Here is a 56,631-nt window from a genome sequence, read left to right as displayed (position 1 = left end):
CTCCGCCTTTCCTCTTCGGTCGGCTGCATGGTCTGCGCATAGCCGCCAAGGCTGGTGGAGAAGGTGGAAAGCGCCTGAGCCAACTGACCCAAGCGATTGTCTTGAGCCGGTCGAGCCGGGGCGGCGAACGTGTCGGACTGGATCGGTGCTGGACGAAGGGTGAGATTACCTTGCAGCGCGGGCGCTTGAACTCGGCCATTAGCCATGGTGCGGAACTCCTGAATTTGATGCTTGTTCTGGTGCGGTAGAAGCGGCGGTAGGGCGCGGCTCGGGTCGGAACATCTGCCGTGGAAAGGGCTTGTGCTTCACGACGTAGGCAGACCTTGTGGGGCTATCAACACAATCGACGCCAGCCCAAGCCTTGAGGGTTCGGTCCCGTTTGAAGACCGGGATATGCCCATCACGGTCCAAGGCCTTGCGGATGACGTGTATCCGTCCGGCTGCGTCATGGCCGTTCTCGATCAGCTTCCGGCAAAGCGGAGAGAGCGGACCCTTGGTCGTGCTGCGGTTCCGGCTGGAGGTCAGGTCTACGGTCAGGCCGCTTTCGACGTGACGTGCGACGTAGGAGCCGATCAGTTCGACTGTGATCGACGGATGGATGATAGGAGTTTGCTGCGATTGCAGAGCAGATACCTTTTCTGTTGAGTGTGTTGGCATGGACGAAGGACCACCAGAACGCCTTTCTTTCTGCCTTGGTCAGGGCAATTTACGAGCGTTCGGGGTCAGGCTGGAGGTGGGTGCCGGGAGCGACTGGAGCGCGTCCCTGCGAAGGAAGACCACACCTGTCAGAGATCGCCCAGGGCGATGGGCTTTGGTCTGTCTCAGGTGGTGCTGTGGTCAGGGCTGTGGTCCGTTCCTCGGTTACGGCTATGCAGTCCTTAGGTCTGGCCATGGCATGGAGAGGTCTTTCTCGACCTCCTTTTTCCGAGCAGGGAGCCGTAGCAGGACCGTGGATCGACTGCGGGTGGTGCTCATGGTCTCGACCCGAGGAAGAGGCCACGGCTCCACCTGATCGGTTCAGTCCGTGGTCAGGCTGGACGGGGCTTGGGTCTCTGCCTTGGCCAAGAGGAAGATGATGTAGATCATCCCCTATCTGCTCAGGGAGCCACAGACTGCCATGGTCCGTCCATGTTCCCAGCCATGGGTCCAGCCCTACCGGGTCAAGACCATGAACATAACCATGGTATAACCTAAGTGTGAACCGGGGGCCCTACCCAGTGTGGTCCCTATTCGACCGAGGCCCCTGCGCTGCGGCGGCGGCGGTGGAACTCGCGACGGCTGATCTCGGCAAGCTCCATTCGCTCTGCACGATGTGGCATGTTGCTGCTCGCGATCTGTCGCGCTCGGTTCAGCTTGAGGGAGCGGAACACGTGTTGCCGTTCCGGGCTCAAGACCTCGTCTCGGGTGAAGTAGGCCACGGACCAGTAACGAGGGCGGCGGAACGGACGGAAGCTCGGGGCTGCAACCAACGAGGTGCTGTGGTGGAGGCTAGTGATTGGGCTGGAGGCGTCCAAGGCTTTCCTTTCATGAAGACGATCAAGGGAGGAGCGAAGTCGAGAAATAAATACTAATGTGGCCCCTGATCGGACCCGCTCTTGTTCGCCCACAGATCGCTCAGGACGCGTGATAGGGGTTTGGGCTACCAGCCTAGCCGTGTGTAAATGACGCGAGCGAAAGGGCCGGTGGCGATCAGAAATCACAGCGGTCTAGAACCCGAGATACCTGCGTGGGCGTCCACTTGCCGCCCCGTGATGTCGGGATGTTCATGCTGTCCAGTGTCTCGGCAATGGCGCTTAGGGTTTGCCCCGACGCCCTCAACGGGCCGATGACCTTGATGAGCTTCCCGGCCTCGGCGTTGGCCTTTTGCTGGATTGCCTCGTTGCGCTTCATCGTCTCATCGCGGAGACCACCAATGCGCTTGGAGAAGCCGGGGTTCGTTGCTCTCGCTTCACGATGGCGCACCTTTGCCACTGCCAGCGCCGCCTTTGTTCTCTCCGATATGAACGTCCGCTCCTGTTCAGCAAGCACCGCATAGATGTGAAGCTGGAACTTGTCCGCTTGGGGCATCTGGGCAACTCGGAGTTTGACCCGCTTGTCATCCATCAGGGTCGCAATGAACGAGACCTTTCGGCTCAGCCGGTCTAGCTTGGCAACTAGCAGTTCCGCCCCTGTCTTGCGCACCAGTTCAAGCGCCTTGGCCAATTCGGGCCGCTCGCTGTCCGTTCCCGATTGTACGTCACAGAACTTCCCGACGATCTCGTAAGGAATGTCCGAGAACTTATCGAGGAAGATGTCGATGTCCCGCTCCTGAGCTTCCAGCCCAAGTCCGCTCCGGCCTTGAGCCTCAGTGCTCACTCGGGTGTAGACGACGTACTGTTGCATGTCCGATCTCCTGTGTTGAAAGGAGCATGTCAGCGTCATTATCAAATGTCAACGTTCGTTGTGCCTGTAAAATGTAATGAACTCGGTCAACATTGCAGAGGACATGGAGGACTATAGCCTACAGACCTGCAATCCTTCTGGTGCGGTCAAGGCGCTTTACGAGCGTCTGGCCTTGGTCGGTGGGTAGGTGACGGGAAGGAAGAGAAGCGCGTCAGTGAACGAGTGGCGACAGGAAGGCGAGGCATCGGCCCAAGCCCCGGAAGTAGAAAGAGCCATGGCCTGACCAGAGGCGGAACGAGAGACCGCGCCGTGGACCAGAGCAGTAGGGCACGAACGCCACGCGGGGAAATAGCCGGGAGAACGCCTAAGGCGGGGCAGGGGGTGCGGGGGGTCTCGCGCGGTTGCCTTCTATCTGATGGGTGGCTCGGAAATTTCCGGCAAAATATAGCTGGGGGTGGAGCGCCGAATCCTGCCATGGTATAGAACCCGAAACCACGGAGGCCGCCATGAGAAGCCTCGCCGCCGCAGCCCTTCTCTTTACCATGTGTCAACCAGAATCACCTACTGCGGCCTTCAAATAGGCAGATTGAGGGGCGAAAGCCATATGAGATGAGCAAGGGATACGACCCGAGGGCTGTAGCCAATCTGATGCTTGATGAAGCTGATCGGCTCCATATCAAGATCACCAACCTTGCGCTCCAGAAGCTCCTATATTTCGCTCACGGAATTTACCTCATTCAAACCAAGAAGCCGTTGGTTTCTGGGTATTTCGAAGCATGGCAATACGGCCCAGTTCATCCAGCCGCCTACCGGTCGTTCAAAGAAGCCGGCTCTGAACCCATCAGCTTTCGCGCCACCGGCCAAGACCCGCTGACGGGGAAGGCGCGAGAACTCACCCTGCCCGATGATGCACGGCTTACCGGCTTGGTTCAGCAAGTTTTGAACTCCTATGGGCGGATGCCGTCAGGGCGGCTGGTCGATCTCTCACACGCCAAAGACTCGCCCTGGGCGCATGTCGTGAACAAATCACGTACAGAAGTTGCATTTGGGCTGCGGATTCCAGATAATGTGATTATCGAGCGATTCCGATTCCATAAGGTTTCGGTAGGCTTGGAGCCGGTATCTGGAGAGCCACATGACGATGCCCCTTTTGCCTGACACCGACTTGGCCCGCATTGCGCCGCTCTCGGATGAGTTGAAGCGCTCGGCGCTAAAGCGGATGAAGGGCGGCTTCTCGACGTTTTCCTACAAGCACGTCAGGGCTTGCTTCGGAGATGTGTTCAACCTTCAGATCGGCATGTTCGCGCCGGTGCAGCCAACGCCTTGGGACAAAATCAGCGAACGGCTGATGAGGGCTTGCAAAGCTGGCGACGAGCTTCGAAACAACGTGCAGATTGCCAAGGCGCTACACGCCTATGCTGTTTCATCCAACATCACTGGAAGACAACACGAGTTCTTCCCTATGGCGATGGGCATCGGGCGTAAGGTCTCTCTGTGGCTTCCCATGGTATTAGCCATCGACGCAAAACCTTACGCCATCTTCATCGACCCTCGACGCAAGAATGGTCTGGGCAAGCTTGGGCGCCGGTTCGCCTTCTCCATGATGCACGAACGCATCCGCGCCGCCGACGAAGACTTCGCAGGACTCAACCTCGGCATTATCCGCTTCTCAGACAATGACGACGGCAGCCGAACCGCCAAGCTCCACAGCGACCACGATATGGAGCTTTACTCGCTGCATGAGCTGGAGGCGATGGTAGCCTCAACTTATCGCATCTGGCAGGAAGTCGTAGATGAACGAGAAGCAGAGACCCGCCGCAGACCCACCGGCACCGGCGACCTCTTGTAAGTCCTCAGCCCTGCTGCTGTTCGACCATAGGCAACCTTACAGCCTCGACACATGCCCGGGCTTGCTCAAGCAGTGGCCCAGCCGAGTAGACCCCAAGCGTGATGCCGTTTCGCTTGTGTCCTATAACGGCGGCGATGATGCTTTCTGGCTGCCCCGCCTGTTCCGCCTTAGTCGCGAACCATCGGCGGAATGAATGGAAGTTGACGAGGCTGCGGCGCTTCCCTTCCCTCTGCTCATCCACGCCGACCGTGCGCCGATAATCGGTGAACTGGTTAGAGGTCTTGAACGACCGCTCTCGCAGTGAGTTCGCTTTCTTCACCCCCGGCCATTCGGGGAAGATGTCGTCATCCGCATCCTTGTCAGCCGTCCTCCTGCTGATGATCTCCGCCAAATCGGAGTGAATTGGGCATAGGCGAGGCCCGGGCTCCTTCTTCTGGGGCTTGAAGACGAATATGCCGTTCTCGCAGTCCTTCACCCTCAGGCAGACAATCGCGTCCAGCCGCGCCCCTGTGAGTGCACCAATCCGCATAAGGTCGTGCATGGCTTGATCTGCCTCACCGCCCAGCAGTGACTTCATTTCGGCATCTGTGAACGGTCGCTCTTTCTGGTCTGTTGTTTGCAGCGGCTTCTTGAGCCTCCGACCGCGCCATATGTTGGCATCCACCTCGTGCCGGTTCTCAAGCCACGTCCAGTAGACTGAAAGGCGACTAATGTACTTGTTCAGCGTTGCCGGGTCGCTCTTGCCGACCAAGCGCGGAAGATCGTCACAGAACCTCACCGCTTCCCGCTTCGTGAGGGACTGGAGATGCGGAGAGACACCGCTTTGCGCACACCATTCCTTGAGGAACTTAATCGCTCGCCTGTCGTCGGCGGCGGTTCTCGCCTTCACCTGAGACACGGACATGTATTTGGCGTGATGGAAATCGACGGGTGTCCGCTTGCCCTTTGCGATAGCAAGAAATTCCATCGCGAGGTCATCGCGCTCCGGTTCGTACACCGGGTGGCCGTGGTCGCCCATCTCGACGGGCTCACCTGCCAGCGTTTCCGCATAGTCCTCAATAGTGTCATCGATCCGGTTGCGCTGCTCCGTGCCGAGGGCTGTGAGCCGTTGGAACGAAAGTCGCCGTGCTTCCTCCATCGCCTTCACTCGGGCAGCACTAAGGGCGGCATCCTTGGACACTTCCGGCCGCTCGGCCTGTTCGATGACGGCCTTGAGTTCTGCCACTATGTCCCACTTGAGCCGGTTGGCTTCTCGGAGACTGTCTGTTCCGAGGGGGCGCTTGAGTTTGGTCCCGAGTTTGCGCTGTAGCTTCCTCGGCACGTTCACGACGACACGCCACTTACTGCCGTGGCTTTCGAGATATTTCGTATCGGCGGATGATGGCGCTGGCATGAAACCCCTGCTGAGTACCCAAGAAAGTACCCAGCCTTAGTCCCATTCATTGTTGATATTCAATAAGAATTTGAAACGAAACACAAAAAAGATGGGCAGGGTTGTAGCCCGCTTAGCTCCACCATTAAATCTGCCCTCTCTAAATCTCGAGGAAATTCAGTCGGTTAGCTGATCTGCTCGACGATGCTCAGACCAAGTCAGACCAGCGTTTCAGACCAATTTTCGGCTGTTTCTAATACTCCACCCGCAAAATCAATCCGCTGTCTGTGCGACAGGGGGGCTGGTCTAATCTCCGTCCCCATCTTACCTGATGCCCGACCGCAGGCGAGTGTGGGAGACATCCAGAGCCGTATGCTGGACGCCATCAACGGCATGATGCTCGACATGTTCGTGCCAATGCCTGCAAGGACTATGAGGACCGCAGGAGGCGACAGGCGCAGGGCATTGCCAAGGGCAAGAACGATGGCGTCTACAGGGGACGCCCGGAAGATGCCGAGCGCAACGCTGCTCTCGTCCAAATGCTGGCCGGTGGGCAGGGCTGCAACAACATCATCAAGGCAACCCGCTTCTCTCGTTCGACTTTGTCACGCTTAGTAAAGAGGGTGGGCGAAAACGCATAGTTGATGAACGAGTAATGCACTGGCCGTCCGATCGGCTTCACCGTTACTTTGCGTCCTGAGCGGCCCGAGACGCGTACCGCAGCTTCTGCTCATCCTCCGGCGTGAGCTTGGGTGGTTCGACAGTGATTGTCAGCTTGTTGAGCTTGCCAGTGAAGGTGAACGGGATTTGATAATCGCGATCGTCCACCGGCGTGCCAGTCTTCGAGCCAACGTCGAACGTCTCGTCGAGAGGAAGACCGAATGGAATGGTATTCTCCATCCTTTGCGTCGCGACGACTTTATCGTCCACCGTCAGTGTTCCGGTAGCGGGACGGCCAACGCCGCTCAGATCGTTGAAGGCAAGCGTGGCAAAACCAAGCCCGTCATATACGCATGGCTCCTCCATCTGCCGAGGTGCCGGCTAAATCTGAATGAAACCTTGGGTCTTGCTGCGGCACCCCGTGAACCCCGGTGACGCGGCCAGAATATTAGTTAAAACTAATGGATGTATTCAATCAATCTTCCGAAATCGGGCCGCTTTCGCGGCCTCCACGCACCTGCGCTTCTGGTCCTCCGATGGTCCACCTGAGTAAACCTTGAGGGTGATCGGCTTGCGGCCCTCTTCATGGCCCACCACTTCGGAGCTGATTCTTTCTTGTTGCCCCGCCTGTTCGGCCTCAGTCACGAGCCAGCACCGGAAGGAATGGAAGTTGACGAGGCTCTCGGGTGCAAGCTTCGCTTCCTTCAGGTAGGTGGCCAAGTGATGGTCAATGGAAACCTTACCGCTGCTGACGTTATCCTGACAGGTGGACAGCGGTCCGCCCTCGCGCGCCTGACGGTAGAGCTTGTCCGTCTCCCGTTCGATGTCGTCACGCCTCGTCATCGCCAACTTCAAGTCACTGGTTCCGAGGTTTACCAGATACGCGGTTTTGCCGTCGAAATGCAGGCGGATCGCCTGCAGGACAGGAGCAGTGAGGGCCGCAACGACACCCGCATTTCGCCTACAGGTTGATTTTTATTTACTTGCTCTCGGCCACACGCTACAGCGCCCGGATACTTAAAGTGGAGAAGAGCAGGGGATAATGAGCAAAATTGCAGTTCTCAATAACAGTGCTTCACGATTGGTGTTAGCGGGGATGCTCGTGGGGAGTGCGGCCCTCGCGGGATGTGTTCCCCCCGATAAGTCGCACACCTGGAACCCACCTTGGGCAAGCGGGGCGTCTGACCGCGGTCCACACGATGTCAGTCCATCAATGCCCGAACCGAAGCCCGAACCGAAGCCCGAGCCGAAGCCCGAGCCGGAACCGGAGCCGGAACCGAAGCCCAACGGCTAAGTTCGGCGAAGTCGCGGGGCCGAGCCGCCGCTTCCCACGCGGGCGCGCGACCATGGGAGACTTTCGGGTGGAGCGTTTCGGCTCCAGCCGATTCCGGCAATCTTGCCGCCGTTTCACAAAGGAACCGCGTTTCTTCCGGGTAGTTTCGCCTGTCCGAGACGCTGACGATTCTGGAATGCCCCCAACTTGGCAGGGAACGGGGCATACAGAACGGCACGGCTGCGCGCTTCATGCTGGCGCGTTCGTCCCGAGCGAGGACTGTCGCTCTTCGGGGCCGCCGTCAGTCCGGTGGTAACGATGCGATCTGACTTCACGGGATTTCGATTTTACTCGCGGCGAGGCTGCCGATAGGCTCGCGCGACAATTGTGCACCAGGGAGAGAGATCGATGAAACACCGTTTCGCAGTGATCGCAGTCGCCTTGGCCTGTTTCGGGACGGCCCATGCGCAGGACACGAGCATGAGTTTCTTTGTCACCAGCGTCAATCCGGGCCAGGGCGGAAATCTCGGCGGCCTGCAGGGGGCGGACGCATATTGCGACAAGCTCGCAAGTGCCGCGGGGTCGACGGGCAAGACCTGGAAGGCCTACCTCTCGACGGATTCAGAGAATGCAAAGGATCGAATCGGTGCCGGTCCCTGGTACAATGCCAAAGGCGAGAAGATTGCCGAGGACGTCGCCTCCTTGCACAGCGACAAGAACAACCTGACGAAACAGACCGCCCTCAACGAGAAGGGGGAGGTCATCAACGGTCGCGGTGACACGCCGAACCGCCACGACATGCTCACAGGCTCCAAGCCCGATGGCACAGCGGCGCCTGAAACCTGCGGCAACTGGACCATGGGCGGGACGGACGGGGCGGCAATCGTCGGCCACAGTGACCGCACGGGCCTGGATGAATCGGCCGAAGCCAAGTCCTGGAATGCTTCGCATACGACGCGGGGCGGCTGCACGCTCGAGGCCTTCAAAAGCACGGGCGGCGACGGGCTGTTCTACTGCTTCGCGGCGAACTGACGCAACGAGCGCGGGTCGATACGCTTATCCTGCCTCGCTCCAGCCGACTGGATCAGACCGGCGGCTGGGCGAAGGCGGGCATGGCGCTACCCTGCGACCTGCAGGCGAGATAGAGGCGAGCAGTGTCGAGGGCTTCCCGAATCGTGAGGTCCATGTCGAGATAGCGGTAGGTCCCAAGCCGACCGACGAAAGTGACGGCCGATTCCTGTCGCGCGCGCACCACGTAGCGCTCCAGTTGTTCCTTCTCCTTCACCAGCCGGATGGGATAATAGGGCGTGTCGCCGGGGCCGCATTCCCGGGAGAACTCGCGATAGCAGACCGATTCGGCGTGCTCTTCCCATGGCGAAAAATGCTTGTGTTCGGTGATGCGAGTATAGGGCACGGCGAAGTCGCCGTAGTTCATCACGGCGCAGCCCTGATAGTCGCCGCTATAGGTAAAGCGCTCGAAATCGAGGGTGCGGTAGCCGAGCCGGCCAAATTCATGGTCGAAATAGCCGTCAAGTGGGCCGGAATAGAAAATGTGAGCAAAGCCGGCGCTTTCGGCGCGGTGGAAATGCGTCTCAAGCCGTACGACGATATTGGCATGGTCGAGGATGCGCTCAACCATGTCCGTATATCCATTTTCCGGCATGCCCTGGTGTTTGTGGAAGAAGTAGTTGTCGTCGTAGTTGAAGCGCAAGGGCAGTCGCTTCAGGATCGAGGCGGGTAGCTCCGTTGGCGAGCAACCCCATTGCTTTTGCGTGTAGCCTTCGAAAAATGCCCGGTAGAGGTCTTGTCCAACGAAGCGCAGGGCCTGCTCTTCGAAGGTCTGCGGATTGGTTATCGCCTGGTCGGTCCGCGCCTCGATAAAGGCGCGTGCCTCGTCCGGCCGTAAGGCCGTGCCGAAGAACTGGTTGATCGTGTGAAGGTTGACGGGCAGGGAATAGACTTGGCCGTTGCTGGTCGTCTTGACGCGATTCTTGTAGGGCAGGAATGTCTGGAAACGGTTCACATAGTCCCAGACTTCCGCGTCATCCGTGTGGAATATGTGCGGACCATAGACATGGACCATGATGCCGGTCTCGGGGTCACGCTCGGTATGGCAGTTGCCGCCGACGTGATTGCGGGCATCGAAGACCTCCACCCGATGGCCGGCTTCCGCAAGCGTGCGCCCGATGACGGCGCCCGAAAGCCCTGCGCCGACGATTCCGATGGTGCCTGAAGTCATCGTTCGCTCACGCGTCTGCGCTCGGGGCCGGCCACAAGCGGGTATCGCGTGGGAGGGGTGAGAATTCGTGCCAGTGCGCCAGCTTCTCCCTGTAGCGGTGGTGGTATGGCTCCCTGTCTTCGAACGCGATGTGTGCCTGAATGAGTTCCGCGCCGATCTCGTAATAGACGTCGAGATTGAGCAGGTCCGGCACCGGCGTTTCGCCGCGTTCGGCCTCGCCCTGCATCTGCCAGAACAGTTCTTCCAGCCGGTGGGCCAGCGCTGGCATGTCGCGCAGGACAGAGGTGTCGCGGTTCTGAGCGAGTGTCTCGCGGACAGCCTCAAGGCTCTTGCGATCACGAGCGAACGCTATGGCGCGCTGCACATATTCCTCCGGGGAAGCGCAAATCAGGTCCGGTATGCCGGCGGCAGCGACGATGCTGGCGCAGAAGCGGGCCGGGAAGCTCTTGCCGGCAACGGTCAGAACCGGCAATCCCATGGTGATCGCATCGGCGGCCGTGGAATGTGCGCCATAGGGGTGCGTGTCCAGGAACAGGTCGGCGAGTGCGATGCGGGCGAGATGCTTCGGGTTGGGCATCTTGCCGGCGAAGATGATGCGTTCGGCGGCGATGCCGGCCTCTTCGGCCTTCTGGCGCAGGCGCTTGTTGGCGCTCCCGTTCTCGCCGAGCAGCCAGAGGACGCTGTCGGGTGTGGCCGTAAGGATCGACAGCCAGCGCGCAAAGCACTCCTCGGTGATCTTCTGCATGCCATTGAAGCAGGCGTAGATGAACGCACCCTCCGGCAGGCCCGCTTCCGCCCGGGTCGGCCGTGCGGCGATCTCCCGCTTGCGGTCGATCGGTTGACCGCAGGCGATCCGCAGGACCTTCTCGGTGTAGTAGGTCTCGTTTTCCGCCGGGATGATATGATCGTCCGTGATCAGGTATTGATGATACGGGCTGGCCATGGAGCCCGGATAACCGCAGAAATTGACGATGACCGGGGCCGGTCGATAGGCGAAGATCGCCGTGCGGGCGTGCTTGGTGTATCCGTTGACGTCGATAAGGATATCGATCTCGTCGGCGGAGATCAGCTTTGCCGCGTCGACATCCGTGATCGTCGCGATATCGCGCCAGCAATCCACGGCGTTTCTGATCCTGTCGTGGGTCGGATCGTTGACGCACGGTTCCCCGCAATTATAGGCGAAAACCTCGACGCTGTTCTTGTCGTGCAGTTCCAGCACTTCGCTGAGCGCGAAACCGACGGCATGCTGGCGCAGGTCCGATGAAACGTAGCCGACCCGAAGGCGCTGGCCCGTACCCGACTTGCGCCGCGCTGACTTGCGCGGGACGCTGCTGATATCGGGCCGGCCGACCAACGATTTATTGTAGCGATAGGCCTTGGCAAGCTGGAAGATCGGGTCGTCTGCATAGCAGCCGAGCGTCAACGGCGAGAATGCATCGATCAGCTGGCGGGCAGTGACATGAGCCGATGCAACGAGGACCGGCCATTTGCACTGGTGCTGGCGGGTCGACAGCCAATGCTGAGCCGCTTCGGGTTTCGAAGGCTGCAGCTCGATCGCCTGCCAAAGCGCGGTTTCCGCCTCCTCGAGCCGGCCGGCGTTTTCCAGCACGCGCCCCGTGTGTTGGAGGGCCATCAGGCGGTGGCCCAGCTTCTCGGGGGTGATTTCGCTGGTCGCCTCTGCAAAGGCCAGCCATTGCCGCACGGCCTGGTCGATCTGGCCGCAGTCCTCGAAGGCGCGGCCGAGATTGATATAGGCGGGACCGAAGGCCGGATCCCGTCTCAGGCAAGCCTGCAGCGCATGGATCGCGCCGACGACGTCGCCCGTCTGGCGAAGCGCGACGGCGTAGTTGAAACAGGCCATGTGCAGCAGCGGGTTGCTGTCATTGAAGGCGATCCAGGTCTTGTAGAGCTCGACCGCCTGGGCGAGCAGGCCCGCCGTCGCCAAGGCCTCGGTCGATTGCAACAGGTCCGCCAATGACAGTTTCTGGCTGCGCGCCTGCTGGAACACGGTGACCAGAGGCGATGCCGGGTCTGGAGCCAAGGCGGTCTTTACATTCATGACGTCCCTCCGACGAGCGGCACGGAGCCGCAATTGCAGGCGCAGTGAAACACCTTGCGCTTATTGCCAGCCGGGCTTGTGCGGGGCTGGCTGTCGTGAGGGACGCTAAACGAGAACGGGCGACGCTTGCGCGCCGCCCGTTCCAGTGTTCCGGTGGAGGATGCGGTGCAGCCGAAGCCGCGCCCGCCGCCTTGCTGATTATTGGACGCCGGTTTCGGTATAGGCGGCGATGATCCAGTTGGCCTGGTCCTGCGTGAACGCCGTTTCCTTGCCGCCCGTCAGTTTGTCGAGCTGAGCGTCGGTCAAGGTCAGGAAATCGTTCTCCTGAAGGCCCTTGAGGGCGGCGCTGGACATCTCGGCGAGTTCGACGTCGGTGAAGCGGGCAATATCGCCATCTTCGAAGGCCGAAATCTGGGCCGACGACATTTCCTTGAGCTGGGCGCCGGTCAGGGCCGTGACCTGGTTATCGGTCAGCGCCACGATCTGGGCGGACGTCAGCGCCTTGACATGCTCTGCCTTCAGGCCAGCGATGATGCCGTCGTCAAGCGATGCCAGATGCGTGGGCGACAGGGCAGCGAAGGCCTTCGCATTGAGGGCGTTCACGTCGGCCGTGTTGAACGAGGCAACCTGGTCGGGGGTCAGGCCGGCGGCGCCGGCGGCACTGATGGCGCCGAGCTTGGCGGCATCCCACAGGGCGAAGCCATCCTTGTTGACGGCTGCGATCTTGCCTGCGTCGAGCGCACCGATCTGGGTCGCCGTCAGCGCGCCAGCCTGCGTATCCTTGAGTTCGGCGACGTTCAGGGCCTGGATCTGCTGCGAAGACAGGGCCGCGATCTTGGTGGCATCCCAGCCGTCGATCTCGTCGTTGGTCAGGACGCTGACCTGTGCCGTGGTAAGCGCCTTGATCTGGTCTACCGACAGCGCGCCGCCGCCGACACCGTCGAGCTGGGCGATGTTGGCGCCCAGACCGGCAACCGCCTTGGCGCTGAGAGCGCCGACGTTGGCAGCACCCTTCGTCGCATCGTTGAAGAGTGCGGCGATGTCTGCCGCTTCGAGACCGGCGGCGCCGGCGGCGCTCAGGCCTTCGAGCTGGCTGACGGTCAGCGCTGCGGCAGCCTCGTCCTTGAGGGCTGTGACCTGGGCCGCGGACAGCTTGCCAACCTGGTCCTTGCTCAGATTGACGACGGACGTTGCGCTGAACTGGTCGAGCTTCAGTGCAGCGACCTGCTTGGACGTCAGGCTGCCTACGTCGCCTGCGCTGAGCTTATCCAGATCTGCCTCCAGGAGCCCGCCGATCGTGTCCGTGGAAAGATAGGCGTATTGGCTGGCCGTAAGAGCCACCGCATCAGTCGTGTCGGTGTTGATCTCCCGCAACTGGCCGAGCGTCAGGCCAGCGAGAGCGCCGGTCGAAAGGTTGCTCAGTTTCAGCGAGCTGATTTCATCGTTGTCGATTACTGCAAGCTGGCTGGAGGAAAGCGCAGCGACCTGCTCATTTTTCAGAGCCGCGACGGCGGCGGTGTCGAGTGCCTTGACCGAGTTAGTGGAAAGACCCTTGATCTGTGCGGTGGACAGGTTCGAAACAAAAGTAGTGAGACCCATGAAAATATGCTCCAGGATTAAAGTTGGCAGACGCAATCACCCGCCTCACCTTCGATAATCCAAGGGGCTTCACGGCAAGGGTCTAAAGCCCTTGCGCATCGCGCGACGCTACCGTTCTCCCGGAGGCCGCCACCGGCATCCGCAAGCCCGGCACCGCCCTTGACCGGCGTTGGTGCTGGGTGAAACATGGCTCGCGCGAGCCAGCGCATTGGAATGGCATCATGCTTCCAGAGCAACGAATGTCTCTGATCCCTACGCCCGTGAAAGCAATCATCCCTCGACTGAATGCCATTTTGCCAGCAGCGGCGGCTCGAAAGCATCTTTGTCCGCGAGAGATTTTCGCTTCGTAAGGACCCTATTTGGTAGAGCTTAACTTTCGGTTAAAAATGCACCAAATGATTGTTTTTTCTGTCGCAACACGTCTCCACCCGAAAGCATGAACGGACCGCATGCTACATGCGATCCGTTCAATTCGTCTGCCGGGAAAAGCTGGTGATGCGATAGTCAGGGGCCGCCGAATTCGGTGTAGGCCGCCACCACCGCATCCACTTGCGCTTTGGTCAACGCCTGCGCCTGTGCGGTCGTAAAGCTGTCGAGTTGTGCCAGGCTCAGTCCGGCAAAGTAGGATGCGGACAGCCCCTTCACAGCACTGGAGCTGATGGCCGCGATCTCGTCGGTCGTGAAGGTCTTGATGTCCTCCAGCAGCATCGCCGCGATCTGCTTGCTGGACAGCGCGCCGATCTGCGTGCTGTTGAGAAGATCAATCTGCGCCGACGACAGTGCGGCGATTTGTTCCGACGACAGCGCCGCGATCTGGCTTGTTGTCAGGACCGCAATCTGGTCGCTCTTCAGCGCGGCTACGGCACCTGCGGAGAGCCGCGCCAGTGCCCGGGAGTCAATAAGCGAGATGTCATCCGCGGAGAAGGTCGCGAAATCCTCGGCCTCCAGGCCGGCGATCCCGGCCGATGACAGGGCCGCAATCTGGCCGCTCGTCAGTGCCGCCGCCTGATCGGTCGAAAGGGCGGCGATCTGGTTGCCCTTCAGCGCGGCAATGAAGGCCGTCGAGAGGGCGGCGGTCTGGGCCGTCGAAAGTGCCGTCACGTCGAAGCCGGCGACCTGGCGTCCGGTCAGCGCGCCGATCTGCGTCGTACTCAGCGCGCCCATCTGGCCGGAGGTCAGGTTGGCGAGCTGGGCGGTCGAGAGTGCCGCGACCTGCTCCAGTGTCAGCGCCGCGACCTGGGCGGTGGAAAGGGCGGCGACGGCGTCGGTGGACAGCCGCGCGAGCACGTGTGTCTTGATGTGTGCGATTTCGTCGGTCGTGAAGGTTGCGAGATCCTCGCCCTCCATACCGGCGGCGGCGGTGGCAGACAGTGCGGCGATCTGGCCGCTCGTCAGGACTGCTGCCTGGTCGGTAGAGAGGGCGGCAAGTTGGTTGCTTTTCAGCGCGGTGATGAAGGCCGTCGACAGGGCGGCGGTCTGGACGGTCGTAAGTGTCGTTACATCGAAGCCCGCGACCTGGCGTCCGGTCAGCGCGCCGATCTGCGCCGTGCTCAGCGCGCCCATCTGGCCGGAGGTCAGGTTGGCGAGCTGGGTGGTCGAGAGTGCCGCGACCTGCTCCAGCGTCAGCGCAGCGACCTGGGCGGTGGAAAGGGCGGCGACGGCGTCGGTGGAGAGCCGCGCCAGTGCCTGCGTTTTAATGCGCGCGATTTCGTCGGTCGTGAAGGTTGCGAGATCCTCGCCCTCCAGGCCGGCAATCCCGGCCGCCGACAGTGCTGCAATCTGGCCGCTCGTCAGGGCCGCTGCCTGGCCGGTCGAGAGCGCGGTGATCTGGCTGCCATTCAGCGCCGCGATGAAGCCCGTCGACAGGGCGGCGGTCTGGACGGTCGAAAGCGTCGTTATATCGAGGCCAGCGACCTGGCGTGCGGTCAGCGCGCCGATCTGCGCCGTGCTCAGCGCGCCCACCTGGCCGGTGGTCAGTGTGGCGAGTTGGGCGGTCGAGAGTGCTGCGACCTGCCCCGGTGTCAGCGCGGCGACCTGGGCCGTGGAAAGGGCGGCGATAGCGTCGGGTGTGAGGGCCGGCATTGCCCTGGCGTCGATCGCCGCAATCTCAGCGGTCGTGAAGGTCGCCAGGTTCTCGGGCGGCATGGCGCGCAACGCGATCGGCGTTAGAGCAGCGATTTGGTTGCTGGTGAGCGCTGCGGCCTGACTGGTTGAGAGCGCGGCGATCTGCGTGCTTCTTAGCGCTCCGATCACGTTCGTAGACAGGGCGGCGGTCTGGGGCGCCGAAAGGGCCGTCACATCGAGACCCGAGACCTGGCGCGACGTCAACGCGCTGATCTGCGCGGTGCTCAGCGCACCGAGCTGCCCGCCAGCAGACAGGGCGGCCGTCTGCGCGGCCGACAAGGCTGCGATCTGCGCGGATTTCAGTGCGCCCGCCTGGGCGGTGGAAAGGGCTGCGACAGCGGCGGTGGACAGGGCCGTCAGTGCATCGGGTCGGATCGCCGCGATTTCGTCGGTCGTGAAGGTCGCGATGTCCTCGGGCGACAGTGCACGGATTTCAGCGGCGGTGAATGCGCCGATCTGCGTGCTGGTGAAGGCGGCGATCTGATCGGTATCGAGCGCGGCGATCTGGCGTGAGTACAGCGCGGCAACCTGACTGGTCGACAGGGCCTGAATCTGCTGCGACGACAGGACGGCCAACTGGTCAACCGTCAGGCCGACGATGGCGCCCGCCGACACGGCGCCGATCTGCAGGGTGCGGACGTGTTGTGCGTCGATACTTGCAACCTGGCGCGAGCTCATCGCGCCGATCTGGTCAGCGCTGAGGGCGGCTACGTCCTGTGAAGACCAGGCTTGGATCGCAGCCGTGGAGAGGGCCCGAATCTGACTGATGGAGAGCGAGGAAACGGTCGATACCATGGGGCGTACCTTTAAATCGTAACGTCATTTCCTGATATCGAGAATGCACTGGCTCCTTCAGAGCCTTGATCCCCAAAATGGAAATCTGGATAAAAATACTGCGAGCACACGTCGAAAAGGTTGAAAATACATGGCTCTGAGGAGCCGCGCGCGGGAACGACATCATGTGTTCGAAGCCGGCGGCAGCCCCGAAATCCTGCGCTCAGAACGGGAAATCCCGTTGGGGGCTGGACCTGCCCATCGTTTCGCCAACGAATTGTTCGGCAAGATCCTCCCGGTAGGGAAAGAATTACCCTGAAGGTTCTTAACGCTTGGTTAACGCTCTGTTCGGGACGTCGACGGGGTGCCCGTATCCTCTCCTCGTGCGATCACGATGATTTGCGCATTCGCCATTGTGGGAGACGTCGAACCACGAAAACGGATTTGAGATAGGTTCGGCATGTTGCAACCGACATGCTCATTTTATCAGCAGCGCTCTGTGAGCTGGAGCATGCACCAGGCTCGCGACACGCGCCTTCTGAACGGTGAGCCCGAGGGCACGTGCGCGGCGAAGCGGATTGCTCGCACGATCAGCGGAGCTGCGCCGTCAGTTCCGAGCGTGGCTATACGCGTTTTGGGCTCCTGAGCCGTCACGGTGTCGGCGAGGCAGGCCTTGACGAGGCTATCGAGCTTTTCCTGATTTGAAGGCTTGTGTGGCCGTAGGTGATGTCCTTTGACCACTTTCCTGCATCCCCCCGATGCCCTCTCCCTTGTCACTCGATGGGTACCGCCAGGCTGACTTTCACTCGGTCCATGACGACAAGTGTGTTGAAGCGTTTGATGTTCTTGTTGTTGAATAGGAAATCATTGGTGAAGGTCTCGTAGTCGCTCATGCTCTTGACGGCGACGATGAGAATGAAGTCGACCTCACCGGTGACGTAGTAGCATTGTATAACTTCAGGTGTCGCGCGCATCATCTTCTTGAAGTCGCTCATGATGTCCGGCCGTTCGCGCTCGAGCGAGACCTCCACCACCATTGTGAGCCGATGCCCGACCGCTGCCGGTGAGACAACGGCAATCTCGGCTTCTATCACCCGGGATTCGCGGAGCCGGTTGAGGCGGCGCAGGCACGCCGACGGCGAGAGGCCAACGGCCTCGGACAGCTCCTGCGCGGTCCGCCGTGTGTCTGTCTGCATGAGATTGAGAAGTTTAGCGTCGAAAGCATCTAGCATCTGTCGCCCCTTTTTTGCGTTATTCGCGTTTTGGCGCAAATCTTTCTCGCAAATAGTCAATGTTTGATAAATTTCCGCGCGGCTTCTCTCTATCCTCAAAATTGAACATCGAATCTAGTTTCCACCGCCAATGCGCTGGCCGCGCCGGAGTTCGAAATGACGGGAATGCAACTATCACGCGATAAATTGCTTGAAGCGTATCGCATGATGCGGACGATCCGCATGTTTGAGGATCGCGTCAGCGCCGAGATGGCGAGCGGCGACATCCCGGGCAACACGCATCTCTACGCGGGTCAGGAGGCATCCGCCGTGGGGATCTGCCTCCATCTTACCCCGGACGATCACATCGCCTCGACGCACCGCGGCCATGGCCATTGCATCGCCAAGGGATGCGATGTCGACGGCATGATGGCCGAGATTTTCGGCAAGGAAAGCGGGATTTGCCGGGGCAAGGGTGGCTCGATGCACATTGCCGATCTCTCGAAAGGCATGCTTGGTGCCAACGGCATCGTCGGCGGCGGTCCGCCGCTCGCCTGCGGAGCGGCTCTGACCGCTCAGGTTCTCGGGCGCAGCGATGTCTCCGTCGCATTCACCGGCGACGGGGCGATCAACCAGGGCACAACCGCCGAAAGCATGAACCTCGCGCAGGTTTGGAAACTTCCCGTGATCTTCGCGGTGGAGGATAACGGGTTTGGCGAGGCGACGGCGAGTTCCTTCGTTGTGGCTGGCGAAATCGTCAAGCGTGCAGAGGCGCTCGGCATGGCTGCCATCAAGGTGGATGGCGTCGATTTCTTTGCCGTCCACGACGCTGCCGGTGAGGCCGTCGCCCGAGCCCGCAGGGGGGAGGGGCCGACGCTCCTTCACATCGAAACACCGCGATACTACGGCCACTTCAGCGGTGATCCGGACAATTACCGTACCGCTGAGGAAAAGCTGGCGATGCGCCGCGACCGCGACTGCCTGACCATCTTCCGCCGCCGGGTCGGTGAAGCGCAGCTTCTCGCCGAAAGCGACTTGAACGCGGTCGACGCGGAGGTTCAGGCCCTGATCGACGGCGCCGTCAAGGCAGCCAGGGGCGCTCCACAACCTTCTCTCGATACACTCACCACAGACGTCTACGTCCGTTACGCCTGAGCGAGATCAAAATGCCGCAAAAATCTTTCCGTCAGGCCCTCAATGAGGCCCTCCACCACGAAATGGCGCGCGATCCCAAGATGATCGTGCTCGGCGAGGACATCGCAGGCGGTGCCGGCGCGTCCGGCCAGCAGGATGCCTGGGGTGGCGCTTTCGGCGTCACCAAGGGGCTGCTCGGCGCATTCGGCCCGACGCGCGTGCGCGATACGCCGATTTCCGAGAGCGCATTCGTCGGGGCTGCGGCTGGAGCCGCGGTCACCGGATTGCGCCCGGTTGTCGAAATCATGTTCGTCGATTTCCTCGGTGTCTGTTTCGACCAGATTTTCAACCAGGCAGCCAAGTTCCGCTACATGTTCGGCGGCAAGGCGGTGACGCCGTTTGTCCTGCGCGCCACCTTCGGCGCGGGCACGCGTTCGGCGAGCCAGCACAGCCAGGCGCTCTATCCGATCTTCACCCATGTGCCGGGTCTGAAGGTGGTGATCCCGTCGAATCCCTACGACGCCAAGGGCCTCTTGATCCAGGCGATCCGCGACGACGATCCGGTCATCTTCCTGGAGAACAAGGTGCTTTACGACACAGTGGGCGAGGTGCCGGACGGTGCGTATGTGGTGCCGTTCGGTGAAGCCAACATCGTGCGGGAAGGAAGTGACGCGACCATTATTGCGATCGGCCGCATGGTGCACTTCGCGCAGGAGGCGGCCAGGATTCTGGCCGCGGAAGGCATAGACTGCACGGTGGTCGATCCCAGGACGACATCGCCGCTCGACGTGGACACCATCCTCGAAACGGCGGAAGAAACCGGCCGCGTCGTCATTGTCGACGAAGCCAATCCGCGCTGCGGCATGGCCGCCGATATTTCCTCCATCATTGCCGAGAACGCCTTCGGCGCGCTCAAGGCCCCCATCATGAAAGTGACGGCGCCGCACACGCCGGTGCCCTACGCGCCCAATCTCGAAGCGGCGTATCTGCCGGATGCAAGGCGGATCGCAGAAGCCGTACGCAAGACCATGGCTTACAGGAAATAACGATCATGACCATCCAAGCGATCACGATGCCCAAGTGGGGCATGACCATGACTGAAGGCCGCCTTGCCGCTTGGCTCTCACAGGAGGGCACGCGTATCTCGCTCGGCCAGGAGATCATGGAAGTCGAGACCGAGAAGATCACCAATGTCGTCGAAAGCCAGGTGGAGGGCCTGCTTCGCCGGGTCGTTGTCGATCAAGGCGCAACCGCGCCGGTGGGGGCCCTCCTGGCCGTCGTGGCGGAGATGAGCGTCCCTGAAGGCGAAGTCGAGGCTTTTATCGCCAGCTATGCCGGACGCGCCGGCTCATCCGATGCCGACGGCGCGGGCGATCCGAGCCCGCGCCTGGTCGAAGCTGGACCGCACCGGCTCAATGTCCTCAGCCTCGGCGGCGGCGAAGCGACACCCGCCGTGCTCATCCATGGATTTGGCGGCGACGGCGGAACGTGGCTGTTTACCCAGGACGCCCTTGCCCAGAACCGCCCGGTCCATGTGATCGACCTGCCGGCGCATGGCGGATCGGCGCCGACCGTGCCGTCCGGCAGGGTGGAGGACATGGCGGCCGCGATCATCGATGCATTGGATGCACTGGGGATCGCCAAGGCGCATCTGGTCGGCCATTCCCTCGGGGGTGCGGTGGCGCTCTCGATTGCGGCTTCGGCACCGGATCGCGTCAGTTCCCTGGCGCTGGTGGCGCCCGCTGGTCTCGGCCCGGAAATCTCCACCGACTACATCGAAGGGTTCCTCGCAGCGGATCGGCGCAAACCGATGAAGGAGGTTCTCTCCAAGCTCTTTGCCGAGCCGGATGCCATGAGCGCCGAGATGGTGGAGAATGTTCTGCGCTTCAAGCGATTGGACGGCGTGCCCGAATCGCTCGAGGCGATATCCGGAAACCTGGTCTCTGGCGGCCGTCAGGCCCTCGACCTTCGCGCCTCGCTCGCGCAGGTCAACGCGCCGGTGCTGGTCGTCTGGGGCGAAAAGGATGCCGTCATTCCATCCTCCCAGGCCGACGCACTGCCAGGTACCGTCAAGGTCGAGCGCATCGCCGATGCCGGTCACATGCCAATGATGGAAGCTGCGGCGGCGGTGAACCGCCTCCTGTCTTCCCACCTGGCCGGAGCGGATGGCTGACGATGCAGGCGCTGACTGGATTGCCGGGACTGCGGGGCGCCGAGCATATCGGAATAACGGTTCCTGATTTCGACGCCGCGATCGACTTTTTCGTGCGCGTGATCGGCTGCGAGTTCGTTCTCGACGGCGGCGCCTATTCCGATCCGGACTTTATGGAGCGCCAGATCGGCGTCGACAGGCGGTCCAGTTTCCGCTGGGGGTTCGTGCGTTGCAAGAGCGGCCCGAACTTCGAGATCTTCGAGTACACGGCGCCTGACCAGGTGGCGTCGCCGCCGCGAAACAGCGACATCGGCGGCCATCATATCGCGTTCTATGTCGATGACATCGATGCAGCCGTCGCCCATCTCCGCCGAGAGGGCATCAAGGTCCTTGGAGACATCCAGCGGATCGACAGCGGACCGGCGCAAGGTTCGTTGTGGGTCTACTTCCTGGCGCCGTGGGAAATGCAGTTCGAACTGGTGAGTTATCCGTCCGGCAAAGGAACGGAAGGTTCGCCGGCGCGAAGGCTGTGGCATCCGGCATTCCCGGAACGCTAGGGCCCAGGTCATGCAGAGCCCAAGATCCCGCCCAATCGAGTGATGTTGATGATTGACTACAACTTCCTGAGATCGCTGGATTTTTCCGTTTCATGGACCTATCTGCCCGTGCTCTTCGGCGGGCTCTTGACGAACATTCTGCTCACAGTGATCGGGTTCCTTTGCGGCGGCGTCACTGTCGGTACGGTACTGGCGCTGGCCAATCTCTCGCCCAGACGGCTCGTGCGCTGGCCGGCACTAGCTTTCGTGGAGTTTTGGCGGTCGACGCCTCTGCTCGTCCAGGCGATCTGGATCCACTTCGCGGTGCCGGGGCTGACTGGCGTCGCCACAACCCCTTTCCAGAGTGCCTCTATCGCTCTGATATTCAACGTTGCCGCCTATTGCAGTGAAATCATCCGCGGCGGCATTCAGGGGGTCGGCAAGGGGCAGTTCGAGGCAGCGCATGCACTCGGGATGCGCGCCTATGCGACCTGGCGAAAGGTGATCCTGCCGCAGGCGGTCCGCCTTATGCTTCCGCCTCTCGTCGGCACGATCATCAGTATCTTCAAGGCCACGGCGATCCTGTCGATCCTGGCGATCGACGACCTACTCAAGACCGCCAGCCGGCTGTCGACCTTCACCTTCCAGCCTGTCGAGATCTACACGACCGCGGCGTTGCTCGCCTTCGCGGTGGGCGCGGTGATCAGCGTATCCGGCTACTACGCCGAACGGGCGCTCAAGCGAGGAGCCTCGCATGGATATTGAGCTGGTCCTCCGCAACAGCGGGTCGCTTCTCGACGGTGCGAAAGTGACACTCGCGATCGCGCTGGTGGGCGCGACCATCGCGCTCACCTTCGGCAGTGCGATCTGCGCCCTGCGCATCTCCAGGTCGGCCGTCTTCCGTGCGTTCGCGCGGGCGTACATCCTGTTTTTCAGGATCACGCCGGAAGTCATAATGATCTTCTGGGCGTACTATTGCATCCCGCTGATCTTCGACGCCAACGTATCCGGGTTCTGGGCCGGATCGGTCGTGCTCGGGCTGATCGGCGCCGCATTCCTGGCCGAGATATTCCGCGCGGGAATCGAAGCAGTCCCCAGGGGGCAGAAGGAAGCGGCGGAGTCCCTGGGGCTGAAGGCGTTCCCCAAGTGGGCGGTAGTCATCCTTCCGCAAGCGTTCCGGTTCGTCATCGCGCCACTGGTGAACTATTTCTCGGAATTCCTGAAGAATACGACGCTTCTGTCCGCCATCGGCGTCATGGATCTGTCTCTTCAGGCCTATCTGCTCGGGGGTAGGACATACCAATACATCACATTCCTTTCGGTCATCGCGATCATCTACTTCGCCATGATCTTCCCTGTCACCCTCTATGCCCGGCAACTCGAACGACGACTGGGTAGCCAAGGCGCGCGTTCGCGTCCCGCCAGGGCGAGCTTCTTCAGTCTGCTGAAGGTTCCGCGAGAAGCGACCTGACCACGTACCGGCCTAAATAAATCCATCAAAAGGGGAATGGAAATGAAGCAACTGATGCGGATACTGGGCTTGTTCAAAGCACTTCTGGTTATTGCGGTGGCCTTGGCGGCGGCGCCGTCCTTCGCAGGCGATCTTGTGAAGGAGATCAAGGAGCGAGGGGTCTTTCGGGTGGGCATGGCGGAGAGCCCGCCTTGGCAGTCGCCGAACCCGACCACCGGCAAATACGAGGGCTTCAACGTCGATCTCGCCGAACAGGTGGCCAAGGTTCTCGGGGTTCAGCTTGAAATCGTTCCCAACACATGGGCCACGATCATCCCGGGGCTCGAGGCTGGCCAGTACGATGCCGTTTTCGCCAATCTCTTCGCGACGCCGGAGCGGGCGATCGTCGTCGACTTCACCGAACCTTACTTCACCTATGGCTTCCACGTCATCGTGAACGCCAAGTCCGGCATCACCACGATGGATAACCTCAACTCGCCTGAGGTGACCTTCGTCGGCGAGAGCGGGACGGTCGAGGAAAGCTATCCTAAGGAATTGTACCCGCAGGCCAATGTGCGCGGCGTCGTGACCAACGATATCGCCGCATGGATCGGCGAGGTTGCTTCGGGGCAGGCCGACGCCGCATTCATCGATCCCGGCACGTTGCGGCTGTTGCAACTGCGCAGCCCGGCGCTGGCCTCGCGGCTGACTGTCCTCAACGGCGAGGACACCTTGGTCAAGCCCGTCGGCCTGGCATACGCCATCCGGCCCGGCGAGCAGCATTTCCTGAACTTCCTCAACACCTTCATCCGCGATGTCGTCCGCAACGGCGAGAACGTCAAGTTGCGCGACAAGTGGTTCGAGGAACTGGCCAAGCGGTCGTAATTCGAGACCGGGCCAGGTCAATGAAATCCGCCTGGCCCAATTCTGGAGAAATGAATTCATGGAACTCAAGCGCTTCGTCGCACGGGCAGTTCAAAACGCCCACTCTGATCGCTCCCGGCCTTATGGGGAAACCGAGCGACGCGTCCTAAGCCAGGACGGCTTCCGCAAGGTCCACGCCGAGATCTCGTCCTGGCCGGGATATCAAGAAACGCCCTTGATCCCATTGCGGGGCATGGCCGGCCGGCTCAATGTCGGACAACTCTTCTACAAGGACGAAGGCCAGCGATTGGGCCTCAAGAGCTTCAAGGCGATCGGTGGCGCCTATGCGGTGCTGGCGATCCTGCAGAACCACCTTGCGGCCAACGAGATCGCCGAGCATGTCACTGCGGCCGAGCTAATCGCCGGCAAACATCGCGAGCATGTCGAGCAGGTGACGGTGTCGGCCGCGACCGACGGCAATCATGGCCGGTCGGTGGCCTGGGGCGCCAAGATGTTCGGCTGCGCCTGCGTCATCTACCTTCATGAACATGTCAGCCTCACGCGTGAGCGCGAGATTGCCCGCTTCGGCGCCCGTATCGTCCGGGTGAAAGGACACTACGACGATTCGGTTCAGGCATGCGCCGCCGACTCTGTCGCCAATGGCTGGCGGCTGGCGGGCGACACGTCGGAGGAAGCCGGTGCGCGTGTTCCCGTGCTGATCATGCAAGGCTACACCATCGTCGCCGACGAGATACTGGCGCAGCTTGGCGACAGCAGGCCGACGCACGTCTTCGTCCAGGCCGGCGTCGGCGGGCTCGCGGCGGCGGTCGCTGCGCATTACTGGGAGAAGCTGGGCGCCGAAAGACCGCAGATAATCGTCGTGGAGCCGCATCGCGCAGATTGCGTCTTCCGCAGCATCTCGGCGGGCGTGCCGACACCGGTTCCGGGCGACACAGACACGGTCATGGCCTGTCTTGCTGCGGGTACGGTTTCCGCCCCGGCGTGGATCATTCTGAAACATGCCGTCGACGGCGTAATCACGTTGCCAGAAGAGGCGGCGCCCGATGCCATGCGGGTTCTTGCCGATGGCGTCGATGGTGACCCAGCCATTGTCGCGGGTGAATCCGGTTGCGCTGCCACCGCCGGTCTGATTGCGGCCGCACTCGATCCTGAGCTGCGCGAGAGGTTCGCCATCGGGCCGCAATCCCGCATCGTCGCGATCGGCAGCGAGGGTGCGACCGACGAGGAAGCATACCGGCGCATCGTCGGACGCGCTTCCGAGACCGTCGCGGCCTGAACCGGAGGACATCATGAACGGCCACGTCAATTCCCTGCTCGCCGGCAAGACGGCGTTCATCACTGGCGGTGCCCAAGGCATCGGGCTCGCGGTGGCGGAAGCTTTTCTCCAACAGGGCGCCAAGGTGATCGCAGCCGATATCGACCAGCGCATGATCGACGCTGCGCGGCTGCGGCTCGATTCACTCGCTCCCGGGCGGGCAAGCGTTGTTTCCCTTGATGTCACGGACCAGGATGCCACCGAGCGGTGCGCCGACGCACTTTTTTCGGAGGGTGGCGTCGACATCGTGGTGCCCAATGCCGGGATCCTCGCTCTGAAGCATGCGATCGACATGGATCTGGCGACCTGGCGCCGGGTTCTCGACGTGAACCTCACGGGGGCCTTCCTTACCGCGACGTCCTTTGCCCGGCGCATGGTCGCCAACCATCGCCCCGGACGGATCATCTTCACCGCCTCGCTCTTCGGGGTGCGCGGGGGGCGCGAGAACAGCGCCTATTCGGCGTCCAAGTTCGGCATGATCGGCCTGATGCAGAGCCTCGCTGCCGAACTGGCCGAGAAGGGCATATTGGTGAATAGCGTCTGTCCTGGCCAGATCGACACCCAGATGATCCGGGCGCTCTTCAGCGAGCGTGCCGCACTTCGCGGCACAAGCGCGGAAAGCTTGCAACGGGACTTCGAGGCAAAGATCCCGATCGGCAAGCTTGGTCCACTCGAGGAACTGGCGGGCGCCTATGTCTACCTTGCCTCGGATCTCGCGCGTTACGTGGTCGGGCAATCGCATGTGGTCGATGGTGGATGGCAGGTCGGCTGATGACGATACCAACAAATGGCGCCGAGACCGCCAAGCAGTTTTCCGAGACAAACAGGGAGCGACTGGTCGATCTGTGCGCGCAGCTGGTGGCTGCGCGCAGCCCGCAGCCGATTGGCGACACGACTGCGCCGGTTGCGGTGGTAAAGGCATTCCTTCAGGAAAACGGGCTGGAGCCACGGATCGTCGCCGCCACAGGCAACAAGCCAAATCTCGTCTGCACCTTTGACGGCGCCTATCCCGGGCCGCATCTGGTTCTCAACGGGCACCTCGATACCCTCAACCCCGGCGACGAGGCCGCCTGGTCGGTGCCTGTCTTCGAAATGGGCAGGAATGCCGGGCGGCTGACCGGGTTGGGCATCGGCAACATGAAAGCCGGCTCGGCCGCCCTCGCGATGGCTTTCGTCGGTCTGCACCGATATCGCTCCATGCTCGCCGGGCGGGCCACGTTGACGCTTGTCGCCGACGAGGTCGTGTTCGGCCCGGACGGCGCGGCGTTTCTGCTGGCTGACGACCCGGGTCTCACCGGCGACTTTCTCATTAACGCCGAGGGGCCAGGGCACATGGGTCTGGCCGTCGCCGAAAAGGGCCTGCTTTGGGTGTCCATCGAGGCGCAAGCGCCGGCGGGACAGGGCATGCTGACAGGGCTCGGCACCTCCGCGACCGCCCGACTGGCTCGGCTCCTGACTGCCATTGATGCCTGGAACGAAGAGAGGGTGGCCCCTCCGAAGGACATGGAGATCCTTGGCGAAGGCGCCGGCCCGCATGACCTGAGACTTTCGGTGAACGTCGGAACACTGCAGGGCGGCAGTTTCGTCAGCCAGGTGGCGACGCAAGCCGTTGCCGAAGTCGACTTCCGGGTCCCGCCGGGCATGACCATCGAAGAGGTGGAAGCCCGGCTGCAGGCACAGGCCGAAGCCATAGGTGGAATAGTGGTGCGGCGGATCAAGGGCTGGAACCCGAGCTGGACGCCGATCGACCATCCGCTGTGCAGGGCCATGCTCGAGGCCAGCGCCGCCATTCGCGGGCAACCGGGCAAACCGGTGGTGCGTCTCCCGGCCAGCGACGCCGTGCGTTGGCGTGCGAGAGGCGTCGGCGCGGTGTGTTACGGGCCGCAGGCCGAGCTTGCTTCCGGCCTAGACGACTATGTCTTCGAAAACGACGTCGTGGACTGCGTCGGGGTCTACATGGCGGCCGCGCTGACCATCTGCGCGGCGCCCGGCAATCAAACATTGGAGTAAGCCATGGGTGTGGTTCTTGTCGCCGGTGGATCGTCGGGCATCGGCCTGGCGGCGCTGCGCGCCTTTCGGGCGCAAGGCGATTGCGTATTGTTAGCGGATATCGACGGTGTTCGTGCCGAACAGGCGGTGTCCGAGCCGGGCAGGGGGGAGGCGCGCGCCTTCGTCTGCGACCTTTCCGCCAGCGATGGCCCTCGCGCGGCGGTCGAAGCGGCATTGACAGCGTTCGGGCGGCTGGACTGTGTCTTTGCCAACGCTGCGGTGCTGGAGTCAGCGCCGCTGCAAGATTGGACGCCCGAACGGTGGCAAAAGTCGCTTGCCCTCAACCTGTCGAGCCCCTTCTTCCTCGCCCAGGCGGCGGCCCCGGCACTGGCTCGGTCAGATAACGGCAGCATTATTTTCACCGCTTCGACCGGTGCGCTCCGGGGGCATGCGGGCATGCCGGCCTATCACGCGACAAAATCGGGTCTGCTCGGCCTCTGCCGCGCTCTCGCCGACGAACTGGCGCCGCAGGGGACACGTGTGAATTGCCTCCTGCCTGGCTGGATCGAAACGCCGTTCAACGACTCGTTCTGGTCCTTCCAATCCGATCCGGCTGCAGCCGAACAGAACCTTTTGCGCCAGATACCCATGCGGCGGCAGGGAACGCCGGAGGATGTCGCGGGCACGATCCTGTTCTTGGCCTCGCCGGCATCCCGGTACATCACCGGAACCTCGATCGTGGTCGATGGCGGGTACACAGCGATATGACAGAAGATGGGGGAAATACCATGCTTGCCGATGCTTTTGCATCTCACGAAAGGCCCGTCCTGACAGGGCGTGGAGGAGCCGTGGCGGCGGCGGATCCGTTCGCCGCCGCGGCCGCCCAGGAAATCCTGGCCGCAGGCGGCAGCGTCGCCGACGCGCTGGTGGCTGCGCAGGCGGTGCTGGCCGTCGTCGCGCCCAATGCGTGCGGCTTGGGTGGCGACATGCTGTGCCTGGTGCGCGAACCCGGCGGTCGAACCCGCGCCTTCAACGGCACGGGGGCGGCGCCACGACACCTCAAGTCGATCTCCGACGACGGAGGGGCAAGCGTGACCGTGCCCGGCATGGTCAGCGCATGGTGCTCGCTGCTCGACGCCTATGGGCGAATGCCGCTTTACCAGGTCCTCGAACCGGCCGTGCGGCTGGCGCGCCTGAAAATGCCGATGCCGCCGTCCCTCGTGCACGCCGTGCAGCAACATCGCGCCCGTCTGGAGCGCAACGGCGCGGCGCAATGGGAACTCCTGTCGGCCGCGGCGGGGGATCTGGTCGTCCAGGAAGAGCTGGCCATGACCCTGGATCGGATCGGCAAGGAAGGTCGCCACGCCTTCTATTCCGGCGTCTGCGCCAACGCCATCGTGAGAGCCGTGCAGGCGCATGGCGGCGACCTCGATCTGGAAGACCTCGCGTCCCATCAGACGGTCGTCGCCGACCCGATCTCGGTTGGTTTCCGCGGCATGCGCTTGCTGGTGCAGCCGCCGATCTCGCAGGGGGTTCTGCTGGCGATGTCAGCCAAGGCTTTGTCTGCGCTGGGAGATATTCCCTTGGACCGGATCGATCACGCCGGCATCGAACTGACGGAAGCCAGTTTCGCTTTCCGTGACCGCATCGCCGAGGGCGAAAGCCTTCTGGACATGCCGTTGACGGTCGATCTGGACAAGGCCGCGAACAGGGGCGGTCCGCGCGCCTACCTGCATACCGCAGGTGTTTCGGTCGCCGACCGTCACGGCTACTGCATATCGTCGCTGGTCAGCGTGTTTGATGATTTCGGCTCCGGCGTCTTCGTTCCGGAATGCGGCTTCACGCTCAACAATCGCGCCGGGGGCTTTACCGCCGCGCCCAATGACGCCGCGCCGGGCAAGCGGCCCGTTCATACTTTGGCACCTGCAATATTGGAGACGCCCCGCGGACCGCTCGCGCTGTCGACGCCCGGCGCCGACGGACAGGTGCAGACGCTGCTGCAGGTCATCAGCGCCCTGGTGATGGAGAAGATGGATCTGGCCAAGGCCATCGATCGCCCGCGTTGGCGCAGCGAAAACGGACGCCTGCTCATTGAAAAGAGCCATGGCCGCCGTGAAATCCTGGCCTCGCTCGGCCACGCGGTGACCGAAATGCCGGATGGTGACATGCGGGCCGGGGCCGTCACGGCAGCCGGTATCATCGACGGCGCTCCGGTCGCCTGCGCCGATTGGCGTCGCACGACCTGGGCGGGCGTCGTCTGACGTCCCGAAATCGGAAAAAATACAAGGGGGAACGCATGTCTTCGATCCTGAACAAGACGCTTGTCGAAAATGCTTTCGACAAGGTGCGGCCCGCGCTCGAGCTGACGATGCGCCAGACGATGCCGGGACGCACCGGCGTGGCGGTCGTGGTGACCGCGGTCGACACCATCAATCCCTGGCGGAACGACGGTGCATCGACGTTCCGGGACGCGTGCTACCTGGTCACTTCGATCGGCGACCTCTCGCGCTCCGCTTATCCGAATCTGGACATCGCCTTGAAGAAGGCCGAGATGTCGGCCCGGACGGGGCTGCCGACCTCGCAGTTGGCAGCGCATCATTTTCGCAGCGGCGATACCGTCTATTGGGGAAGCGCTGTCCTGGACGGCATCGTCGTTGCCTGCGCCGGACTGGAATCCTGCGATGACGAGCTGTTCTCGCACTGGATTGCCGCGGCAGTGAAGGCCGAAGCCTCACGCGCCCTGGCGCGCTATCTCGAGGACAACAAGGACGCCAACTTCCTCGAAATGATCCGTTCCACAGGGGCGTAGCGGAAGCGGCCGGGCGCAAGCAAACCTGGGCAGGCCTGAAACGGAATTCCGGTTCCCTCGACGTGTTCGCTAGAGCATGTCTCCCGAAAGTGGGAACCGGTTTCGGGCAAAGACATGCGAAAAAACAAGGGCCTAAAGCGTGGCAGGCGAATCTGAAAGATCGCGGCGTGCTTTAGCGGCAGTCGGTATCGTCAGACGGCTGCTGACACGCCGCCGCCCTGACGAGATCAATTCATTCTACCGCTGTTCGGCGTCGTAGGGCTGCATCAGGGCGGTCGGCCCGACGGCCCGGCTGGCGTTGAGGATCATCGCGACCAGTGTTGCCGCGTACGGCAGGGCGAGGAAAAGCTGGTAGGGCAGGTCGACGGCTCCGCTTGCTTGCAAGCGCAATTGGAGCGCGTCCACGGCCCCGAACAGGAACGCTGCTCCAGCGCAGGCGATCGGGTTCCACCGTCCGAGCACGACAAGCGCCAGGCATATCCAGCCACGCCCCGCGATGATGCCGAAGGTGAACGAGCCGAAGGCTGCCAGATTGAGATAGGCACCGGCAAGGCCTGCGAGCCCGCCGGCCGCGATCAGGGCGAGAAAGCGGACCCTGATCGGGTCGATGCCGGCGGCGGCGGCGGCTTGCGGGTTTTCTCCCACGGAGCGCAGAGCCAGGCCCGCTGGTGTTCGGTACAGGAAGAAGGCAAGCGCCGGCACCAGCAGGTAGGCAAGGTAGGTCAGGGCGTACTGGTTGAAGAAGACCGGACCGATGACGGGTATGTCCGACAGGAAGGGCAGGGGAATCGTGCTGAACGGGGTGATCGCCGGCGGCGTGCTGCTCTCGCCGAACCCTAGACGATAGCTGTAGAACACCAGCCCCGTGGCCATCAGGCTGACGCCGAGACCGGTGACCGTCTGGTCAAGCCGGAGCGTCACCACGAGCAGCGCCATCAGCGCGCCAACCAGCATTCCCACCCCGATCGCAGCGGTGACGCCGAGCCACAACGAGCCGGTCGCCGACGCAGTGCCGAAACCTGCCAGGGCGCCGGAAAGCATCATCCCTTCAATCCCCAGATTGAGGACGCCGGACCGTTCCGCCGTGAGTTCGCTCAGCGTTCCGAGGAGCAGGGGAACGGCGAGCCGCACGGCAGCGGCGAAGAAGCCGATATCCATGACGATGTCGAAAATGTTCATGGGCTGGCCTTGCTGTCGGAGGTTGGGCGAAAGCGGATCTGGTAACGCGAGAGCGTCATCGCGACGAGCACGGCGATCAGGCAGATCCCCTGCATCGCGTCGGCGATGAAGAAGGGAACGCCCGTCTGCCTCGACATTTCATCCGCTCCGGTGGTGACCGCGGCAAGAAACAGTGCCGCCGGGATGATGCCTGCGGCGGAAAGGCGTGCCAGCATGGCGACGACGATGCCGGCATAGCCATAGCCGGAGGAAATCGACGCGATGACCTGAAACTGGATGCCGCCCACCTCGCCTGCACCGGCCAGTCCCGCAAGGGCGCCCGATAGCATCGCCGCAAGCAGCGTGACCCGGGCAACGCTGAGCCCGGCATGGCGCGCCGCCTTCGCGTTTTCGCCCACGATCTTCATCGAAAGCCCCAACGTCGTGTACTTCATCAGGATGCCGATGACGCCGACGGCGAGGAACGCAACGAGGACACCGAGGTGCAGCCTCGTGCCGTTCCAGAACACGGGGAACTCCGCCGCAGGCAGGATGTCGGGACTGTTGGTCCATCCCGTCACCGGGTTTTTCCAGATGCCGGACAGCAGTGCCATCATCACATACATGACGATGAAGTTGAGCATGAGGGTGCTGACGACTTCATCGACGCCCAATCGGGTCTTCAGGGTCGCCGGCACGGCGGCGAGCGCGGCACCGGCCAGCGCCGCGCCGATGAGCATCATCGGAATGAGCAGATGTGTCGGCAATTGGGGGAGGGCACCGATCCATGCCGCCGCCATCGCGCCGACGATGATCTGTCCTTCGCCGCCGATGTTCCAGAAGCGCGTGCGCAGCGCCACGAGCGCGGCGAGCCCCGACAGCATCAGCGGTGCGGCGCGCGCCAAGGTCTCCGTCAGTGCCAATTTTCCGCCGAATGCAGCCGAAACCATGATCCCGAAAGCGGTGAACGGGTTGGCCCCCGCAATCAGGATGAGCACGCCGCAGATGGCGAGGCTGGCGGCAACGGCAAGCACGGGCATCATCGCGTCGCGCCGGCGGGAGGTCTGGTGTTGCTTGGCAATCAATCTCATGCGCTAGCACCACGCGTCTTGGTGCCGCCGTTCATGGCAAGGCCGATCGTGGCGATGGTCGCCTCCTCGATGGGAACGTCACAGACGATTTCGCTCTCATACATGACTGCGATGCGGTCGGAGAGTTGGAAGAGTTCGTCCAGATCGTCGGATATGAGCATGATTGCGCACCCTTGGTCGCGCAGGTTCATCAGTGCCCGGTGAACGAAAGCGATGGCCGTGACATCCAGTCCACGCGTCGGCTGCGCAATGACGAGGATGCGCGGCGAGAATGCCAGTTCACGGGCGACGATCGCCTTCTGCTGATTGCCGCCGGACAACAGGCCCACGAGCGCTTGCGGATCTGGCGGGCGAACGTCGTAAGCTGCGATCTGCCTGGTGGCGAAGTCCTTAATGGCACGCCAGTCGAGCCATCCGTGGCGCGCAAACGGTGCCTCGGTAAAGCGCGACAGAACCAGGTTTTCCTCTACCGGGAGCGCGCCCACGAGACCGGCGCCGATCCGGTCTTCGGGAATGTAGGCCAGTCCCTCGGCCTGCATGCGCCGCGGCGACGGGTTCCCGATCGGCTTGCCGTTGAGCCGTATCTCACCTTCGGCGATCGTCTCCACGCCGCCGACCGTCTCTGCAAATCTGACCTGCCCGTTGCCGGACACGCCCGCGATGCCGACGATCTCGCCGGCATGGATATCCAGATCGATTGGCGCGCCGGCTTGTTTTTCCAGCTTCGGCTTGTCAAGCCTGAGCTTTCTGATCGAAAGCCGCGTCTCTCCCTGTTCGCGCGGCTCGCGAACCACGCGCTCCGGTTCGTGCCCGCACATGAGGGAGGCCAGATCGAGATTGGTCAGCTTGCCGTCGTTGGCCACGGCGGCAACCACTTCACCCCGGCGCATGACCACCACGCGATCGGTGATGGCACGCACTTCGTTGAGCTTGTGGCTGATGAAGACAATGCCCACCTTGTCGGCCTTGAGGGCTCGCAAGGCGGCGAACAGTCCCTCCGTCTCTTGCGGCGTGAGCACGGAAGTCGGTTCGTCCAGGATCAACACCCGCGCCTGGCGTAAGAGGGCGCGGATGATGTCGAGACGCTGTCGCTCTCCGACCGCGAGACTGCCCACCAGCCGATCCGGATCGAGGCGGAGGCCGTAGGCATCGCCAATCTCCGAGAGCCGCTTCAATGCCGAACGACGATCCAGCAGGCCGTAGCGGCCCGGCAGGCCCGCCATCAGGTTTTCAAGTACGGTATGGCGCCCCACTGCGTGGCTGTGCTGATGTACCATGCCGATACCAAGCGCGATGGCATCGGCAGTGTTGCCGATGCTGGCGGGTTCGCCGCTTATGCGGATGGCGCCCTCGTCCGGACGGTAAAGTCCGAAGACCACGTTCATGAGGGTGGTCTTGCCGGCGCCATTCTCTCCGAGAAGGCCGACGATTTCCCCACGATGCAGGTTGAAATCGACGGCCTTGTTCGCCGTCACGCCGGCGAAACGCTTGGTTATGCCGGAAAGCGACAGAATTGGTGCGTCGTTGCAGATCGACAAGGGTTCTGCCGCCGATCAGTCGGACTTGGTTTCGTTGGTGTCGTAAGCGACGGTAAAGGCCCCGCTCGCTATCTCCTTGGACTTGGCCTCGATCGCCGCCTTCAGCTCGGCGGGCACCTTGTCCTCGAACTCCTTGTATGACGCCAGGTAGTTCACGCCGTTGGCGACGTTTTCGATCGTGCTGTAGTCCTTCGCGATCAAGGTGCCGGACATCACTGCATCCACCGAAGCCTTGATGATCGGGTAGGGGTCCCAGATCACGCTGCTGACCACCGTTGCCGGATTGATTGCCGACTGATCCGTCATGTTGCCGATGGCGATCATCTGACGTTCGGTTGCGGCCTCGATGACGCCGATGCGTTCGGCGAACACGACGTCGACGCCGAGATCGGCCATCGCGATGGTGGCCTCCTTGGCCTTCGGCGGGTCGAACATCGAGCCGATATAGGCCGCCTTCATCTGGATGTCCGGTTTCATTTCCTTGGCGCCGGCCCGGTAGGCATTGAGAAGGCCGTAGGTGGTCGGCACGGCGATGCCCGAGACGACGCCGATCTTGCCGGACTTGGAGAGGCCAGCTGCCAGCATGCCGCCAAGATAGGCGGCCTCATAATTCTGGCCGTAAAAGGTCGACACGTTCGGGCCGGTCGGGCCCATGGCAGAGCCCAGCGTGAACGCCGTTTCGGAATAGCTGCCGGCGACACGCCGGCAGGCCTGTTCCGTTCCATAGGCGTCGCCGACGATCAGCTCGATTCCTTCTTCGCACCACTGGCGCAGCACACGGGAAAAGTCGGCGGCCTTGACCGACTCCGAATATTTGTAGTCGAGGTTGGCCTCCTTCGCGATGCGGCTCATCGCCAGGTGGAGTTGCGTGACGAAAGGCTCCTCCATCGGCGTTTCGAAGATGGCGCGGATACGGGGGGAGGGGGTGGCAGCCCTGGCGGCAGGGAGCCCCGTTGCCCAGGCGCCCAACCCAAGTGCGGTAAGCGTAAGCAGTTCGCGTCGCGTCTTGTTCATCTGTTCCTCCCGATAGCCATCACCTTATGGTGACTATGTCCCTCAGGAAGAACTTTATCGGTGTGTTGATGCCAAGAATTCGCAAATATCGCGCTGAATCTGCAAAAATTAGCGTCGAAACTAAAAAAATGCAAAAAATCGGCGAGGCTACTGATGTCATATTGGGATGCACAGATGCGGGGAGAAAGTTGTGACTCTTGTCAGTAAAATCACGGTCTTGCTGCTCGGTTATGAAATCATCCCCAAGACGGTGTCGACCCGTGACCGTGGCGCTCGCTTCGTCATGTCAGAACCCATCTGTGCCTATCTGATCGAGACCGAGCGAGGCTTCGTCCTCTTCGATACAGGCGTGAACGTCGACAACATCCGCGATCCGGTTCGCCGCGAAAGCCTTTTCATGAGCCGCGGCTGGCTCGCACCGCCGATCGTGCTTCCAGAACATGATTTCCTGGCACAGCTCTCCGCCGTTGGCGTGTCGCCGGCCGCTATTAGCGATGTTGTTCTCAGTCATGTTCATTGCGACCATACCGGGAACCTGAAGCACCTTCGGCACGCACGGATCTGGATCCAGCGGTTGGAGCATGAGTTCGCATTTTCGAACCACGGCAACCTCGCCGTGTTCAACGACGATTTCGATTTCCCGGACATGAAATGGCAGATCGTCGACGGTGATTGGGAGTTGATGCCGGGGATCGAGGGGGTCTACACCCGCGGCCACATGCCGGGACATCAGTCTCTTGTCGTGACCCTGCCAAAGGGTGGCGTGAAGGTTCTGACCGCTGACGCGGGAGACCTTTGGGAGAATTTCGAGGATGAGGTTCTCCCAGGGGAGAGTTGCGACGATGTGGCCGCGCTCGCCTCCATCCGCAAATTGAAGGCGATCGCTGAGGCACGGTCCGCAGAACTCATTCTGCTCCATGATCCGGTAAGGGTGCAGACCCTTCGACTGGCCCCCGAATTTTACGATTGACCCCACTCGGATCGCACCGGCGCTCGGTAGGGCGAGAGACACACGAGAGCTGAAGGGAGCTGGAGTTGGTAAACACTGTTCTATCATTGCTTCGTGGGGCTGCGGATGACGCTATCGCGCTGACTGCGCCGGGGCGCGTGGCACTGACCTATCGCGCGCTGCGCGATTTCGTGGGGCGCATCCACCGACAGCTGGCGGCTCGCGGCATCGGCGCGGGCGACCGGGTGGCGATCGTGCTGCCCAACGGTCCGGAGATGGCCTCGGCATTCGTGGCGATTGCGTCGGGCCTGTCGGCGGCACCGCTGAACCCGGCTTACAAGCAGGCCGAATACGAGTTCTATCTCTCCGACCTGCGGCCGAAGCTGGTGCTGGTGGATGCCGGATCCGACAATCCCGTGCGGGCGGCGGCCGAGCGTCTCGGCATTGCCGTCGCGGAGATCGCGGTGGAAGAGGACGCGCCGGCTGGTGTCTTTTCGTTGTGGCCAGAGGAGGCCGGCTGTGTGCCGCCCGGCCCTGGCGACGAGGCGCTGGTACTGCATACTTCCGGCACGACGTCGCGGCCCAAGGTCGTTCCGCTATCGCAGGCCAACCTGTTCGCTTCCGCCAACAATATCGCCGGTACGTTGCAACTGACGCCGCAGGACCATTGCCTCAACATCATGCCGCTGTTCCATATCCATGGGCTGATGGCGGTGGTGCTGGCCTCGGTGACGGCAGGGGCCTCGATCTGCTGCTCGCCGGGCTTCAACGCCCTGCGTTTTTTCGGCTGGGCAGCAGAGGAGAAGCCGACCTGGTATTCAGCGGTGCCCACCATGCACCAGGCCATCCTGCAGCGGGCTGAGCGCAACCCCGAGGCGGTGACGCAGATGAGGCTGCGCTTCGTGCGCTCGTCCTCGGCCTCGCTGCCGCCGGCAGTCTTCAAGGCCTTGGAGGAGACCTTCCACTGCCCGGTGATCGAGGCTTACGGGATGACGGAGGCCGCGCACCAGATGGCTTCGAACCCCCTTCCGCCGGGTGAGCAGAGGCCGGGCTTCGTCGGCCGGGCCGCCGGACCGGAGATCTCCATCATCGACCTGGGCGGCGCATCAGTTCCGGTGGGACAGGAAGGAGAGGTCTGCATCCGTGGCGCCAATGTTACCATCGGTTACGAAAGCAATCCTGCGGCCAACGCCGCCAGCTTCACCAACGGCTGGTTCCGCACCGGCGATCAGGGCTTTCTCGATGCCGACGGTTACCTCAAGATCACCGGGCGCATCAAGGAGATCATCAACCGGGGCGGGGAGAAGGTGTCGCCGCTGGAAGTGGACGATGTGTTGCTTGAGCACCCTTCGGTCCGCCAGGCCGTGACCTTCGCCATGCCGCACAAGTCGCTCGGCGAGGAGGTGGCGGCGGCCGTGGTGCTGGTGGACGGTGCAAACCTCTCGGCGGCCGAGTTGCAGGGTTTCGCGGCCCAGGCGCTCGCAGCCTACAAGGTGCCGAGGAAGATCGTGTTCCTCGACGAAGTACCGAAAGGCGCGACCGGCAAGGTCCAGCGCATAGGATTGGCCAAGCTGCTCGATTTGGGAGAGCTCTGAGATGAGGGTGTGCATATTCGGGGCGGGGGCTATCGGCGGCTATCTCGCTGTGTCTCTGGCGAAGGCCGGCGCGGACGTTTCGGTGGTGGCGCGCGGGCCGCATCTGGCGGCCATGCAGGCCTCTGGCCTGACGCTGCGGAAGGACGGAGACGAGCAGACCTGCCGCATCCGCGCGACAGACGATCCGCGTCAACTCGGCGAGCAGGATTACGTCATCGTCGGCATGAAGGCGCATGCCGTACCGGCGGTTGTAGAGCGCTTTGAGCCGCTTTTGGGAAAAGACACGACGGTGGTGCCTGCCGTCAACGGGCTGCCGTGGTGGTATTTTCACGCCGCCAAGACGGGAACGGTGCTGGATGAGACCTGGCTGGAAAGCGCCGACCCCGGGGGCGCGCAGTGGAAATTCTTCGGACCTGAACGGGCGATCGGCTGCGTGGTCTATCCGGCCTGCGACGTGCCAGAGCCGGGCGTCATCAACCATGTTAGCGGCGACCGCTTCACCTTGGGCGAGCCCGACGGTTCCGACAGCGCGCGACTGCGGCTGCTTTCCGAGATGTTGATCGCCGGCGGCCTCAGAGCTCCCAGAAAGGCGCGATTGCGCGACGAGATCTGGATCAAGCTTTGGGGCAACTGCTCCTTCAATCCAGTCTCGGCACTGACCGGTGCCAGCCTCGACGTCATCGGCGCCGATGACGCCTGCCGCCGCCTGATCCACGACATGATGGCGGAATGCAAGGCCGTGGGCGAGGCGGTGGGCGCGCGCTTCGGTGTGACCATCGAGCAGCGCATCAAGGGCGGCACCGATATTGTCGGGCACAAGCCCTCCACCCGCCACGACGTGGAACTCGGCCGGCCGATGGAAATCGATCCGTTGGTTTCTTCCGTGCTGGAAGTGGCCCGGCGGCTCGGCATCGCCACCCCCAGCCTTGATAGCGTCGCGGCACTGCTACGACTGCAGGGTCAAGTGCTTGGGCTCTACGACCGCAGACCGCGGGTCGAAGTCGCGATACGCCCCCAATCCTGACGGCGCGCGTTACAACCTCTGTTTTCCGACTTAGGCGAAGGGATCGGGTGCGTGCCTGAGACTGCACCTTCGACCCGCCCTGACAAGAGGCGCGTGGAAGCCAAGTCGGAACGCACGGCAGGATGATGCGCGAGAACATCACATCCGGCGACATTCCCTTCCGTAAGGCCACTATCCAGGCCGTCGTCGATGAGGTCGAGGACAAGCCGGTCCGGATCATCGGAAAGCGAGGCCACTATCCACTAGGCAATGGCTGGTGGCCAGCTGTTGGCAGTTCTGAAGAGAAATGGCGCACCCGAAGAGATTCGAACTCCTGACCCCCAGATTCGTAGTCTGGTGCTCTATCCAGCTGAGCTACGGGTGCGTTTTCAGCGGTGGGCGTGTCGCCCGGCTGCGAGCGAGTACCTAAATGGTCCGCTGATTTAATGCAAGCGCCTTTTCCAAAAAAAAGTTGCACATGATGCAAGTCTGGTCTGCGTGGCGCGCGGCGATCAACGCGGCAGACGAGGTCTCCCGAAAGTGGCGGTCGGTTTCGGACAAAGAATGCGAAAACCAAAGACTTCACGGCAAGGAGGCTGAAAGAGTAGGGCGCGCGTCAGGACGCCTTGTTGCGAAAGGCCGCCAGCGGAACCGGACGATCGGGAAGCTCGATGCGGAATTGCGTGCCCTTGGCCGCCTTCTCCACAAGCGCAATCGTCCCGCCATGGGCAAGAACCAGCTCGCGGGCAATGGCGAGGCCAAGGCCCGTGCCGCCCGAGCGAGCAGAACCGCGAAAGGCGGTGAACAGGTGCTCGCGAGCCTTGGCCGGCATGCCGGGCCCCGTGTCGTCGATGGTGATCGAGACGACGCTGCCGGTCCGGACCGCCGAGACGGTCAGCCGGCCGCCGTCACGCTCTTGATGCTGTGTCAGCGCCTCGAAGGCGTTGCGGCAGATGTTGTGAATGACGCGGAAGAGCTGCTCGCTGTCGGCGTCGACCTCAAGGCCCGGGTCGATCTGCAGGATGAAGTCGATTCCCGAAAGCGGATCGATTGCGAGCATCTCCGAAACATCCATCACCAGCGGCTTCAATGGGAGGAATCGGCGACGCGGTGCCGGCTCGCGCATCCGGCCATAGGCGAGCACGTCGGTGGTGTAGCCGACGGCCCTGTCGATCGTCCGCAAGAGCTTCGGCGCGAAGCGCTTGACGACGGGATCGTCCACATCGGCCAGCCGGTCTGACATCAATTGTGCGGACGAGAGGATGTTGCGCATGTCATGGTTGATCTTCGAGACCGCAAGCCCGAGGTCGGCGAGGTTCTTCTGCTCCCGCAGCGTTCCTTGCAGGGCCCTTTGCATTTCCGCCAGGTGGACGCCGGCGACCGCCAGTTCGTCATGGCCCCCGGACGGCTGCAGCACGCGGGCCGGATCGGTCGGATCGGCGGCAAACTCGCGCATGCTGCCGGTCATCCGGCGGATTGGCCGGATCAGCATCCGATTGAGACCCAGGAAAACAACGCCCCCGGCAATCGCAGACAGGATGACGGTAAGGAAGAGGACATTGCGCGCATACACCAGCATCGCCCTGCGCAGTGCCTTATCCGCGAGCACGATTTCAATCGTTGCATCGCTGTCTCCGATCGGGCCATAGGCGCGGATGATGCGATCGCCGCCGAAGATCAGCGTATCGAATGCGTCGCGAATCGCCGAGATCGGTTCCACCGCTGCGAGGTCATACTGTGCGTCCACCTTGGGGGGCATGTCGGCGATCGCAATCAGCCGCGAGGCGTCCTGGCGCCGCAACACGATGGCCTTCGTGCCTGTCGCCAGCAGCGTTTCGTCTTGCAGTGTGCGTGACAGGTCCTGCTGGGGAAAACCGTCCGCGACGATCGCCGCCGCGGCGGCGGTGTTCAGGCGGTCGCCGAGCCAGCGCACCCGCATGTTGGCAATGTAGGGAACGAAAATCAGCACTTCCGCCAGCATGATGAAGGCGACCGTCAGCAGCAGCAACCTGCCGGATAGACCGGAAAGCGCGCTCGGCATTGGCACATCGCCCAGCATCGGGTGGGCTTCGTTATCCTTCATGGTGGACTCCTGGCCATTCCGCGAGCGTCATGGCGGTATGCTGGCGACGAACCCTCCTTGGCCGCCGGGGCGCGTGATGCTCCGATGCCTGCTGCAGGCTGTCGCCTTTTCGCTGCCTCGGCTCCGCGCGTGCCGCGCGCCTTGGTTTCAAGCACCATCATAAGGGATGTAATGGTACTTTCCAACCGGACAGCGACCAATGCGCATTTAGCAGATCGCGTTGATGCTGCTTCCCGCAAGGGGCGGGGGCCCGGTTGCGGTCACAGAAGCCCGTCGCAATGAGAAAGGGCGGCGGAATGACCCGCCGCCCCTTGGCAAGATGAATGCTCGGTGGGATCAGAACTCCTCCCACCCCTCCTGGGCAACCGCCTGGGCGGCGCCGCCGCGGCCACTGAAGGCGCGCGCGACATTGCCCATCATCCGACGTGCGGGAGAGGCGACCGGCCGGTGCGTCGCCTGCGCCGAGACGGCATATTGCTGGGCGCCGCCGGTCCGGAAGCGTGAGACGAGGCTTGCAAGACTGTCGGCTTCGGCGTTGAGCTTGTGGGTCGCAGCCGAGCTTTCCTCCACCATCGCCGCATTGTGCTGCGTGACCTGATCCATCTGGTTGACGGCGGTGGAGACTTCGTGGAGGCCGGTGGCCTGTTCGCGCGCGGCCGTCGCGATCGAGTGGATGTATTCGTCGATCTTTAACACGCGGTTCTCGATGTCCGAGAGCGACTCGCCGGTCGCCTGGACATACTTCACCCCAACCGCAACCTCGTCGCTGGACTTGGTGATGAGACCCTTGATGTCCTTGGCCGCGCTGGCGGCGCGCTGCGCAAGTTCGCGCACCTCCTGGGCAACGACCGCAAAGCCCTTGCCGGCTTCGCCGGCGCGCGCGGCTTCCACGCCCGCGTTCAGGGCGAGCAGGTTGGTCTGGAAGGCGATCTCGTCGATGACGTTGATGATCTGGGTGATCTCGCTCGATGCCTGTTCGATGCGGCCCATGGCATCGACGGCATTGCGGACAACCTCGCCGGACTGCTTGGCGCTGCGGGTGGCCTCACCCACCATGACGGTGGCCTCCTGCGCCCGTTCGGTCGAGTTCTTCACGGCCGCGGTGATCTCCTCGAGTGCGGCCGAGGTTTCCTCCAGCGCAGCAGCCTGCTGCTCGGTGCGCTTGGAAAGATCGTCCGAGGCCGTGCGCAGCTCGCCCGAGTTGGCGTGGATCGAGTCGGTCGACGCGCGGACGTCGCGCATTGCGCTTTGCAGGGTCGCCAGCGTGTTGTTGACGTTCGTCTGTAGCTCGGCGAAGGCACCCTGGAAGGAGCCGTTCATCGTGCCGGTCAGGTCCCCCTCGGCGAGCAACGCAATGACGCGGCGGGTCTCGTTGATACCGGCATCGACGCTGCCCACCAATTCGTTGATGCTTGCGGCGAACTGGTTCAGGTCGTCGTTGCCATAATCCTTGGTGATGCGCTGCTTGAAATCGCCCGCTGCGGCGGCATTCACCACCGTTGCGATGCTCGACTGCAGATCGGCGCTCTTCTCGCGCAGGACCAGTTCCTGGGCGTTCAGGTCGCGCACCTCGATGGCGTTCTGGCGGAACACGGCGACGGCGGCGGCCATGTCGCCAATTTCGTCCTTGCGGCCACCATAGGGAACTTCCGTCGAAAGATCGCCCGAGGCGAGCTTCTTCATCGTCTCGGTCACGTTCTGAATCGGACGGCTGAGCTGGTTGGTGGCGACATAGAAGGCAGCCCCGCCGCCCGCGGCCAGCCCGAGAACGACGGTCGAAAGCACGAGCGTCAGCATCATCGCCTCGAAGGCCGAGATATCGGCCTTGATCGAGTCAAGGTTCTCGCGGTCGGTCTGGACGACCGCGTCGATCTCCTCCTGGAAGGCCTTGCGGTTGGCGCGGTTCGCGTCGTTGTTGCCCTGTTCGTTGGCGGCCGCCGGCGAGGCTTCGGTACCGAGACGGGCGGTTTCGGCCCGGAAGGTGCGGAATTCCGCCGCGCGGCTGACGACGGCTTCAAACGCCGCCATTTGCGCCTGCGGAACCATCGGCTTCCATTCGTTCAAGGTCTCGTCGATGCCGTCGAGCTGCTTCAGGATGCCGTCGGCGAATTTTTTGGCCTCGTCGGTCGTGTCCGAGCTGTAGACGCCGCGCGCTTCCATGACCACGGCGGTGACCTGGCGGTTCAGGTGTTCACCCAGATAGGCGCGGTCAGCGGCGTTCTCATATTGCCGCAGCTTTTGATCGTATTGGTAGACGACGCCAAGCGCCATGCCGCCGATGAGGATCGAAATCAACCCCATGACTCCGACAATGAGGTAGATTTTCGTACGTATCTTCATATGCGGCACCCCCAAAATGCACTGTAGAAGACGCGACCCAACGGCGCGTATCTTGCGAACGCTACCCGTTAAAAGTTAATGAGAATTCTATTGATTGCGGTGTGCGACGGGCTGATAGCCTTGTTTTTGAACGCAACTTCAAGACGTCCAGTTTCAGGCTGGTGTGGAGGTCTGCGATTCTGCAGCGAGGCGTTTCGATCAAGGTGGCCCGGATGCCTGGAATTGACTTTCCGGCGGCTTTCGCCCTATAAGCCGCCCACGTTCGGACAGGCTCGGCATTCCGCTGGGGATTCCGTGTCCGCGAACGTAACGCTCCTTGCTTAAACGCAAACCCAAGAAGGGCCGCACACCGCGGTATTAAATAAATGTCGAAGCGTACCTATCAGCCTTCCAAGCTTGTTCGCAAGCGCCGCCACGGCTTCCGTGCCCGTATGGCCACCAAGGGCGGTCGCGCGGTTCTTTCCGCCCGCCGTGCACGCGGCCGCAAGCGTCTTTCGGCCTAAGGCCGCGCTTGCCCGAAGCGAGATTGCCGGGCAATGACGAAGAATGACGAAAAACTGACTGTCGGACGGCTGAAAAGCCGCCCGCAGTTTCTTTGTGTGCGCGAGGGTGAAAAGCGCAAGGGGCCGCTGTTTCTCCTTGAGATGCGCGACCGGCTCGAGCCGGACACACCGCCGCGCGTCGGCTTCACCGTCACGAAGAAGCACGGCAACGCCGTCGAGCGCAATCGCATGCGCCGGCGTTTGAAGGAGGCGGTGCGGCTATCTGCCGGGTTTGCAATGCAGCCCGGACACGATTATGTCATTGTCGCCAGGCGCGACATCCTTCATGCGTCCTTCGCAGAACTGCAGGACCGCCTTCGCGAGCGCATCAGCTACAGACAAAAACACAAGAGGCCGGCTTCCGCGGGCCCCGGGAAAGAATGATGGAAAACAACCGCAATTATTTCGTGGCGATTGCGCTGTCGGTGCTGATCCTGATCGCCTGGCAGTTCCTCTACGTCAATCCGAAGATCGAGCGCGAGCGCACGGTCGCCGAGATGCAGGCGGAGCTGGACAAGGCCAAGCCGGATGCGGCCGCGGGCTCGGCGGCCACGACAACGACAACGACACCGTCGCCCTCCGGCGCCGCGGTTCCCGGCGCAACGGCGGAAAGCCGCGAGGCTGCTGTCACCGCCTCGCCGCGCATCGCGATCGAGACAGACGCGCTGCTCGGCTCCATCAACCTGGCGGGTGCGCGCTTTGACGACCTGAAGCTGCGCGAGTTCCACGAGACCGTCGATCGCACAAGCCCGATCATCACGCTGCTGAGCCCGGCCGAGACCGAACACGGCTACTTCGCCGAGGTCGGCTATGTCGGCAATGACTCCACCGGCCAGGTGCCGGGCGCGCAGACGGTCTGGACCCAGGAGGGCACCGGCAAGCTCACCATGAGCACCCCGGTGACGCTGACCTACACCAACGACAAGGGCATCAAGTTCGTCCGCACCATCTCGGTCGACGAGCACTACATGTTCCAGGTCGTCGACTCGATCGAGAACACCACCGACGCGCCCCTTTCGATCTCCGGCTACGGCCGCATCACCCGCTTCTCCAAGCCCACGACGCCAAGCGTCTACGTCCTGCACGAGGGCTTCATCGGCTATCTCGGTGCGCTCGGCCTGCACGAGGTGAAATACTCGGCCGCCGAAAAGGACACGACGATAGAGCCGGGTACGGCCACGAGCGGCTGGCTCGGCATCACCGACAAGTACTGGGCGACCGCGCTGATCCCGCCGCAGACGGTCCCATACCAGACGCGCTTCTCGCACTTCACCGACGGCCGGGCGCGCTTCCAGGCGGATTTCCGCCAGGACGCGATCACCATCGCGCCGGGACAGAAGGCCGAGGTCAAGAACATGCTGTTCGGCGGTGCCAAGGAAGTGCCGGTCATCGACAGCTACAAGACGAACCTCTCCATTCCCCGCTTCGACCTGATGATCGACTGGGGCTGGTTCTGGTTCTTCACTAAGCCGATGTTCCAGTTGCTCGACTTCTTCTTCCGCTATTTCGGCAACTTCGGCGTGGCCATCCTGATTACGACGATCGTCGTCAAGGGCGTGTTCTTCCCGCTTGCCAGCAAGCAATATGCTTCGATGGCGAACATGAAGCGGCTGCAGCCGAAGATGGAGGAGCTGAAGGCCAAGTTCGGCGACGACAAGATGGCCCTGCAGCAGGCAATGATGCAGCTCTACAAGGAGGAGAAGATCAATCCGCTGGCCGGTTGCTGGCCGATCCTGTTGCAGATCCCGGTATTCTTCGCTCTCTACAAGGTCATCTACATCACCATCGAAATGCGCCATGCGCCGTTCTTCGGCTGGATCCAGGATCTCTCAGCACCGGACCCGACATCGCTGTTCAACCTGTTCGGACTGCTGCCCTTCGAGGTGCCGCATATGCTGCTGATCGGCGTGTGGCCGCTGATCATGGGCGTCACCATGTTCCTGCAGATGCGCATGAACCCGACGCCGCCGGATCCGACCCAGGCCATGATCTTCACCTGGATGCCGGTCATCTTCACCTTCATGCTGGCAAGTTTCCCCGCCGGTCTCGTCATCTACTGGGCCTGGAACAACACGCTTTCCATCATCCAACAGGCGGTCATCATGAAGCGCCACGGTGTCAAGGTAGAGCTGTTCAGCAACCTGAAGGGCATATTTGGCAAGAAAGCCGATCCGGCAAAATAGACGGATCCGCGTCCGCCATCTTCGAAGCCCCGGTCTCCGGGGCTTCATTCTTTTCGCTACCCTATTTCCCACACTTGCGGCACCTTGATGTCGCTGTTACGCGGCTGTTCCGACAGTCATTCTGCTTATGCTGTCAGCGTCCCCATGTTGCCGAGCGCAAGAATGTCCGCATCCGTGACTCACCCCAACCTCAACCCAGAAGCCCGCAGCCGAGTCTATGGGGCCGCACTCGTGCTCGGCTCGGCAATCGTCTGGAGCTTCGGCGGCACGCTCGCCCGCCTCCTCGACATCGAGGACGGCTGGACGGTGGTGTTCTGGCGCGCGCTTTTCGCCGCCGTCTTCCTTCTCGGTTTCATGCTTGTGCGCGACGGCCCGCGTGGGACAGTGAAGCTGTTTTCCGGAATGGGCCTGCCGGGGCTAGCCGTTGGCGTTTGCTTCGCCACCGCCTCGACGTCCTTCATTCTTGCGCTCGCCCACACCACGGTTGCCAACATCCTCCTGATCCAGGCGAGTGTTCCCCTAATCGCGGCGCTGATGAGCTGGGTGCTGTTTCGTGAACGAATAGCGCTGCACACCTGGGTCGCGATTGCCGTCGTCATTTGCGGTGTCGGGGTCATGGTCTCAGGGTCGGTCACCGGCACGGTCTCGCCGATCGGAGATGCGCTCGCACTGCTGATCGCTTTTGCCTTTGCGTCCGCCACCGTGATTACCCGGCGGTTTTCCCACGTGCGGATGACGCCGGCGGTTTTCACCGGAACGGTGCTGGCTTGCGGCATGGCGGCGATGCAGGCGGCGGACTATTCCGTCAGCTTGTCCGAACTCGGGATACTTGTCGTGTTCGGCGCGTTCAATTTCGGCCTGGGTCTTGCGCTGTTCGTCACGGGTGCCCGGCTGGTTCCCTCGGCGCTTGCCGCGCTGCTCGGCACCGCGGAAACTGTTTTGGCGCCGCTTTGGGTTGCGCTTTTCCTGGCCGAGGTTCCGGGTGAGCGCACGATCGTCGGCGGCATCATCGTGCTGGCAGCGCTGCTGTGCTACCTCGGCCTGGAGATGTGGCGGCAGCTGCGCCGCTGAAGCCCGGCCCGGTTGCCGCTTGACTTTGATCGCCGAAACCGTGAAGCCGGAGCCGACAGCTCTGAAAGGCCAGACGATGACTTCGACAAATTCCGGCGACGACAAACCCCTCTTCGGCCGGCCGTGGATCTTTATTCGCGGCGTGCCCGCCATGAAGTTCCTCCCGCCGGAGGGGCCGCCGGAGATCGCTTTCGCCGGCCGCTCCAACGTCGGCAAGTCCTCGCTGATCAATGCATTGGTCGGCCACAAGGGGCTGGCGCGCACCTCCAACACCCCCGGGCGGACCCAGGAGCTCAACTACTTCGTTCCCGACGGTTATTCCGGCGAGGCAGGCGATCTCCCGCCGATGGCGCTCGTCGACATGCCCGGCTATGGCTATGCGCAGGCGCCCAAGGAGCAGGTCGACGCATGGACCAAGCTGGTCTTCGACTATTTGCGCGGACGCTCGACGCTCAAGCGCGTCTACGTCCTGATCGACAGCCGCCACGGCATCAAGAAGAACGACGAGGACGTATTCGACCTCCTCGACAAGGCGGCGGTGTCCTACCAACTCGTCCTGACCAAGACGGACAAGATCAAGGAAGCGGGCGTTCCACGACTCGTGGCAGAGACGGCGGAGAAGATCCGAAAGCGCCCGGCCGCCTATCCGGAGATCCTTGCCACGTCGTCCGAGAAGAGCAGGGGCCTCGAAATGCTGCGAGAGGCGATCGAGACGACCATCGCGCGCTGAAAAGTCAAAAGCGAATTCAGTTGATCGACGTCACTACCCGGTGATGAATTCTGCCCTATTTTCGTTCGTGCAGCGCGCTTGCTGGCGCGCAAGGGGACGCAGCTTTGCTTGGAAGCTGCTCGTGGGCGGCCTTGCCGCCGCGGTCGCAAACTGGAGCACGCAAATGTCTGATTTGATCGTAATAGGATTCGATACGCCCGACGAAGCCGACAAGGTCCTTGTGAAGCTGAACGGACTGAAGAAGGAATATCTGATCGACCTGGAGGATGCGGTGGTCGTCGTGCGCGACGCCGCGGGAAAGGTCCATCTGAAGCAGAGCCTCAACCTGACGGCGATCGGGGCTTCCTCCGGCCTGCTCTCCGGTGCTCTCTGGGGCGGCCTGGTCGGGCTTCTGTTCCTGAACCCGCTGGCCGGGTTTGCGATTGGCGGCGCCGTCGGTGCGGGCGCAGGGGCGCTTTCCGGTTCACTCACGGACTACGGCATCGACGACAACTTCATCAAGTCGCTGGGGGACACTATTGCGAACAATTCCTCCGCCCTCTTCGTCCTGGTTCGCAAGGTGCAGCCCGAAAAGGTTTTGGCCGAGTTCGAGGGGCTGCGCGGCCGGGTTCTGAAGACGTCGCTATCGCCTGAGCAGGAAGCGAAGCTGCAGGCGGCCCTGTCCGGGGCCACCGCTGCCCCTGCAGCTTCCTGAACGACATATGAGTGCTCTGGTGGCGCGAGCCGCCGAGCACTCTTCTTCAGTCATTCCTTCATCGCGGTTCTGAGGCCGGCTTAAGACGCCGAGCAGGTTTTTCCCGGGTCAGCGGAATGGCTGGGCCTTGCCGGAGGCGATGATGGGGCCGGTCGCGGCGCCCGTGGGAGAACCGCCGGGCGGTTCGACGCTTACCGCAAGCAGGGCGTCGCGTGCCAGCCGTGAGCGCATGGCTGAAGGGATGCTCAGCGATCCCTCGCCGGACTGCGGGAGAACGCCGAGCGAGACCGGTGGCCGTCCCTCCTGCACCAGCCACAGTTCGAGCGATTTCGCGCCGTCCTGCGCAGTCGCCGTTGGGGTGAGGCTCAGCATGCCGTTGGCTTCGTCATAATGCGCCACCAGGGCGATCGGGCTGTCCTTGCCTGAGAGTTCCGCGACAAGCCGTTTTGCGGGCGAGGGCGTAAGTATTCCCGACCAGGCGATGAGAAAGGTGGCAACGGCGGCGAGGGAGGCAAACGCTGCCGAGCGCCAGAACACAAGCGAGGTCCAGATTGTACCGGAGACCGACATGCCGGCATCGCCCGTGGATGAATCGAAGAGCTGATGTTCGACCGCGGCATAGACCCGAGCCGGCGGCGTCACCGTCTCCAGTTCCTGGTTGATGGCCGAGAGGTTTTCTTCCCAACGGTTGACCATCGCTGCGAAGGCGCGATCGCTGCGCAGCCGGTCTTCGACCTTGCGGCGGTCCTCGGCCGAAAGAACGCCAAGGACATATTCGCCGGCGATCACTTCATCGCGGCGCGGATCCCTGTTGTTCTGGTCAGACGATGTCATGGTTCAGCTACTCTCAGTTCCAGCAGGCTTCGTCGAAGCCAGCTCTTCGCGATGTTGACCGGGATGCCATAGAGCGTGGCGAGCTCCTCGTAGCTCAATCCTTCCACATAGGCTTTTCGTACCACTGAAGCATCCGTGGCCTTGAGCCCTTGCAGGCATGTCCCGACAGGTCCGCCCTCGGAACCAACAACGGCGGTTGCCTCGGGTCCGGGTCCGGGTTCCACATCGACGATATCATATGCTTCCTCGATGTTGCTTGCCACTGGTCTTCGCGCCCGGATCACCTCGATCGCATGGCGACGCGCGATGGCGGCAAGCCAGGAAAATGCGCTCGCTTCGCCGGGTGCGAAGCGATCCGCCTGTTGCCAGATTTTCGGATAGATCGCCATCAGCGCTTCCTCCGCATCGTCGCGCCTGCGCAGCAGGCGTAGGCAGATGCCGAAGAGTTTTCCGCTAGTTAGATCGTACACGCGGCGAAATGCCTGCCTGTCCTTGAGGCAAATCCGCCCGATCAGATAGGCAATCTCGTCGTCGCGCACGGATGGATTCCTGGCTGGCGGGGTGGAGATTTTAAATCCCCAAGAAGCATATCAGGCCATCGCGGAGTGGTGCAGTTGCCCGCCCCCTAGCAGAAAGGATGAATTTGGCAGGTCTCTGGCCTGGATCATTCCATCATCACACAACATGCGCTAAACAGGCGCCCGACTAGAATTGCGAGGCCCCCATGTCCCTGACCGAAAGCGAAACCCAGGCGCGGCTGCTGGCGCAGGCGCTGCCCTACATGCAGCGCTACGAAAACAAGACGATCGTCGTGAAATACGGCGGCCATGCCATGGGCAATCCCGAGCTGGGCAAGGCCTTTGCCAGCGACATAGCACTTCTGAAGCAGTCCGGCGTCAACCCCGTGGTCGTTCATGGCGGCGGCCCGCAGATCGGCGCCATGCTGACGAAGATGGGGATCGAATCGAAATTTGAAGGCGGCCTGCGCGTCACCGACGAGAAGACCGTCGAGATCGTCGAAATGGTGCTCGCGGGCTCGATCAACAAGGAGATCGTGGCGCTGATCAACCAGACCGGCGAATGGGCGATCGGCCTTTGCGGCAAGGACGGCAACATGGTGTTCGCCCAGAAGGCGCAGAAGACCGTCGTCGATCCGGACAGCAATATCGAGCGCATCCTCGACCTCGGCTTTGTCGGCGAGGTGGTCGAGGTCGACCGCACGCTGATCGACCTTTTGGCGAAGTCCGAGATGATCCCGGTCATTGCGCCGGTGGCGCCCGGCCGCGACGGCCACACCTACAATATCAACGCCGACACCTTCGCCGGTGCCATCGCCGGTGCGCTGAACGCCGTGCGCCTGCTATTCCTTACCGACGTCCCGGGCGTGCTGAACAAGCAGGGCGAGTTGATCAAGGAACTGTCTGTCGCCGAAGCCCGCGCGCTGATCAAGGACGGCACCATCTCCGGCGGCATGATCCCGAAGGTCGAGACCTGCATCGAGGCGATCGGCGCAGGCGTGCAGGGTGTCGTCATTCTCAACGGCAAGACGGCCCACTCGGTCCTGCTCGAGCTCTTCACCGAGCGCGGCGCCGGTACGCTGATCGTTCCTTGATGAAGCGGGGCCGGATCGGACAATCCGGCTTACGTCATTTCCACATCAGCAGCAGCAGAATGCCGGCGACGATCAGCAGGCAGCCGGCCACCTCCATGCGGTTGATGCGCTCGCGAAAGACGAGCCAGGAAGCGGCGAAGGTGAAAAGCAGTTCGATCTGGCCGAGTGCGCGCACATAGGCCACTTGCTGCAGTGCCATCGCCGTGAACCAGCAAGCCGATCCGGTCACGCCTGCAAGCCCCACCAGAGACGATGAGCGCCAGGAGCGTACGACCCGGCCGATCTCGGCGGGGTCCTTGATTGTCATCCAGATGAGCATGAAAACGGTCTGGAACGTGGTGACGCAGGCAAGCGTCACCGCAGCCTGCATGATCGGGTTGGGCCCGCCTAGCGACAGCGCCGCCGAACGATAGGCGACGGCCGAGATGCCGAAGACGGCGCCCGAGGCGATGCCGATCATCGCCGTGCGCCCGGTCATGGCGACGAGCAGGTTGCGCCAGGACAGCGGCATGCGGGCAACGGAGATCAGCATCACGCCGAGAACCCCGACGATGATGGCGCCGACTGCGCCCGGCGTCAGCCGCTCGCCAAGCAGGATCAGGCCGAAGATCGCCGCCTGCACAGGTTCGGTCTTGGAATAGGCCGTGCCGACGGCGAAGTTGCGCAGCGAGAACAGGTAGACGAGCAGAATGGTCGCGAAGATCTGCGCCAGCCCGCCTACAACCGACCAGACGGCAAACTCCGCATTGAGCGTGGGAAATTCGTAGCCAGCGAAATAATGAAGCGCAGCCGCATAGGCGATGGCGATCGGAAAGCCGTAGCCGAAGCGGACGAAGCTCGCGCCGGTCGTGCCCAACGAACTGCGCAGGTACTTTTGCAGCGCCGACCTGAGGTTCTGCAGGAACGCGGCGCAAATGGTGATGATGATCCAAGCTTCCATGCCAGCCGGCTAGCATGGCGGCCGGACCAAATCCATCGGCGCTGCCGCAATGACGATTCCTTTTTGCTTCTTGTTGCTCCCGTGTCATAAGGGCGCCCATGACCGAGACGCACCGCCTTCCGACCCGTTCCGAGTTCGCCCATGTCACCGAATGGGTGTTCGACCTCGACAACACGCTCTATCCCCATCACATCGATCTTTTCGCCCAGATCGACCGCAACATGACGAGCTATGTCTCCACGTTGCTCAGCCTGTCGCGCGAGGAGGCGCGGGCGATCCAGAAGCGCTATTATCTGGAGCACGGCACGACGCTGCAGGGCCTGATGATCCACCACGGCATCGATCCGTCGGAGTTCCTGGATATGGCGCATGCGATCGACTACGGCGTGCTGTCACCGGATCCGCATCTCGGCGAAGCCATCCGGGCGCTGCCGGGGCGGAAGTTCATCTTCACCAACGGCAGCGTCAGGCACGCCGAGATGACGGCGCGCGCGCTCGGCATCCTCGACCATTTCGACGACATCTTTGACATCGTCGCCGCGGAATACGTGCCGAAGCCGGCCGGCAGCACCTACGACAAGTTCATGGCGTTGCATCGCGTCGACACGGCGCACGCCGCCATGTTCGAGGATCTGCCGCGCAACTTGCTGGTGCCGAAGGCGCTTGGCATGAAGACCGTGCTCCTGATGCCGCGCGACGACAGCCACGAGTTCGGCGATGCCTGGGAAAAGAAAACCGACGAGGACCGGCACATCGACTACACGACGTCGGACCTCACCGACTTTCTGACCCGTTTGCTCGGCGATTGAGTGGGGCCGGCCGTCGAATTTCAGACGGCCAGCCCGATTATCACTTCCCGTTTCCGGAATTGGCTTCCTTGTCGAGCTTTTCGTAGAAGGTCTCGATAATCTCCCAGGCCTCCTCGGCGGTGTCGACGAATTGCATCAGCTCGACATCGCTCGGCGATATCGTGCCGAACTCGGCCAGTGCCTCCAGATTGATGATCGAGTTCCAGAACTCCTTGCCGAACAGGATCAGCGGCACGAGCGCCATACGTCCGGTCTGCATCAGCGTCACCGTCTCGAACAATTCGTCCAGCGTGCCGAAGCCGCCGGGGAATACGGTCACGGCCTTCGCCCGCAGCAGGAAGTGCATCTTGCGCACGGCGAAATAGTGGAAGTTGAAGCTGAGATCGGGGGTCACATAGACGTTCGGGGCCTGCTCGTGCGGCAGGACGATGTTGAGGCCGATCGACGGCGCGCCGGCCTCCGCTGCGCCGCGGTTGCCCGCTTCCATCACGCCGGGGCCGCCGCCGGTCACGACGACGAACTCCTTGTAGCCGGTCTCTGCCGAACGTGCCGAGCAGAGCTTTGCGAACTTGCGTGCCTCTTCATAGTAGACCGAGGCAGCCTCGAGGTTTTTCCGCTGGGTCTCGTTGCGCGCCGCCCATGCCTCCATGCCGGGGGCGGGAATGCGTGCGCCGCCGAACATCACGATGGTCGAATTGATGCCACGCTCGGTGAGCATCATCTCGACTTTCAGCAGTTCGAGCTGCAGGCGGACCGGCCGCAGTTCCTCGCGGCAAAGAAACTCGTCGTCCGCATAGGCGAGCCGGTAGGCGCCGGAGGTCGACTGCGGTGTTTGTGGAACGACTGAGGCTCTATGCTTGTCGAACGCGCTGTCCGCTAGGGGATCCCATACGCCGCTCTTGTTGCGGAGGTTCTTCTTCTTCAGTCGTGCCATTTCACTTTCCGTTTCGATGGCCTGCGCGCCGGCCTGTTCTTCTGTGTCAATCGCGCTATTTCCGGCTGTAGCATTCCACCGACGCCGTCGCGACACCGTCTGCCGGAAAAGGGCTTCAACTTTCCGGGATCATGCTCTAGGACTTGGCACCGGAAAATCACGCCCCCTCCGACATTCCCGATACGTCAGGATAGTGGCCGAAGTTTAAGGAATTCCGATGAACAACTCCAATGTCTCCGCCCTTGAAGCCACCATCGAACGTGCTTTTGAACAGCGCGAAACGGTCAATACCGCGACGCGCGGCGAAGTCCGCGACGCCGTCGAGGCAGCATTGAACCTTCTCGACAGCGGCAAGGCACGGGTGGCCGAGCGCGGGGCTGACGGCAACTGGACGGTCAACCAATGGCTCAAGAAGGCGGTGCTGCTGTCCTTCCGGCTGAACCCGATGGAGATCGTCCCCGGCGGTCCGGGCGCGTCGGTCTGGTGGGACAAGGTTCCTTCCAAGTTCGACGGCTGGAGCGTCAACGAATTCGAGAGGGCCGGGTTCCGCGCCGTGCCGAACTGCGTCGTCCGCCGCTCGGCCTACATCGCCCCGAACGCGATCCTGATGCCCTCGTTCGTCAACCTCGGCGCCTATGTCGGCGAGGGCACCATGGTCGATACCTGGGCCACCGTCGGCTCCTGCGCGCAGATCGGCAAGAACGTGCATCTGTCCGGCGGCGTCGGCATCGGCGGCGTATTGGAACCGATGCAGGCCGGCCCGACGATCATCGAGGACAACTGTTTCATCGGCGCCCGCTCCGAGGTCGTCGAGGGCTGCATTGTGCGCGAAGGCTCGGTGCTCGGCATGGGCGTCTTCATCGGCAAGTCCACCAAGATCGTCGATCGCGCCACCGGCGAGATCATGTATGGCGAAGTGCCGCCCTATTCGGTCGTCGTCGCCGGCTCCATGCCCTCCGGCGGCACGATGGCCAATGGCCAGCCCGCGCCGAACCTCTATTGCGCGGTGATCGTCAAGCGCGTCGATGAGAAGACCCGCTCCAAGACCGGCATCAACGAACTGCTCAGGGATTGATATGGGAAGGCCGGACCAGGCTCCGAGCCTCACATGGCTCTTCTTCGGCTGGTCCGGCCGCCTGTCCCGTTTGCCCTACGCGCTGGCCTGGGGCTTTTGGATGGCGCTCGCTGCGGCCTTTCTCACCCGCATGGTGATGACGCCGCATGAGGAGCCGGCGTTCGTTACCTGGACACTGCTGTTTTTCGCAGTCGGCGTCGTTTCGACCCTTTCCTCGGTGATGTTGACGATCAAGCGATTGCACGACATGGCGCTGCCGGCGCCGCTCGTCCTGTGCTTGTTCGTGCCGGCCATCTCCATCTTCGCGCTGATCGCCTTCATGGTCTGGCCCGGCACGCCGGGGCCGAATGCGCATGGGGTGGTGCCGGACCGGCCGAAGGAGTGAGCCGGGCAGGGCGCTCGGAAGCAACGGCGAACCGCCCGGCGAAGGTTGATGACAGCGACAAGCCTTTCGGCTAGATCGGAAGGCGAGCACGGCGACGCAGTTCGCGCGCCGAACCCAGCCAGCAGGCAGTGCATCATCATGACAGCGACAAGCCCAGTCCAGAACCTCGCCACCCTCATTCGTTGCCCCTCTGTCACGCCCGCCGAGGGCGGAGCGCTCACGGCTCTCGCGGCGATGCTCGAGCCGCTGGGCTTTACCGTCGAGCGCATGGTGATGTCCGAGCCGGGAACGCCGGACGTCGAGAACCTCTACGCCCGCATCGGCACCGATGGCCCGCATCTGATGTTTGCCGGCCATACCGACGTGGTGCCGGTCGGCGACGAGGCGGCCTGGACGCATGGCCCCTTTTCCGCCGAGATCGCCGGCGGCGAAATGTATGGCCGTGGCGCTGTCGACATGAAGGGCGGCATCGCCTGCTTTGTCGCCGCCGTCGCCCGCCACATCGAGAAGCACGGCCCGCCGAACGGATCCATCTCCTTCCTGATCACCGGCGACGAGGAGGGGCCCTCGATCAACGGCACGAGCAAGCTGCTGGAGTGGGCCGCCGCGCGTGGCGAACGATGGGACGCCTGCCTCGTCGGCGAACCGACCAACCCGGACCAGCTCGGCGACATGATCAAGATCGGCCGGCGCGGTTCGGTGTCGGGTGCCGTCACCGTTCACGGCGTGCAGGGTCATGCCGCCTATCCGCATCTGGCCGACAACCCGGTGCGCAGTGTAATTGCGCTCGCAGACGCGCTGATGGACCCGCCCTTCGACGCAGGCACGGCGGATTTCCAGCCCTCCAACCTGGAGGTGACGACCATCGATGTCGGCAATAGGGCGGTCAACGTCATTCCGGCCAGGGCGACGGCGAGTTTCAACATCCGCTTCAACGATACCTGGACGGCGGAAACCGTCATGGCTGAGATCGTGCGGCGTCTGGAGGTCGCGGCCGCCGACGACCGGCTGCGGCCCGGGCGGGCCCCGGTGCGCTACGAGATCAAATGGGCCGAGCGCCCGAGCCACGTGTTCCTGACCCGCGACGACCGGCTGATTGCCTCGCTGTCGTCGGCGATCGAGGCGGCGATCGGCCGCGTTCCGCAGCTTTCGACCACCGGCGGCACCTCGGATGCGCGCTTCATCAAGGATTATTGTCCTGTGGTGGAATTCGGCCTTGTCGGCCAGACCATGCACATGGTCGACGAGCGCGTTTCCGTGGCCGACCTGGAGACGCTGACGATGATCTACGAAACCTTCCTTGCGCGCTGGTTCGGAAATGCCGGCACTTGACGAGGTCCTGCATTACCTGACCGGCATCTTGCACCTCGTGCGGCAGCGGCCGGACGGGTTCCGCTGGCTCGATCTGAGCTGGCGCGGGCTCGCTCGTTCTTTCTGGGCCTTCGCCTGGAGCCTGCCGGCGCTCGCCGTCATCTGGGCATCCTGGCGTCTCTATTTTCTCGGCCGCATGCCCGAGGGCACGACGGCCGGCGCCGAGTTCATCCTGAAGCTGCTGCTGATCGACGTGGTTGGCTGGCTGCTGCCGCTGGCGTTGCTGACCGTGCTGGCGCGGCCCTTGGGCTACGCCCAGCATCTGGTCACCATGGTGATAGCAAGCAACTGGATCGCGGTTCCGTTTGCCTATGCGACGGCCATTCCTTTCGCACTGGCCCTTGTGGTGCCGGCTTTCTCCGCGCTCTCGGGGCTGCTGCTCTATGTGGTCTTCGGCGCCAGTATCGTGCTGCAGTACCGGCTCTTGTCAATGTGCCTCGGCAAGCAGGCGCTGCTTGCCGCCACGCTCACCGCGCTTTTCGTGCTGCCGCCGCTGCTGGTGGGCCAGGGCCTGCAGGTGGCGCTCGGCACCCTGCCGAGCTGATTGGCTCAGTAGTCGACCTGCATGAAATAAAGCCCTTCCGGCGGCGCGACGGGGCCGCAGGCCTTGCGATCGCGGGCTTCCAATGCGGCGCGCACGTCATCGACGCTCCACTTGCCTTCGCCGGCGAGCTTCAGCGTCCCGGCGAAGGAGCGGATCTGGTTGTGCAGGAAGCTTTGTGCGGTGACCCGGATCTCGATCAGTTCGCCAGCGCGCGTCACGTCGAGCCGGTCGATCGTCCGCACCGGGCTGTTCGCCTGGCACTGGGCGGCGCGGAAGGTGGTGAAATCGTGCTTGCCGACCAGCACCTGTGCGGCCGCGTGCATC

Annotated in this window: 53 protein-coding genes and 1 tRNA gene (2 of these 54 only partly in view); 32 read left to right on the top strand and 22 right to left on the bottom strand. The window is 62.6% G+C overall.

Annotated features, from left to right (window positions below):
* On the bottom strand, positions 1-206 hold the start of the coding sequence (locus J2Y48_RS02165) for a hypothetical protein (protein ID WP_310412007.1). The gene continues 2,152 nt to the left of window position 1, outside the view; 206 of the gene's 2,358 nt are visible here — the first part of the coding sequence; its start codon is at positions 204-206; its stop codon lies off the left edge, out of view.
* A gap of 1,483 nt (positions 207-1,689) precedes the next feature.
* Entirely contained in the window at positions 1,690-2,382 is a 693-nt protein-coding gene (locus tag J2Y48_RS02160; RefSeq protein WP_310412005.1) for a recombinase family protein, read from the bottom strand.
* Between the two features lie 609 nt (positions 2,383-2,991).
* Here J2Y48_RS02160 and J2Y48_RS02155 point away from each other — a divergent pair.
* Entirely contained in the window at positions 2,992-3,540 is a 549-nt protein-coding gene (locus tag J2Y48_RS02155; protein WP_310412000.1) for a type VI toxin-antitoxin system SocA family antitoxin, read from the top strand.
* A complete protein-coding gene (socB, locus tag J2Y48_RS02150; protein WP_310411997.1) occupies positions 3,518-4,231 on the top strand; it encodes a type VI toxin-antitoxin system SocB family DNA replication inhibitor toxin in 714 nt (237 codons plus the stop codon). Before J2Y48_RS02155 ends, socB begins: the two co-directional genes overlap by 23 nt.
* Positions 4,232-4,235: 4 nt before the next feature.
* Here socB and J2Y48_RS02145 read toward each other — a convergent pair whose 3' ends face one another.
* The 3 genes from J2Y48_RS02145 to J2Y48_RS02135 form a co-directional block, all read right to left on the bottom strand.
* Positions 4,236-5,624 carry a DUF6538 domain-containing protein gene (locus J2Y48_RS02145; protein ID WP_310411994.1) on the bottom strand — a complete coding sequence of 463 codons (1,389 nt, stop codon included), beginning with the start codon at positions 5,622-5,624 and terminating at the stop codon, positions 4,236-4,238.
* A 663-nt stretch (positions 5,625-6,287) separates the two neighbouring features.
* Entirely contained in the window at positions 6,288-6,629 is a 342-nt protein-coding gene (locus J2Y48_RS02140; protein ID WP_310411990.1) for a hypothetical protein, read from the bottom strand.
* A gap of 105 nt (positions 6,630-6,734) precedes the next feature.
* Entirely contained in the window at positions 6,735-7,118 is a 384-nt protein-coding gene (locus J2Y48_RS02135; RefSeq protein WP_310411987.1) for a hypothetical protein, read from the bottom strand.
* Positions 7,119-7,944: 826 nt separating this feature from the next.
* Between J2Y48_RS02135 and J2Y48_RS02130 the strand changes: the two genes are divergently transcribed.
* Positions 7,945-8,568, top strand: coding sequence for a hypothetical protein (locus tag J2Y48_RS02130; protein WP_310411984.1), 624 nt, complete (start codon positions 7,945-7,947; stop codon positions 8,566-8,568).
* 52 nt (positions 8,569-8,620) lie between these two features.
* Here J2Y48_RS02130 and glf read toward each other — a convergent pair whose 3' ends face one another.
* From glf to J2Y48_RS02105, 5 genes are all read right to left on the bottom strand, one after another.
* Entirely contained in the window at positions 8,621-9,775 is a 1,155-nt protein-coding gene (glf, locus tag J2Y48_RS02125; protein ID WP_310411981.1) for a UDP-galactopyranose mutase, read from the bottom strand.
* 7 nt (positions 9,776-9,782) lie between these two features.
* Positions 9,783-11,834 carry a glycosyl transferase gene (locus tag J2Y48_RS02120; RefSeq protein ID WP_310411978.1) on the bottom strand — a complete coding sequence of 684 codons (2,052 nt, stop codon included), beginning with the start codon at positions 11,832-11,834 and terminating at the stop codon, positions 9,783-9,785.
* Positions 11,835-12,032: 198 nt separating this feature from the next.
* The gene (locus J2Y48_RS02115) at positions 12,033-13,433 is read right to left on the bottom strand and encodes a hypothetical protein (RefSeq protein ID WP_310411976.1); all 1,401 of its coding nucleotides are present in this window, start codon (positions 13,431-13,433) and stop codon (positions 12,033-12,035) included.
* A 504-nt stretch (positions 13,434-13,937) separates the two neighbouring features.
* The gene (locus J2Y48_RS02110; protein WP_310411974.1) at positions 13,938-16,352 is read right to left on the bottom strand and encodes a hypothetical protein; all 2,415 of its coding nucleotides are present in this window, start codon (positions 16,350-16,352) and stop codon (positions 13,938-13,940) included.
* 752 nt (positions 16,353-17,104) lie between these two features.
* The gene (locus J2Y48_RS02105) at positions 17,105-17,563 is read right to left on the bottom strand and encodes an Lrp/AsnC family transcriptional regulator (protein ID WP_310411971.1); all 459 of its coding nucleotides are present in this window, start codon (positions 17,561-17,563) and stop codon (positions 17,105-17,107) included.
* Between the two features lie 156 nt (positions 17,564-17,719).
* Here J2Y48_RS02105 and J2Y48_RS02100 point away from each other — a divergent pair, with 156 nt between their 5' ends.
* The 13 genes from J2Y48_RS02100 (at position 17,720) to J2Y48_RS02040 (ending at position 29,812) form a co-directional block, all read left to right on the top strand.
* Entirely contained in the window at positions 17,720-18,697 is a 978-nt protein-coding gene (locus J2Y48_RS02100; RefSeq protein WP_310411968.1) for a thiamine pyrophosphate-dependent dehydrogenase E1 component subunit alpha, read from the top strand.
* A gap of 11 nt (positions 18,698-18,708) precedes the next feature.
* Positions 18,709-19,722, top strand: coding sequence for an alpha-ketoacid dehydrogenase subunit beta (locus J2Y48_RS02095; protein ID WP_310411964.1), 1,014 nt, complete (start codon positions 18,709-18,711; stop codon positions 19,720-19,722).
* A 5-nt stretch (positions 19,723-19,727) separates the two neighbouring features.
* Positions 19,728-20,849: an acetoin dehydrogenase dihydrolipoyllysine-residue acetyltransferase subunit gene (locus J2Y48_RS02090; protein WP_310411961.1), complete on the top strand. Its 1,122-nt coding sequence runs from the start codon at positions 19,728-19,730 to the stop codon at positions 20,847-20,849.
* Positions 20,850-20,851: 2 nt separating this feature from the next.
* Positions 20,852-21,385 carry a VOC family protein gene (locus J2Y48_RS02085; RefSeq protein ID WP_310411958.1) on the top strand — a complete coding sequence of 178 codons (534 nt, stop codon included), beginning with the start codon at positions 20,852-20,854 and terminating at the stop codon, positions 21,383-21,385.
* 48 nt (positions 21,386-21,433) lie between these two features.
* Complete coding sequence (locus J2Y48_RS02080) at positions 21,434-22,129, top strand: amino acid ABC transporter permease (RefSeq protein WP_310411955.1); 696 nt, start codon at positions 21,434-21,436, stop codon at positions 22,127-22,129.
* Positions 22,119-22,835, top strand: a complete 717-nt coding sequence (locus J2Y48_RS02075; RefSeq protein WP_310411952.1) for an amino acid ABC transporter permease — start codon at positions 22,119-22,121, stop codon at positions 22,833-22,835. The genes J2Y48_RS02080 and J2Y48_RS02075 overlap by 11 nt, the downstream gene beginning before the upstream one ends.
* Before the next feature lie 42 nt (positions 22,836-22,877).
* The gene (locus J2Y48_RS02070) at positions 22,878-23,699 is read left to right on the top strand and encodes a transporter substrate-binding domain-containing protein (RefSeq protein WP_310411950.1); all 822 of its coding nucleotides are present in this window, start codon (positions 22,878-22,880) and stop codon (positions 23,697-23,699) included.
* 58 nt (positions 23,700-23,757) lie between these two features.
* Complete coding sequence (locus J2Y48_RS02065) at positions 23,758-24,975, top strand: diaminopropionate ammonia-lyase (protein ID WP_310411947.1); 1,218 nt, start codon at positions 23,758-23,760, stop codon at positions 24,973-24,975.
* Positions 24,976-24,988: 13 nt separating this feature from the next.
* On the top strand, positions 24,989-25,786 hold the full coding sequence (locus J2Y48_RS02060) for an SDR family NAD(P)-dependent oxidoreductase (RefSeq protein ID WP_310411945.1): 798 nt from the start codon (positions 24,989-24,991) through the stop codon (positions 25,784-25,786).
* Positions 25,786-27,024: a M20/M25/M40 family metallo-hydrolase gene (locus J2Y48_RS02055; protein ID WP_310411942.1), complete on the top strand. Its 1,239-nt coding sequence runs from the start codon at positions 25,786-25,788 to the stop codon at positions 27,022-27,024. The genes J2Y48_RS02060 and J2Y48_RS02055 overlap by 1 nt, the downstream gene beginning before the upstream one ends.
* A gap of 3 nt (positions 27,025-27,027) precedes the next feature.
* Positions 27,028-27,771: an SDR family oxidoreductase gene (locus J2Y48_RS02050; RefSeq protein WP_310411939.1), complete on the top strand. Its 744-nt coding sequence runs from the start codon at positions 27,028-27,030 to the stop codon at positions 27,769-27,771.
* 80 nt (positions 27,772-27,851) lie between these two features.
* Complete coding sequence (locus J2Y48_RS02045) at positions 27,852-29,264, top strand: gamma-glutamyltransferase (RefSeq protein WP_310411935.1); 1,413 nt, start codon at positions 27,852-27,854, stop codon at positions 29,262-29,264.
* Positions 29,265-29,299: 35 nt separating this feature from the next.
* Positions 29,300-29,812, top strand: a complete 513-nt coding sequence (locus J2Y48_RS02040; protein WP_310411932.1) for a hypothetical protein — start codon at positions 29,300-29,302, stop codon at positions 29,810-29,812.
* 237 nt (positions 29,813-30,049) lie between these two features.
* Here J2Y48_RS02040 and J2Y48_RS02035 read toward each other — a convergent pair whose 3' ends face one another.
* The 4 genes from J2Y48_RS02035 to J2Y48_RS02020 are packed head-to-tail and all read right to left on the bottom strand — an operon-like array spanning position 30,050 to position 34,613.
* On the bottom strand, positions 30,050-30,991 hold the full coding sequence (locus J2Y48_RS02035; RefSeq protein ID WP_310411929.1) for an ABC transporter permease: 942 nt from the start codon (positions 30,989-30,991) through the stop codon (positions 30,050-30,052).
* Complete coding sequence (locus J2Y48_RS02030; protein WP_310411926.1) at positions 30,988-32,061, bottom strand: ABC transporter permease; 1,074 nt, start codon at positions 32,059-32,061, stop codon at positions 30,988-30,990. Before J2Y48_RS02030 ends, J2Y48_RS02035 begins: the two co-directional genes overlap by 4 nt.
* Positions 32,058-33,599, bottom strand: coding sequence for an ABC transporter ATP-binding protein (locus tag J2Y48_RS02025; protein WP_310411923.1), 1,542 nt, complete (start codon positions 33,597-33,599; stop codon positions 32,058-32,060). The genes J2Y48_RS02030 and J2Y48_RS02025 overlap by 4 nt, the downstream gene beginning before the upstream one ends.
* Positions 33,600-33,614: 15 nt before the next feature.
* Complete coding sequence (locus J2Y48_RS02020) at positions 33,615-34,613, bottom strand: BMP family protein (protein WP_310411920.1); 999 nt, start codon at positions 34,611-34,613, stop codon at positions 33,615-33,617.
* 190 nt (positions 34,614-34,803) lie between these two features.
* Between J2Y48_RS02020 and J2Y48_RS02015 the strand changes: the two genes are divergently transcribed.
* The 4 genes from J2Y48_RS02015 to J2Y48_RS02000 all read left to right on the top strand — a co-directional run bounded on the left by J2Y48_RS02015 (position 34,804) and on the right by J2Y48_RS02000 (position 38,498).
* Positions 34,804-35,583, top strand: coding sequence for an N-acyl homoserine lactonase family protein (locus tag J2Y48_RS02015; protein WP_310411917.1), 780 nt, complete (start codon positions 34,804-34,806; stop codon positions 35,581-35,583).
* Positions 35,584-35,642: 59 nt separating this feature from the next.
* The gene (locus J2Y48_RS02010) at positions 35,643-37,157 is read left to right on the top strand and encodes an acyl--CoA ligase (protein WP_310412698.1); all 1,515 of its coding nucleotides are present in this window, start codon (positions 35,643-35,645) and stop codon (positions 37,155-37,157) included.
* Position 37,158: 1 nt separating this feature from the next.
* Complete coding sequence (locus J2Y48_RS02005) at positions 37,159-38,181, top strand: 2-dehydropantoate 2-reductase (RefSeq protein WP_310411914.1); 1,023 nt, start codon at positions 37,159-37,161, stop codon at positions 38,179-38,181.
* A gap of 125 nt (positions 38,182-38,306) precedes the next feature.
* Positions 38,307-38,498, top strand: coding sequence for a hypothetical protein (locus tag J2Y48_RS02000; RefSeq protein WP_310411911.1), 192 nt, complete (start codon positions 38,307-38,309; stop codon positions 38,496-38,498).
* On the opposite strand, the gene J2Y48_RS01995 is transcribed toward J2Y48_RS02000, so the two are convergent.
* The 3 genes from J2Y48_RS01995 to J2Y48_RS01985 all read right to left on the bottom strand — a co-directional run bounded on the left by J2Y48_RS01995 (position 38,469) and on the right by J2Y48_RS01985 (position 42,583).
* Positions 38,469-38,545: transfer RNA gene (locus J2Y48_RS01995), tRNA-Arg, on the bottom strand. The two genes, J2Y48_RS02000 and J2Y48_RS01995, sit on opposite strands and share 30 nt — an antisense overlap.
* Positions 38,546-38,776: 231 nt before the next feature.
* Positions 38,777-40,243: a HAMP domain-containing sensor histidine kinase gene (locus J2Y48_RS01990; RefSeq protein ID WP_310411908.1), complete on the bottom strand. Its 1,467-nt coding sequence runs from the start codon at positions 40,241-40,243 to the stop codon at positions 38,777-38,779.
* Between the two features lie 336 nt (positions 40,244-40,579).
* Positions 40,580-42,583 carry a methyl-accepting chemotaxis protein gene (locus J2Y48_RS01985; protein ID WP_310411905.1) on the bottom strand — a complete coding sequence of 668 codons (2,004 nt, stop codon included), beginning with the start codon at positions 42,581-42,583 and terminating at the stop codon, positions 40,580-40,582.
* A 365-nt stretch (positions 42,584-42,948) separates the two neighbouring features.
* Between J2Y48_RS01985 and rpmH the strand changes: the two genes are divergently transcribed.
* From rpmH to J2Y48_RS01955, 6 genes are all read left to right on the top strand, one after another.
* Complete coding sequence (gene rpmH, locus J2Y48_RS01980) at positions 42,949-43,086, top strand: 50S ribosomal protein L34 (RefSeq protein ID WP_108001706.1); 138 nt, start codon at positions 42,949-42,951, stop codon at positions 43,084-43,086.
* Between the two features lie 33 nt (positions 43,087-43,119).
* Positions 43,120-43,509, top strand: coding sequence for a ribonuclease P protein component (rnpA, locus tag J2Y48_RS01975; RefSeq protein WP_310411900.1), 390 nt, complete (start codon positions 43,120-43,122; stop codon positions 43,507-43,509).
* Positions 43,509-45,308 (top strand): membrane protein insertase YidC, encoded by a 1,800-nt coding sequence (yidC, locus tag J2Y48_RS01970; protein ID WP_310411896.1) that lies wholly within the window; start codon positions 43,509-43,511, stop codon positions 45,306-45,308. The genes rnpA and yidC overlap by 1 nt, the downstream gene beginning before the upstream one ends.
* A gap of 162 nt (positions 45,309-45,470) precedes the next feature.
* On the top strand, positions 45,471-46,379 hold the full coding sequence (locus tag J2Y48_RS01965) for a DMT family transporter (protein ID WP_310411893.1): 909 nt from the start codon (positions 45,471-45,473) through the stop codon (positions 46,377-46,379).
* Positions 46,380-46,455: 76 nt separating this feature from the next.
* A complete protein-coding gene (yihA, locus tag J2Y48_RS01960; RefSeq protein ID WP_310411891.1) occupies positions 46,456-47,109 on the top strand; it encodes a ribosome biogenesis GTP-binding protein YihA/YsxC in 654 nt (217 codons plus the stop codon).
* 163 nt (positions 47,110-47,272) lie between these two features.
* A complete protein-coding gene (locus tag J2Y48_RS01955; RefSeq protein WP_310411888.1) occupies positions 47,273-47,803 on the top strand; it encodes a DUF1269 domain-containing protein in 531 nt (176 codons plus the stop codon).
* A gap of 108 nt (positions 47,804-47,911) precedes the next feature.
* Here J2Y48_RS01955 and J2Y48_RS01950 read toward each other — a convergent pair whose 3' ends face one another.
* Entirely contained in the window at positions 47,912-48,637 is a 726-nt protein-coding gene (locus J2Y48_RS01950; RefSeq protein ID WP_310411885.1) for an anti-sigma factor domain-containing protein, read from the bottom strand.
* Positions 48,634-49,176 (bottom strand): sigma-70 family RNA polymerase sigma factor, encoded by a 543-nt coding sequence (locus J2Y48_RS01945; RefSeq protein ID WP_310411882.1) that lies wholly within the window; start codon positions 49,174-49,176, stop codon positions 48,634-48,636. Before J2Y48_RS01945 ends, J2Y48_RS01950 begins: the two co-directional genes overlap by 4 nt.
* 185 nt (positions 49,177-49,361) lie before the next feature.
* Between J2Y48_RS01945 and argB the strand changes: the two genes are divergently transcribed.
* Positions 49,362-50,249 (top strand): acetylglutamate kinase, encoded by an 888-nt coding sequence (gene argB / locus J2Y48_RS01940; RefSeq protein ID WP_310411879.1) that lies wholly within the window; start codon positions 49,362-49,364, stop codon positions 50,247-50,249.
* Between the two features lie 34 nt (positions 50,250-50,283).
* Here the strand turns inward: argB and J2Y48_RS01935 are convergent, their stop codons facing one another.
* Positions 50,284-51,189: an EamA family transporter gene (locus J2Y48_RS01935; RefSeq protein WP_310411875.1), complete on the bottom strand. Its 906-nt coding sequence runs from the start codon at positions 51,187-51,189 to the stop codon at positions 50,284-50,286.
* Positions 51,190-51,287: 98 nt separating this feature from the next.
* Between J2Y48_RS01935 and J2Y48_RS01930 the strand changes: the two genes are divergently transcribed.
* Positions 51,288-51,998, top strand: coding sequence for a pyrimidine 5'-nucleotidase (locus J2Y48_RS01930; protein ID WP_310411873.1), 711 nt, complete (start codon positions 51,288-51,290; stop codon positions 51,996-51,998).
* Between the two features lie 40 nt (positions 51,999-52,038).
* Here J2Y48_RS01930 and J2Y48_RS01925 read toward each other — a convergent pair whose 3' ends face one another.
* Positions 52,039-52,932 carry an LOG family protein gene (locus J2Y48_RS01925; protein ID WP_310411870.1) on the bottom strand — a complete coding sequence of 298 codons (894 nt, stop codon included), beginning with the start codon at positions 52,930-52,932 and terminating at the stop codon, positions 52,039-52,041.
* A gap of 217 nt (positions 52,933-53,149) precedes the next feature.
* Between J2Y48_RS01925 and dapD the strand changes: the two genes are divergently transcribed.
* The 4 genes from dapD (at position 53,150) to J2Y48_RS01905 (ending at position 56,307) form a co-directional block, all read left to right on the top strand.
* Positions 53,150-54,007, top strand: coding sequence for a 2,3,4,5-tetrahydropyridine-2,6-dicarboxylate N-succinyltransferase (dapD, locus tag J2Y48_RS01920; protein ID WP_310411867.1), 858 nt, complete (start codon positions 53,150-53,152; stop codon positions 54,005-54,007).
* 1 nt (position 54,008) lies between these two features.
* Entirely contained in the window at positions 54,009-54,392 is a 384-nt protein-coding gene (locus tag J2Y48_RS01915; protein ID WP_310411864.1) for a DUF805 domain-containing protein, read from the top strand.
* A gap of 138 nt (positions 54,393-54,530) precedes the next feature.
* Positions 54,531-55,724: a succinyl-diaminopimelate desuccinylase gene (gene dapE, locus J2Y48_RS01910; RefSeq protein WP_310411861.1), complete on the top strand. Its 1,194-nt coding sequence runs from the start codon at positions 54,531-54,533 to the stop codon at positions 55,722-55,724.
* Positions 55,693-56,307, top strand: a complete 615-nt coding sequence (locus tag J2Y48_RS01905) for a hypothetical protein (RefSeq protein WP_310411857.1) — start codon at positions 55,693-55,695, stop codon at positions 56,305-56,307. The genes dapE and J2Y48_RS01905 overlap by 32 nt, the downstream gene beginning before the upstream one ends.
* 5 nt (positions 56,308-56,312) lie before the next feature.
* Here the strand turns inward: J2Y48_RS01905 and truA are convergent, their stop codons facing one another.
* On the bottom strand, positions 56,313-56,631 hold the final stretch of the coding sequence (gene truA, locus J2Y48_RS01900) for a tRNA pseudouridine(38-40) synthase TruA (RefSeq protein ID WP_310411854.1). 425 nt of this gene lie beyond the right edge of the window; 319 of the gene's 744 nt are visible here — the last part of the coding sequence; its start codon lies off the right edge, out of view; the stop codon is at positions 56,313-56,315.

The organism is Mycoplana sp. BE70 (genome assembly GCF_031455855.1).
Taxonomy (GTDB): Bacteria; Pseudomonadota; Alphaproteobacteria; order Rhizobiales; family Rhizobiaceae; genus Mycoplana.
This window is presented reverse-complemented; position numbering and strand designations above follow the sequence as displayed.

What these genes read in the sequence shown, in the direction of transcription:
- J2Y48_RS02160 (WP_310412005.1), bottom strand. Translation starts at nt 2,382, where the DNA reads ATGCAACAGTACGTCGTCTACACCCGAGTGAGCACTGAGGCTCAAGGC.
- J2Y48_RS02155 (WP_310412000.1), top strand. Translation starts at nt 2,992, where the DNA reads ATGAGCAAGGGATACGACCCGAGGGCTGTAGCCAATCTGATGCTTGAT.
- socB (WP_310411997.1), top strand. Translation starts at nt 3,518, where the DNA reads ATGACGATGCCCCTTTTGCCTGACACCGACTTGGCCCGCATTGCGCCG.
- J2Y48_RS02145 (WP_310411994.1), bottom strand. Translation starts at nt 5,624, where the DNA reads ATGCCAGCGCCATCATCCGCCGATACGAAATATCTCGAAAGCCACGGC.
- J2Y48_RS02140 (WP_310411990.1), bottom strand. Translation starts at nt 6,629, where the DNA reads ATGGAGGAGCCATGCGTATATGACGGGCTTGGTTTTGCCACGCTTGCC.
- J2Y48_RS02130 (WP_310411984.1), top strand. Translation starts at nt 7,945, where the DNA reads ATGAAACACCGTTTCGCAGTGATCGCAGTCGCCTTGGCCTGTTTCGGG.
- glf (WP_310411981.1), bottom strand. Translation starts at nt 9,775, where the DNA reads ATGACTTCAGGCACCATCGGAATCGTCGGCGCAGGGCTTTCGGGCGCC.
- J2Y48_RS02120 (WP_310411978.1), bottom strand. Translation starts at nt 11,834, where the DNA reads ATGAATGTAAAGACCGCCTTGGCTCCAGACCCGGCATCGCCTCTGGTC.
- J2Y48_RS02115 (WP_310411976.1), bottom strand. Translation starts at nt 13,433, where the DNA reads ATGGGTCTCACTACTTTTGTTTCGAACCTGTCCACCGCACAGATCAAG.
- J2Y48_RS02110 (WP_310411974.1), bottom strand. Translation starts at nt 16,352, where the DNA reads ATGGTATCGACCGTTTCCTCGCTCTCCATCAGTCAGATTCGGGCCCTC.
- J2Y48_RS02105 (WP_310411971.1), bottom strand. Translation starts at nt 17,563, where the DNA reads ATGCTAGATGCTTTCGACGCTAAACTTCTCAATCTCATGCAGACAGAC.
- J2Y48_RS02100 (WP_310411968.1), top strand. Translation starts at nt 17,720, where the DNA reads ATGACGGGAATGCAACTATCACGCGATAAATTGCTTGAAGCGTATCGC.
- J2Y48_RS02095 (WP_310411964.1), top strand. Translation starts at nt 18,709, where the DNA reads ATGCCGCAAAAATCTTTCCGTCAGGCCCTCAATGAGGCCCTCCACCAC.
- J2Y48_RS02090 (WP_310411961.1), top strand. Translation starts at nt 19,728, where the DNA reads ATGACCATCCAAGCGATCACGATGCCCAAGTGGGGCATGACCATGACT.
- J2Y48_RS02085 (WP_310411958.1), top strand. Translation starts at nt 20,852, where the DNA reads ATGCAGGCGCTGACTGGATTGCCGGGACTGCGGGGCGCCGAGCATATC.
- J2Y48_RS02080 (WP_310411955.1), top strand. Translation starts at nt 21,434, where the DNA reads ATGATTGACTACAACTTCCTGAGATCGCTGGATTTTTCCGTTTCATGG.
- J2Y48_RS02075 (WP_310411952.1), top strand. Translation starts at nt 22,119, where the DNA reads ATGGATATTGAGCTGGTCCTCCGCAACAGCGGGTCGCTTCTCGACGGT.
- J2Y48_RS02070 (WP_310411950.1), top strand. Translation starts at nt 22,878, where the DNA reads ATGAAGCAACTGATGCGGATACTGGGCTTGTTCAAAGCACTTCTGGTT.
- J2Y48_RS02065 (WP_310411947.1), top strand. Translation starts at nt 23,758, where the DNA reads ATGGAACTCAAGCGCTTCGTCGCACGGGCAGTTCAAAACGCCCACTCT.
- J2Y48_RS02060 (WP_310411945.1), top strand. Translation starts at nt 24,989, where the DNA reads ATGAACGGCCACGTCAATTCCCTGCTCGCCGGCAAGACGGCGTTCATC.
- J2Y48_RS02055 (WP_310411942.1), top strand. Translation starts at nt 25,786, where the DNA reads ATGACGATACCAACAAATGGCGCCGAGACCGCCAAGCAGTTTTCCGAG.
- J2Y48_RS02050 (WP_310411939.1), top strand. Translation starts at nt 27,028, where the DNA reads ATGGGTGTGGTTCTTGTCGCCGGTGGATCGTCGGGCATCGGCCTGGCG.
- J2Y48_RS02040 (WP_310411932.1), top strand. Translation starts at nt 29,300, where the DNA reads ATGTCTTCGATCCTGAACAAGACGCTTGTCGAAAATGCTTTCGACAAG.
- J2Y48_RS02035 (WP_310411929.1), bottom strand. Translation starts at nt 30,991, where the DNA reads ATGAACATTTTCGACATCGTCATGGATATCGGCTTCTTCGCCGCTGCC.
- J2Y48_RS02030 (WP_310411926.1), bottom strand. Translation starts at nt 32,061, where the DNA reads ATGAGATTGATTGCCAAGCAACACCAGACCTCCCGCCGGCGCGACGCG.
- J2Y48_RS02020 (WP_310411920.1), bottom strand. Translation starts at nt 34,613, where the DNA reads ATGAACAAGACGCGACGCGAACTGCTTACGCTTACCGCACTTGGGTTG.
- J2Y48_RS02005 (WP_310411914.1), top strand. Translation starts at nt 37,159, where the DNA reads ATGAGGGTGTGCATATTCGGGGCGGGGGCTATCGGCGGCTATCTCGCT.
- J2Y48_RS02000 (WP_310411911.1), top strand. Translation starts at nt 38,307, where the DNA reads ATGCGCGAGAACATCACATCCGGCGACATTCCCTTCCGTAAGGCCACT.
- J2Y48_RS01990 (WP_310411908.1), bottom strand. Translation starts at nt 40,243, where the DNA reads ATGAAGGATAACGAAGCCCACCCGATGCTGGGCGATGTGCCAATGCCG.
- J2Y48_RS01985 (WP_310411905.1), bottom strand. Translation starts at nt 42,583, where the DNA reads ATGAAGATACGTACGAAAATCTACCTCATTGTCGGAGTCATGGGGTTG.
- rpmH (WP_108001706.1), top strand. Translation starts at nt 42,949, where the DNA reads ATGTCGAAGCGTACCTATCAGCCTTCCAAGCTTGTTCGCAAGCGCCGC.
- rnpA (WP_310411900.1), top strand. Translation starts at nt 43,120, where the DNA reads ATGACGAAGAATGACGAAAAACTGACTGTCGGACGGCTGAAAAGCCGC.
- yidC (WP_310411896.1), top strand. Translation starts at nt 43,509, where the DNA reads ATGGAAAACAACCGCAATTATTTCGTGGCGATTGCGCTGTCGGTGCTG.
- J2Y48_RS01965 (WP_310411893.1), top strand. Translation starts at nt 45,471, where the DNA reads ATGTCCGCATCCGTGACTCACCCCAACCTCAACCCAGAAGCCCGCAGC.
- yihA (WP_310411891.1), top strand. Translation starts at nt 46,456, where the DNA reads ATGACTTCGACAAATTCCGGCGACGACAAACCCCTCTTCGGCCGGCCG.
- J2Y48_RS01955 (WP_310411888.1), top strand. Translation starts at nt 47,273, where the DNA reads ATGTCTGATTTGATCGTAATAGGATTCGATACGCCCGACGAAGCCGAC.
- J2Y48_RS01950 (WP_310411885.1), bottom strand. Translation starts at nt 48,637, where the DNA reads ATGACATCGTCTGACCAGAACAACAGGGATCCGCGCCGCGATGAAGTG.
- argB (WP_310411879.1), top strand. Translation starts at nt 49,362, where the DNA reads ATGTCCCTGACCGAAAGCGAAACCCAGGCGCGGCTGCTGGCGCAGGCG.
- J2Y48_RS01935 (WP_310411875.1), bottom strand. Translation starts at nt 51,189, where the DNA reads ATGGAAGCTTGGATCATCATCACCATTTGCGCCGCGTTCCTGCAGAAC.
- J2Y48_RS01930 (WP_310411873.1), top strand. Translation starts at nt 51,288, where the DNA reads ATGACCGAGACGCACCGCCTTCCGACCCGTTCCGAGTTCGCCCATGTC.
- J2Y48_RS01925 (WP_310411870.1), bottom strand. Translation starts at nt 52,932, where the DNA reads ATGGCACGACTGAAGAAGAAGAACCTCCGCAACAAGAGCGGCGTATGG.
- dapD (WP_310411867.1), top strand. Translation starts at nt 53,150, where the DNA reads ATGAACAACTCCAATGTCTCCGCCCTTGAAGCCACCATCGAACGTGCT.
- J2Y48_RS01915 (WP_310411864.1), top strand. Translation starts at nt 54,009, where the DNA reads ATGGGAAGGCCGGACCAGGCTCCGAGCCTCACATGGCTCTTCTTCGGC.
- dapE (WP_310411861.1), top strand. Translation starts at nt 54,531, where the DNA reads ATGACAGCGACAAGCCCAGTCCAGAACCTCGCCACCCTCATTCGTTGC.